The following is a 56,464-nucleotide window of genomic DNA, read 5'->3' on the forward strand; positions in this document are numbered from 1 at the left end:
GGTCAGCCCCATCCCGGTGGCAGCCGTGACGACTCGGCCCGCCTGCCGCTCGAGGTCCGCCTTCTGGTCAGCGCTCGAGACCCGGCAGTACGCGACCGTCCGGCCGTCCCGTTCGGACGGCTGCTCGAGCACCAGGTACCGGCCGGTCGCGGTCTTGGTGACCGGGACCGGCATTTTCCCGTCTCGCGCCCACTGCCAGGCGGTCTGGTAGTGCACGCCATTCCGCCGCGCCCACTCGGAAAGTTTCACAGACAAATGATGCAGACGGAGACTGAAGACGACTGATGATTCCGCTAGCAGCTAACAACCCCACCTACGCACCGACGCCCACCCAGCCACGACGTTCCACTCGGCCCACCAAGCCCCGGACCGCCACCCGTACAAGACATCGGCCTTCAGCCCAAGCCCCGAACACCCACATCGCCACGGCACAGCGCTCGGCCCACCAGGCTCCCGCGCGCGAGCGCGATGTTTCACTCGGCCACCGGGCCCTGCACGCTCACCCGGACACGATGTTGTGCTCGGCCCACCGGGAGATGTCGCGGCGTTCGAGCGCGGCGGCCATCAGATCGGGGAAGACGTCGGGCGTGCACGCGAACGCGGGCACCCCCATGGCGGCCAGCGCGGCGGCGTTCTCGTGGTCGTGGAACGGAGCCCCCTCGTCGGACAGCGCGAGCAGCACCACCACCTGCACCCCTGCCTGCGTCATCGCCGCCACGCGGCGCAGCATCTCCTGCCGGACGCCACCCTCGTACAGGTCGCTCACCAGGACGAAGACCGAATCGGCCGGCCTCGTGATCAGGCCCTGGCAGTACGCGACCGCCCGGTTGATGTCGGTGCCACCACCGAGCTGGGTGCCGAACAGCACCTCGACCGGATCGTGCAGCCGATCGGTCAGGTCGACCACCGCCGTGTCGAACACCACCATCGACGTCTTCAACGACCGCATCGACGCGAGCACCGCGCCGAACACTCCGGCGTACACCACCGAGGCCGCCATCGAGCCGCTCTGGTCGACGCACAGCACCACCTCGCGCCGTACCGCCCGTTGCCCGCGCGCGTAGCCGACCAGCCGCGACGGCACGACGGTGTTCCGTTCCGGCAGGTAGTTCCTCAGGTTGGCGCGGATCGTCCGGTTCCAGTCGATGTCGGACACCCGGCGCGGCCGGTGCGTCCTCGCCGCCCGGTCGAGCGCCCCCGTCACCGCCGCCCGCGTCTTCTGGGCGAGCCTGCGTTCGAGCTCCTCCACGACCTTGCGCACCAGCGCCCGCGCCGACTCGCGGGCCTGGTCAGGCATCACCTTGTTCAGAGCGAGCAGCGTGCCGACGAGATGGACATCGGGCTCGACGGCATCCAGCATCTCCGGCTCCAGGAGCAGGCGGGTGAGGTCGAGCCGCTCGATCGCGTCCTTCTGCATGACCTGGACCACCGTCGAAGGAAAGTACGTGCGAATGTCACCGAGCCACCGAGCCACCCGCGGCGCCGACGCCCCCAGCCCACCGGCCCGCCCCCCACTCTGCCGGCCACCGTCGCCACTGCGGCGCCCGGAACCGAAACGCCCCCCTTCCCCACCACCGTGCCCATCACCGTGACCACCACCGTGCCCATCGCCAGGCCCGTCACCGCCGCCGTACAGGGCGGCCAACGCCGCATCCATCCCCGCATCAGCACCACTCAGCCCGCAGCCGGTCCCGTCACCGGCACCCCCACCCAGCACCAGCCGCCACCGCCGCAGCCGCTCCTCCGCACCCGCCATCGCCCGCCCTCGCCTTCCCGCGACCCAACCCGGCCCTCAAGCAATTCCGTCGCCCCCGCGAATTCGCCCGTCACGCCCGCAGTTCCACGCGGCGCCCCCGTCTCTCCTGCACCCCGCCGCTTCTGACCGGCACCCCCGCGTTCGCAACCAGCACCCTGCGTCCCCTCCGAAACGCTCCCGCCTCCCGACCGGCACCCCCGTTCGCAACCAGCACCCTGCGTCCCCTCCGGAGCACTTCAGCCATCCCGACCGGCACGGCCGTGGTCCCCGCCCGGAAGCCATACCGGCGAACCCGCGACCGACCCGCCTGGTTGTCATGTCGTCCCCTTCCGGCCAGAGGCAGGGCCGAGGATGGACAGGACCGTGGCGACTGCCGCGGCGGCGCGGTGCTCGTCGAGGTCCGGCTCCGTCTCGCCGTCGCCTCTGTACGGTGCTCCCGGGTCTGTGGCGCGCAGACGCTCGCCGATGGCCCGGCGTTCCGGCGCGGCGAAGCCACCGAACGTACGGCGCAGCAGCGGCAGCACGTCGACGAACTGGTCACCGGACAACCCCGAGAGCCATGCGTCGATCAGCCCGAGCAGGCGCGGATCATGCACCAGCAGCAGCCCGCCGCCCGCCAGAAACCCCTCCACCCACGCCGCCGACCACCCCGGTGTCTGCCCCCTCGACATGGCCAGGGACATCCGGTCGCCCGCATCATCGATCTCCCCTGCGTCGAGCAGGATGCGAGTGAGACGCCCGTCGATGAGGCCGTGCAGGTCATACCGGTCACTGATGCTCCGCAACGTGCTCATCCACCGACCGCGCGGCGACCCACCGCCCCCGTCCCCGTGCCCTTGGACGGATCCCGCGCTGGAGGGCGCGGTACCACTGCCACCCCGTGCGCCGGAAACCCCTTCACCAACGCCCTCGGCTGCGGAGCCGTCATCCGGGAGAACGTCCTCAGAGTGTTGAGGCACCGAACCCTCATCAAGAAGGACGGCCACGGCATCGGGTCCGGGCGCAGCGCCAGGCGTGGAACCAGGCACGGAGTCAGGCGTTGAACCTGGTGCGGCAACAGGCGGGGAACTCGGCGCTTGGTTAGGCGCGTAGCCAGGCACGGCGCCGGGCGTGGAGCCAAGCACGGGGTCGGGCGTGGGGCCAGGCACGGGGTCGGGCGTGGGGCCAGGCACGTGGTCGGACAGGGCGTCAGGTGTGGAGGTCGGTGTGGGGGCGTCGTCGAGGAGGGCGACGGCGGAATGGACGGCGTCCACATGTTGGAGAAGGGCGGCGGCCGCGTCGTCGTCCAGCCCGGTCACCGCGACCGGCAGCCCCACGCAGATGCGCTCGAGCATCGACCGGACGATCGCCGCAAGCCCCTCCACCGAGGTACCGCGTACGTCGCCGTAGCGGTGGGCGCGCGCCATCGCCGGCAGCGCCGCCATGAGGTGGGTGACGTCGGTGTCGAGCGCCGCCTTGGCCGACAGCGCGGCGAGCACCTCGGGCAGGGCCTCCGGCAGGTCGGCCAGCAGGCACCGTTCGACCAGCGACGTCAGGTCGGCCAGCGTCGGCAACACAGCCCCGGAGCCGGATCCGGCTCCTATCCCATACCCACCTTCAGATCCAGCCCGAGAACCGGACCCGGCCTCAGAACCAGCCCCATTCCCGGAGCCGGCCCCGGCCCCAGAGCCCGCCCCGGTCCCGGAACCTGCCATGGCCTCAAGACCGGCCCCGGCCAGGTCGGCGGCCCGGCGTGCTGCCGCGGCGGACACGGTGGTGCCGAGCGCGGCGTGTTCGATGAGCGCGAGGTCGTGCTCGGGACGCCACTGCAGCAGCCACTTCTCGCGGAAGGTGCCCTTGCCGCGCGCAGGCCCGGGCGTGCCCCAGCCGATGTCGAGCAGCCGCAGCCGGTGCAGCAGGTGACTGCGGTCGAGGTCGAGGGGTTTGCGCAGATCGAGGTCGATCTCGCGGTCGAGCGCCTCGGGCTTGAGCTTCAGCCGCCGCTGCTGTTCGCGCAGGTCGCGTTGCAGCGGCACCATCGGGGTGCCGTCACTGACGTGGCCGATCCGGTCGCCGACGACCATACGCCGCTGGATGAGCTCCACAGCGAGGTCGTCGCCCTCGCACAGCACGGCGCGGGCCGCCTCGGTGACCTCGCCGAGACCGGCCAGCGGCCGACCGCGCAGGACCGCCAGGGCGCCGGCCAGGCGTACGGACTCGATGACGTGCGCCGACGACACGGCGAGCCCCTCGTCGCGCAGCACCGCGGCGGCCTCGGCCAGCCAGCGCTCGACCGGACGGTCAGGTGCGGTGAACAGGTGGTGATACCAGCCCGGCGACGTGATGCCCGCGCCGTAGCCGCTCCACGAGGCGAGCCGCCCGTACGTCCACGGCACCCACGTCAGCTCCGTCTTCACCTTGGGCAGGCCGCGCAGCACCGCGTTGTCAGCCGCGACGGACGGCTGCGGACCGGTCAGCGCGGGCACGTGCCAGGCCCCACAGATCACCGCGATCCGTGCGTAACCCTTCTTGCGTGCCGCACGAAGGGTCTTGCGCATGTACGCCTCACGAGCCGCCTCCCTCCCGACGGGCACGTAACCCTCGCGCACGGCGGCCATCGCCTCGGCGATCACCTCGAACGGCGTGTCACCACGGTGCTCGACGACGTCTTCCCACCAACGTTCCGGATCGTCGTACCCGGCCGCCGTGGCAAGAGCCGCAATGGGATCACCCAACACCCCACCCGAACCCCCGGACCACAATCCACCATCACGCCCACGGACACGATCCTCGTCACGACCCCTGCCACGGCCCCCCTCGCGGCTTCCACCAGAGTCGCCATCACGGTCGCCGCCACGGTCACCATCACGGCTGCCGTCAGAGTCGCCACCACGGCCGACATTGCTGCCGCAATCACGCGCACCCTCGCGGCTGACGTGAGTGCCACCGTCACGAGCAGCGTCACCGCCGACGTGACCCCCACTTTCGCGGTCACCGCCACGGCCGCTGCCACGGTCGGCGTCGCGGTCGGCGTCGCGGTCGGCGTCGCGGTCGGCGTCGCGGTCGGCGTCGCGGTCGGCGTCGTAGGCCAGTGAGTGGGCGGCGGGCAGGTCGAAGAAGCGGATGGGGACGCCGGCCGACGTCGCGTACCGGATGGCCTGCCACTCGGGCGAGAACTCGGCGAACGGCCAGAACGCCGCACGTGACGGGTCGCCCGGCACGTGGGCGAGCAGCGCGACCGGCGGCTCCAGGTCTGGGGCCAGCGCCAGCAGCCCGTCAGCCTCGGGCGGCCCCTCGACGAGGATCGCGTCAGGGCGCAGACGTTCAAGCTCACTCCGCACGGCCCGCGCCGAACCCGGACCATGGTGGCGCACCCCCAGAACCGACACACCACCCGAAACCAAAGCACGACCCGGAACCGGGAGGACACCCTGAACCGAGACACCGCTCGCAATCGACACATCGCCCTGAGCCGAGCCACCGCCCGGGACCGGGACGCCCTCCGGAACCGAAGTGCCGCCCGGAGTCGAGACATGGCCCGAAACCGAGGTACCGCCCGGAGTCGGGGCACCGCCCGAAACCGAGACACCGTGCGGCGGCACCGACACACCACCTTGATCCGAGACGCCGCCCGGAACCGAGACGCCCTCCGAAACCGAAGCGCCGCCCGGGACCGAGGTGCTCCTCGGGACCGAGGTGCTGCCCGGGACCGAGGTGTCGTCTGGAACCGACACACCGGTCTGAGCCGAGGCGCCGACCGGAATCGAGGCTCTGGAGTTGTTCATGACACCTCGCGGCATGCGCGGTAGAAGTCGCGCCAGTCGGAGCGTTCGCGGACGACGGTCTCGAGGTATTCGCGCCACACCAGACGATCGGACACAGGCTCCTGCACCACCGCGCCCACGATGCCCGCAGCCACGTCGGAGGATCGCAGCACCCCGTCGCCGAAGTGGGCGGCCAGCGCGATGCCGTTGGTCAGCACGGAGATGGCCTCGGCGCTCGACAGCGTGCCGCTCGGCGACTTGACCTTGGTACGGCCGTCCTCGGTGACACCGGCCCGCAGCTCACGGAAGACCGTCACCACGCGGCGGATCTCCTCGAGCCCGGTCGCCGTCTCCGGCAGCTGCAAGGACCGGCCGAGCTCGGCGACACGGCGCGAGACGATGTCGACCTCTTCCTCGGCAGTGGCCGGGACCGGCAGCACGACGGTGTTGAACCGGCGGCGCAGCGCGCTGGACAGCTCGTTGACGCCCCGGTCGCGATCGTTGGCCGTGGCGATCACGTTGAAGCCGCGTTCGGCCTGGACCTCGCGGTTGAGCTCGGGGATCGGCAGCGTCTTCTCCGACAGCACGGTGATCAGCGCGTCCTGCACGTCGGACGGCATGCGGGTGAGTTCCTCGACGCGGGCGACCCGTCCCTCGGCCATGGCACGCATCACCGGAGAGGGCGTCAGCGCCTCGAACGAGGGCCCCTCGGCCAGCAGCCGCGCGTAGTTCCAGCCGTAGCGGACCGCCTCTTCCGCAGTGCCGGCGGTGCCCTGCACGAGCAGCGTCGAGTCGCCGCTGACGGCCGCGGCCAGGTGTTCTGACAGCCACGTCTTCGCGGTGCCGGGCACGCCGAGCAGCAGCAGCGCGCGGTCGGTGGCGAGCGTGGCCACGGCCACCTCGACGATCCGCCGCGCGCCGACGTATTTGGGGGTGATGCGATCACCGTCGCCCATGATGTACGTGGTGACCGCCCACGGCGACAGCTTCCAGCCGGGCGGCCTCGGGCGGTCGTCGTCCTTGGCCAGCAGCGCCAGCTCCTCGGCGTACTGGTCTTCCGCGTGCGGGCGCAGAACGGTCATGCGGCGAGCTCCTTGTGCATGTCAGCGCGAAAACGCAGCAGGGCGGCGACCTGCTGGATGGGCTCCACGGGCGAGTAGCTCATCGCGAGCAGGCCCAGGGCCGGGTCGATGTGCTCGCCGGCCAGCCTGACGAGCTCGCCGAGGTTCCACGGCTGCGTGGCCGCCACCCGCACGATCTTGTGCAGGACGGCCGTGGCCAGCTCTTCACCCCAGGGGGACGACACCCCGCCGAGCACCATGATCAACTGGCTGTCGAGGTCACGGCCCTGGACGAACCGGGCGGCGAGCTCCTGCTGCTCGCCCGGCGGCAACGCCTGGAGCAGGTCGGAGATCGGGTCGAAGGCGAACATCGCGCGTGCCCACTCGGGGTCGCGCTGCAGGACCGCGCCGCGCACCCAGGCGGCACGTACGTCGACGTCCCAGTCGGGGATGCGCATGGTGAGCAGACGGTCGGGCGGCAGCTCCCACTCCGACATGGGCGCGCGGGCGATGACCTGCTGCAGCCACCAGGCGCGCTCGCCGGTGCCCCGGGGCGGCTTGGGACGGATGCCGTCGCGTTCCATCGCCCTGTCGCACGCCTCGGGCGCCTCGACGGCGATGACGTCGCCCGTGATCGTCACGCAGGCGGCGAGCCGCTCGGCCATGCGCCGCGCCAGGCGCGACCCGGGCAGCCGGGTCAGCAGGTTGGCCGCGGCCTGGCGCACCTCTCGGCGGCGGTCGTCGAGCGCCTGTTCCAGGAACGGTTCGTCGTCCGGGCTCAGCCCGTCGGCGAGCAGGGCGACGAACTCGGCGCGGTCGTCGGGGGTCTCGCGTTCCCACGTGCCCTCGAGCAGCCGCCTGGCCGCGCCGGGGTCGGCGGACCGCAGCGCGCGCAGGTGGGCCCGCCGGTCGGCGGCGCCGCCGAGCTCCCACGTCTCGCCTGTCGGCTCGTCGAGGAGGTAGCTCCAGGCAGGGTTGTACGCGGCCAGCCACCGCCCGCGTCGCCCGGCCAGCACGCCGAGGTGCTCGCGGATCGAACGGTCGCGCCGGCCGCGGTCGAGCAGGTCGGGAAGCGTGTACGGGGGCACGCGACGGCCGGTCGCGGCGGCCGCGGCGAGCCATTCGGGCAGGAGCCGGTCATGTTGGCCGCCGAGGATACGCATCAGTCGCTCCGCCGCCCGGCGCCCGACGGCCGGCCGGTCTTCCACGGGAGCGGGCGCGGGCGCGCCGCCCGGGGCCATGTCGGGACGCCGTCCCGCGCGCCGCCGCGCCACCTCCACGGCCGCGTCCTGAAGCAGATCACCACGGTAGGGACGGCGATCGGTGCCGACGAGCGCCGCCGACGTGAGGTCGTTCCAGGTCGTCACAGGATCACCGCCGACGTGAAGTCATGGCAGATCGTCACAGGACCACCGCCCAGGTGAGGCCGTTGCAAGTCGTCACAGGGCCACCGCCGGCAGAGGTCGTTGCAGATCGTCACAGGATCACCGCCGTGCCGTCGTCGTCCCACGTGGTCAGGGGCCGTAGGCCCTGGGGGGTCCATTCGGTGGCCACCGTGAGCGGGCGTCCGCCGGAGACGGCGATCAGCCGCCAGGGGTCGCGGGCGCGCGGATGCAGGGCCAGCCCGCCGAGCGAGTCGCGGCCGGGCACCGCCTCCGACAGGACCAGCGGCCACGACTCCGTCCAGGGGTCTTCGGCCAGCGCGCGGGCCACCTCGTCGAGTGCCCGCTCGGGCGCCAGGCCGGTCGGCGGCGTCGGGGTGTCGTGGCCGTGCTGGGCGGCGACCAGCGCGCGCAGCGGGGCGGCGCCCGGGTAGAAAGCGAGGTCGGCGTCGATGACCGTGCCGGTCACCAAGGACACGTCGAGCGCCTGCCCCTGCGGGGCGAACGACAGGACGAGCGCGCGCCTGCCGGTGTCGCGGCCGAGCAGCCAGACCCGCCGCGCGGTCAGGTGGTCCTGCTCCTCGTCACGGCGGCCGAGGACGTGCCACCGATCACGCACGGCCGGCCCGCCCAGGACCTCCTCCCGCGTCACGGGGAACCCGGCGCGGATGAGCACGCTGCGCGCCAGCGGGCCGGGCAGCTCGGCACGCCGCCGGTAGGCCACCGCGAGCAGGTTGAGCAGCGCGTACTCCTCCAGCAACCGGCCCGGCCAGTCGTCCTCCCGGCGGACCCTCGGCAGCCGGGACACGAGACCGGCGACGCCGGGCGCCTGCGCGTCGACGAGCCGCTTCGCCAGACCCTCCCAGTCGTGCTCGGCCGAGCCCGCAAGCCCCTGACGCACCTGATCAGCCAGCCACCGCTCCAACTCAGCCAACCCAGCGGCCACACGCCCGTGACGCACTGACCCGCCGCCGGAAGCAACACCTGCCTGCCGTACGGCCCCACCGCCGCCAGCAGCGACGCCTTCTTCACGTACGAGCCCACCGTCGGAAGCAGCTCCCCCCTCCCGTACGGTCTCACCGCCAGAAGCGACGCTCCCTTGACGTACGGGCTGGTCGACGGGGACGTCGGCCGGTCGAGCGGGGGGTTTGCGCGCCACGTCGGTGCTGGCGGCCCCGGCGCGGGCGGACTCGGCGGCCCGGGCAGCGCGGCCGTCGATCCACTCGCTCACCCACGGAGGCGGCGTCCCCACGGCGGGAACCCCGTCGGCGGACCACAGGAGCAGCAGGCCGAGCGCGTGCTTGCAGGGGAACTTCCGGCTGGGGCAGCTGCACAGGAAGGCGGGCCCGGTCAGGTCGACGCACGCCAGGTAGGGCTCGGCCCCGCTGCCCCGGCACTCGCCGTAGAGCACCGCACCCGTCGCCCCGCACGACGACCATTTCGCGGACGCCGCCACCCCGTCGGCCGCCTTGCGTGAGGAGGCATCAGAGGCGAGGGCGAGCACCTGGTCGCGGCTCCACCGTTCGTTCACCCGCCGCAGACTAGCCAGGCCCACCGACATTTCCCGGTCGGTCGGGCAGACCTTGGTCCACCGCCATGAACAGGCCGTCCACCGCCGACATCGATCACGGACATCCGCTGATCGAGGCCATGGATGACCGACCCCGTAGGGCTCGCCCAGGAACTGCCGGCACCGCTGGACGGCGAGCCGCGCGCCTGTCGGGGGACGGCCCTCGCATCACCGCTGTCGCGAGCACCGGCATCACCGGACGGCGCGGCCCAACCGCCCGTCGCTCCGCCGGACGCGGCCCAACCCGCCCGTCGCTCCGCCGGACGCGGCTAACCCGCCCGTCGCTCCGCCCGGCGCGGGTGTGCTGGGGCGCGCCTGGCGGGACCGGGGCGATCCCGCGCGTAGGCCCGGGCGATCTCGCGCGGAAACGTCCTCATAGGATCTCAGCGTGGAATTGCGGATTTATCCTGACGGGCCGTCGGTTGAGGTGGCCGATGAGGCGGCGGCGCTGGCCGGCGATCTCGAGGGCCAGCTGGTCCTCGACGGCACCAGGTTCCTGCGCAGGGACGTCACGGGAGCGCCGGTCGCGTTCGTCGAGCGTCCGCCGGTCGCCGAGGCCCTGGACCTCCTGCCCCATCCCGAGGGCGGCTGGTTCCGGGAGACCTGGCGGTCCCCGGTGACGTTCCAGCCGGACGGGTACCCCGGGCCGCGCGCCAGCGCGACCGCCATCTACTTCCTGCTGAACCCCGGCGAGGAGTCGGTGCCGCACGCGGTGCGTTCGGCGGAGCTGTGGCTGTGGCACCGCGGCGGCCCGCTCAGCCTGACCATCGGCGAGACCACCGTGACGCTCGGGCAGGACGTGGAGCACGGCGAGGTGCCGCAGGCGATCGTCCCTCCCGGCGTCTGGCAGTCGGCCCGTCCCGCGTCGGACGAGCCCGTCCTCGTCAGCTGCGTCGTCTCCCCCGGCTTCGACTTCGCCGACTTCACCGCCTGACGGCCCGCCGGGACGTTTAGCGTCCATCGCGGGGGCAGCGGGCTGGGAAGGAGGTGATGGACATGGAGGCCAAGGACTGGACCGTACGGATCCACCTCGACGAGGAGGGCGACAGCACCTCGGCGTGCGCGACGCTGGTCACCGACAAGGGCAGCGTGGAGGGCACCGGGTACGCGAGACGTAATCCGGCCGACCCGTCGGTGCCGGTGATCGGTGACGAGCTGGCCGCGTCACGTGCTCTGGCGGACCTGGCGGACAAGCTGACCGACATCACGCAACACGACATCGCCGAGTCCATGGCGGCCGGCGCCCGATAGACACTGATATTTCCGGCGAAATTCCGCATCGACCGACTAACAAGCGGAATTTCGCCTCTTTCATGCCCAAGTTCGCCGCCCAACCGGTTCACGCCGCTTCCAGACGGCTGCTGAGGATGCGGTGCGCGTGGACCCGGCTCGGGCACGGGCGGCGGGGAGGCGGCGCAAGCGCGACGCCACCCCAGGCGGAGTGCGGGGCGGGTCCGCCGCCGGCGCGCCGCCGACCCCGACCCTGGACCCGGGCGCGTGGGTGCGGCATGAACGCGACGCGACCCCCAAGCACGAGCGCGGATCGTCAGTACGGCGCGGGGACGGGCGTGGGTGCGGCGTTAGGGCGTCATGGGGGCGTGGGGTTCGTGGGGAGTGGTCGCGTGGGGCCTGACCGTGCGGGGAGGAGTGTCTTGGGTTTTTTCCGGCGGGATGATTGTGTGTCCGGAGGAACTATGAGGAGGACGCCGGTGACCCGTCAGATCGTTTCCATCGTGGGTGGCAAGGACGCGGAGGCCGCGGCCACGTACGATTCCGTCAACCCCGCCCGCACGGGCGAGGTGGTGGCGCGGGTCGGGCTGGCCGACGCGGAGACGTTCGCGGCCGCCTGCCGCGTCGCCAAAGAGGCCCAGCGCGAGTGGGCCAAGGTGCCCGCCCCGGTGCGCGGCCGGGTGATCGCCTCCATCGGGCGTCTGGTCGAGGCCAACGCCGAACGGCTGGCCCGGCTGGTCACCGAGGAGATCGGCAAGCCGTACGCCGAGGCGCTCGGCGAGGTCCGCGAGATCGTGGACACGTGCGACTTCTTCCTCGGCGAGGGCCGCCGCCTGTACGGGCAGACGGTGCCGTCCGAGATGCCCGACAAGAACCTGTTCACCTTCCGCGTCCCGGTGGGGGTCGCGGCGGTCGTCACGGCGGGCAACTTCCCGGTGGCCGTGCCGTCGTGGTACCTGGTCCCGGCCCTGTTGTGCGGCAACGCCGTCGTCTGGAAGCCCGCCGAGTACGCCGCCGCCTCCGCGCACGCGATGTTCCGGCTGTTCGCCGCGGCCGGGCTGCCCGACGGCGTGCTGAACATCGTCTTCGCCGACGGCGCCGAGACCTTCCGCGGCCTGGAGCTGGCGCTGGGCGAGGGCAGCGTGCAGAAGGTGGGCTTCACCGGTTCCAGCGAGGTCGGCCGGAAGATCGGCGAGCTGACCGGACGCCACCTGCAGTCGGCCTGCCTGGAGCTGGGCGGCAAGAACCCGATGGTGATCATGCCGGACGCCGATCTCGACCTGGCCGTCGAGGGCGCGCTGTTCTCCGGTTTCGGCACGGCGGGGCAGCGCTGCACGAGCCTCGGCACGGTCATCGTGCACGAGAGCGTCCACGACGCGTTCCTTGAGCGGTTCGTCCAGGCGGTGGGCGAGGCCCGCGTCGGCGACCCCGAGCAGGACGTCGTGGCCGGCCCGCTGCTCGACCGGAAGTTCGCCGACCGGTACGAGGAGTACCTGGCCTGGATCCAGCCGCACCACAAGGTCGTGTCCGGGAGCGTCGGCCGCATCACCGCCGACAACCCGCGCGGCGACTTCGACGGCGGCGAGGGCCTGTACTACCACCCGGTCGTCGTCGACGGCGTACGGCCCGGCGACCGGCTCTTCATGGAGGAGACGTTCGGCCCGATCGTCGGCGTGACGACGTTCCGTACCCTGGACGAGGCGATCGAGCTGGCCAACCTGCCCGGTTACGGCCTGTCGAGCTCGATCTACACGACCGAGGCGCGGAACGCGTTCCGGTTCCGCGAGGGCGTCTCGGCCGGCATGGTCAGCGTCAACAACTCGACGTCGGGCGCCGAGGCCCACCTCCCGTTCGGCGGCAACGGCAAGTCGGGCAACGGCAGCCGCCAGTCGGGCATGTGGGTGCTCGACCAGTTCACCCGCTGGCAGGCGATGAACTGGGACCACTCAGGACGCCTGCAGAAGGCCCAGATGGACGTCGCCGAGATCGTCCCCGACCTCGACTTCCGCCTGGCATGACGAAACGGGGGCCCCGACCGGGGCCCCCGTTCCTCAGCTGACCGGGATCAGACCTGGCCGGCCTTCTCCAGGGCCGCGCAGCAGGTGTTCACCAGCAGGCGGGTGACGACGTACGGGTCGACGTTGGCGTTGGGGCGACGGTCTTCGATGTAGCCCTTCTTGTCCACCTCGACCTGCCACGGGATGCGCACCGACGCGCCGCGGTGGGAGACGCCGTAGGAGTACTTGTTCCACGGGGCGGTCTCGTGGGCGCCGGTGAGGCGGGACTCGACGCCGACGCCGTACTGCGTGATGTGCTCCATGGGCTTGTCGCCCTCGCCGAGCGCCTCGCAGGCGGTGATGATCGCGTCGTAGCCCTCGCGCATGGCGCGGGTGGAGAAGTTGGTGTGCGCGCCGGCGCCGTTCCAGTCGCCGCGGGCGGGCTTGGGGTCGAGGGTGGCCTCGACGCCGAACTCCTCGGCCGTCCGGTAGAGCAGGTAGCGGGCGACCCACAGGTGGTCGGCGACCTCGAGCGGGCTCGCCGGGCCGACCTGGAACTCCCACTGGCCGGGCATGACCTCGGCGTTGATGCCGGACAGCTTCAGTCCGGCGGCGAGGCAGCGGTCGAGGTGGAGCTCGACGATGTCACGGCCGAAGATGGCGTCGGCGCCGACACCGCAGTAGTACGGGCCCTGCGGGGCGGGGAAGCCACCGTCGGGGAAGCCGAGCGGACGGCTGCCCTTGAAGAAGGTGTACTCCTGCTCGATGCCGAACCACGAGTCCTGGTCGGCGTACTGCTCGGCGATGGGGCGAAGCAGCGCACGGGTGTTGCTCGAGTGGGGGGCGCCGTCGATCTCCTCGACCTCACACAGGACGAGGACGCTGTCACCGCCGCGGATCGGGTCGGGACAGGTGAAGACGGGGCGGAGCACGCGGTCCGACGAGTGTCCCTCAGCCTGGTTGGTGCTGGAGCCGTCAAAACCCCAGACCGGCGGCTCGACTCCGTCGGCCAGGATCTTGGTCTTCGAGCGCAGCAGAGCCGTGGGCTCGGTGCCGTCGATCCAGATGTACTCAGCCTTGTACACGGCGCGGGTCCTTTCAGCGTCTTTCGCAGCCACACCGAGTATTGCGGTCGGCCATTTCCCGCTTTTTGCCCACATGTGAACGCCGTGTTAACCCAGCTCGGGATGACAGAACGTCAGGTGGCAGGCACCTTACCGGGGCGCGAAGGCGGAAAGCTCGGGTGCGGCCCGCCCGTCGAGGATCGCGCGTGCCAGGGCGTCACCTACGTACGGCGCCATGGTGAGGCCCGCCGCGCCGAACCCGGCGACGACGTGCACACCCGGGCGGTCGGGCAGCGCGCCGACGATCGGCAGCCCGCCGGACGGCAGCGGCCGCAGCCCGATGCGGGTCTCGATGAGCGTCGCGTCCGCCAGGCCTGGCGCGATGCGGAGCGCGTCCGCGAGCACCTGCCACTGGCCGCGGGCGGTGACCCGGACGTCGAACCCGCTACCCGTCTCCCGCGTCGCGCCGACCGCGACCCGGGAGTCGTCGAAGGCCACCAGGTAGTGGTGGGACAGCGGGTGGACAGACGGCCATCCGCTCGTGTCGTGACCTTCCACCCGAAGGTGGCTGATCTGGCCGCGCTGCGGCTCGACACCCGGCCGGACGCCGAGCGGTTCCAGCAGGTCGGCCGCCCAGGCGCCGACGGCCACCACCACGTCGTCGGCCTCGATCTCGTCGGTGCCGACCACGACGCGGGGCATGCCGCCGCCGCCGGGGAGCAGCCGGGCGGCTCCGGTCAGCCGCCGCGCGCCATGGCGGGCGGCGCCCTCCAGCAGCGCCTCGCACATCGTCCGTCCGTCGACCCGGGCGCCGCCCGAGATGAACACGCCCTCCAGGTCGGGCGCCAGCACCGGCACGAGGGCGCGCACGTCGTCGCCGCCGAGGCGGCTCACCTCGCCCGCGACCCCGCCGGACGCGCGGGCGCGGGTCTCGGCGCGGGCCTGTGCCTCGTCGAGGACGGCGGGGTCCTCGTGGACGACGAGGGCGCCCGTGCGCCGGTAGTCGGTACGCAGCACCCCCGCCTCGGCGAGCAGCCCGACGACCTGCGGGTAGTAGGCGGCGCCTGCCGCGTACAGGTCGTAGAGGGGGCCCTCGACGGTGGAGGCCCACGGCGCGATGATGCCCGCGCTCGCCTGCGTGGCCTGTCCTGGCAGACCGGGGTCGGCGACGGTGACGTCCGCCCCGCGGCGGGCCAGCGCGAACGCGACCCCGGCGCCGGCGATCCCGGCGCCGACGACGATGACCCGGCGACCTTCCATGATCGCCAAGTCTAGCGACGGACCGGAGGGAACCCGCTTGCGGCCCCCTGGACCGGGTAGCACCTGGCACGACAACCGTCAGCAAACGAGTGAGCGTCGCCGGCCCCCACGACGGCTCGTACGCGTGGAGCCTGGAGTGGAGTGGAGTGGACCCGTCCGCCGCGGTGTGGTGGCTGACGATCCTCGGCATCGTCGGCCTGCTGCTGTTCGACTACGTCTTCCACGTACGCCGGGCGCACGTGCCCAGCCTGCGCGAGGCGTCGGTCTGGTCGGCGCTCTACGTGGGCGTCGCCCTGCTGTTCGGGGTGGGCGTCTGGTGGTTCGGCGGCTCGGGCCCTGGCGCGGAGTACTTCGCGGGGTACGTGACGGAGAAGGCGCTGTCGGTGGACAACCTGTTCGTCTTCCTCGTCATCATGTCGAGCTTCAAGGTGCCGCGCGCCGAGCAGCAGAAGGTGCTGCTGATCGGCATCACGCTCTCCCTGGTGGCGCGGACGGCGTTCATCCTGGTCGGGGCCGCGCTGATCAACCTGTTCGCGTGGGTCTTCTACCTCTTCGGCCTCATCCTGCTGGTCACCGCCGGCAACCTGCTCAAGCCGGAGAGCGAGGAGAGCCACGCCCCCGACAACGTCCTGATCCGCTTCGCCCGCAGACACCTGCGTACGACGGACGTCTACAACGGCGACCGGATGTCCACCGTCGTGCACGGCAGACGGGTGCTGACGCCGATGCCGCTCGTGATGATCGCCATCGGCGGCACCGACATCATGTTCGCGCTCGACTCGATCCCGGCCATCTTCGGCCTGACACAGAACGTCTACCTGGTCTTCACGGCCACCGCGTTCTCCCTGCTGGGCCTGCGCCAGCTCTACTTCCTCATCGACGGGCTGCTGGACCGGCTCATCTACCTCGCGTTCGGGCTCGCCTTCATCCTGGGCTTCATCGGGGTCAAGCTGATCCTGCACGCGCTGCACGAGAACAACGTCCCGTTCATCAACAACGGCCGGCCGGTGCCGGTCATCGAGATCAGCACCGGGCTCTCCCTGGTGGTGATCATCGTGGTGCTGCTGGTCACCGTGCTGGCCTCGTTGTTCAGCCCGAAGGGCGTGGCGCAGAACGCGATCTCGGCGGCGCGCCGGCACGCGCTGGAGTACCTGGTCGTCGAGCGCGACCCGCACGTCAGGGAGGAGATCTTCCAGCGGCTGCTCGCCGAGGAGGCGCAGCTGCGCAAGCTGCCGGAGAAGTACGTGCGGCGCATCAGCGACGACGAGCAGCTCGTGGCGTTGCTGCGTCGCGCCCACGACGAGCACGACCGCACGCGCGAAGCCTGAGCCCGCACACGTCGGGAAACCTCACCACGCGCGGCCTGTCTGCGCTGCGACGCCCGCTGTATCGTGGTGAATCTTGCCCTTTTCTCCGGCCCCGCATCCTTGGTCTCGCTGCCGCCTCCACCGTGCCGCGACAACGTTCATGCAACCTCCATGCGTTCAACTCAGGAAGTGGCGAAAGACATGAGGATCCTTTCCGATACCCGGAGCGCACAATGACAGAACCCGCCATGGAGACCGTCGACTCCTTCGGCATCACGGCCGAGCGTCTTTTCGCGGACCTGTGGGCGCGCAAGGTGTTGACGGTCAGGGAGCGCCGGCTGCTGCTGCTCGGGCTGCTCGTCGGACAAGGACTGCACGACCAGACGACTGTTCAGCTCGACGTCGCCCTGCGCGCCGGGGAGCTGACCGAGACGGAGCTGCGCGAGGTGGTGGTGTTCCTGTGCCACTACGCGGGCTGGGCCCGGGGCTCCCAGCTCAACGAGCAGGTCGAGACGTTGATCGACAACGTCAGGCGGGCTCGATCCGGTACAGCGGACCCTGCAGGCTGAGCGCGTAGAGCTCGCCGTCGGGGCCTTCACCGAACGACGAAAGCTGCTCGACCTGTCCGACCACGGCCGCCGCCTTGAGGTCGTCGACGGGGGCGGCCCTGACCCACCCGGCGCAGAAGTCGCCGTACAGGAAGTGCCCGCGCAGCCACGGGATCTGCCGGCCGCGGTAGACGTGGCCGGCGATCACCGAGCAGTTGCCGCCCTCGCCGAGCGGGTAGACGATCACCGGCTCGGCGAGGTCGCGCCCCTCGCCGTCGCGGTAGGCCTGGTCGCCCTCGCGCAGGTTCCAGCCGTAGTTCTCGCCGCCGCCTGAGCCGGTGGGCTGGCGGTTGACCTCTTCGCGTTCGTTCTGCCCGACGTCGCCGATCCACAGGTCGCCGCTCTCGCGGTCGAAGGTGAAGCGCCAGGGATTGCGCAGTCCGTACGCCCAGATCTCCGGCCGCGCTCCCTCCCGTCCGGCGAACGGGTTGTCGTCGGGGATCTTGTACGGCCTGCCGCGCGGGTCGATCCGCAGGATCTTGCCGAGGAGCGTGCCGAGGTTCTGCCCGTTGCCGCGCGGGTCGCCCGCGCTGCCGCCGTCGCCGAGGGCGACGTAGAGGTGCCCGTCGGGGCCGAAGGCGAGCTGACCGCCGTTGTGGTTGGCGTACGGCTGCTCCTGGGTGAGCACGTCGCGCCGGGCGGTGGCGCGGGCGCCGTCGTAGGCCCACTCGGTGACGTGGGTGCGGCCCTGCGCGTCGGTCCAGTCGAGATAGAGCCAGCGGCCGGTGGGGTGAAAGGCCACGCCGAGCAGCCCCTGCTCGTTGCCGGTGCTCACCTCGCCGGACAGGTCGATCACGGTGGCGCCGTCGGAGGTGCGCAGCTTCCCGCCCTGCTCGGCGACGTAGAGGCGGTCGTCGCCCTCGCGTACGGCAAGGGCCACGGGCTGCTCCAGCCGGGCGACCTCGCGGAACCGCAGCTCGCCGGAGCTCGCGGAAGACGAGCCGGTGGGCGCGGCGGTGCTCGGCGCGGGCGCGGCGGTGCTGGGCGCGGGCGCGGCGGACGGCCCGGCCGGTGAACACGCGGTGAGGGCCACAAGAGCGATGAGGGCCACGACGGGGCGCACATCGTCATCCTGCCATGAACGTTAAGGTTCAGACATGCCTACCGCACTGATCACCGGCGCGACCGCCGGCCTCGGCGCCGCCTTCGCGCGGCGCCTGGCCGCCGACGCGTTCTCGCTCGTCCTCGTGGCGCGCGACGAGTCCCGTTTGGCCCGGTTCGCCGACCAGCTCAAGCTCAGGTACGGCGTCGGCGTCGAGGTGCTGCCCGCCGACCTGGCCACCGAGGACGGCCTGGCCGCGGTCGAGGCGAGGCTCGGCGACGGCGTCGACCTGCTGGTGAACAACGCGGGGTTCGGCCACCCCGGCCGCTTCCCCGAGGTTCCCATGGCCGACGAGGTGCGCATGCTGAAGCTCCACTGCGAGGCGGTGCTGCGGCTGACGCTCGCGGCGCTGCCCTCCATGCGGCGGCGCGGCCGGGGCGCGATCGTCAACGTGGCGTCGGTGGCGGCGTTCTTCCCGCGCGGCACCTACAGCGCGTCGAAGGCGTGGGTGGTCAACTTCAGCGAGTCTGCCAACGCCGATCTGGGCAACCCCCGCATCCGCATCATGGCGTTGTGCCCCGGTTTCGTACGCACCGAGTTCCACCAGCGGGCCGCGATGGACACCTCGGGCATCCCGGGGTTCCTCTGGCTCAAGGCCGACGACGTGGTGCGCGCCGCGATGCGCGACCTCGCGCTCGGCAAGAGCGTGTCGGTGCCCGACCCCCGCTACAAGGCGATCGTCGCCGTCGGCCGGTACGTGCCGCGCGGCGTGCAGGCGATGGTGTCGGCGCGCATCGGCCGCTGAGGCGTACAGGTAAGGGGCCGTTCGCACACGAAACGGGCCCCCGCCGCGGGAGGGGGTCGCGGTGGGGGCCCGGGCGGCCGTGAGCTGGGCTCACGGCCGGGAATCTCAGGTCAGCGGTTGGCCTCGTGGCCGATGGCCAGGCCGCTGGCCGAGTCGAAGAAGTGCAGGTTGTGCGTGTCGAGGACCAGGTCGATGGTCTGGCCGGGGCGCACGTGGCTGCGGGCGTTGACGCGGGCCGTCCACAGCGACTTGTCGCCGGTCAGCGGCAGCGCCGCCTCTTCGTCGTCGCCGGTGTCGGCGGCGGCGACGGTGTCCTTGTGCTCGACCGGCGGGGCGTCGATGAGGAACAGCACGTTGATCTCGGAGCCCAGCTCCTCGGTGACCTCCGCCTTGACCGGCAGGGTGGCCCAGCCGTTGGCGTGGTTGCCGGCCGAGTTGGCGTCCTCGAAGTCCGACGGGCGGATGCCGAGGATGATCTTCTTGCCGATGTAGTCGTCGAGGCCCGGCTTGTCGGTGAAGGTCGCCTCGGGGATCGGCAGCCTGATGTCGGCGAAGGTGACGGCGGCGCCGTCGTCGTCGCGGACCAGCTCGGCGGTCACGAAGTTCATCGCGGGCGAGCCCATGAAGCCGGCGACGAACAGGTTGACCGGCTTGTCGAACAGGTTCTGCGGGGTGTCGACCTGCTGCAGGATGCCGTCGCGCAGCACGCAGACCCGGTCGCCGAGGGTCATGGCCTCGACCTGGTCGTGGGTGACGTACACGGTGGTGACGCCGAGGCGCTCGTGCATCTGGTTGAGCGAGGCGCGCATCGAGACACGGAGCTTGGCGTCCAGGTTGGACAGCGGCTCGTCCATGAGGAAGGCCTGCGGCTCACGGACGATGGCGCGGCCCATGGCGACACGCTGGCGCTGACCACCGGACAGAGCGGCAGGCTTGCGCTTGAGGTAGGCCTCGAGGCCGAGCATCTTGGCGGCCTCGTTGACCCGCTTCTGGATCTCGGGCTTCGGCATCTTGCGGAGCTTGAGGCCGAAGGCGAGGTTCTCCTCCACCGTCATGTGGGGGTAGAGCGCGTAGTTCTGGAAGACCATCGCGATGTCGCGGTCCTTCGGCGGCAGGTGGTTGACCACCTTCTCGCCGATGGCGATCTCGCCACCGCTGATGTCCTCCAGACCGGCGATCATCCGGAGCGCGGTCGACTTACCGCATCCGGACGGACCGACCAGCACCATGAACTCGCCGTCCTTGATCTCAAGGTTGAGTCCGTTCACGGCCTTCACGCCACCGGCGTAGATCTTGTCGACGTTCGTCAGAACGATGGATGCCATGACATTCCTTCGCGCTCCAGGGCAGCCGGCCGACATCGGCCGACATTGCTTACGCGCCCCACTCAGGTGGATACGTTTTCAAGCATCTCACCCGAAACGGACATGGGTGTCAAGGGTTCTCGCGTGACCAGGCGTTGTGGAGCGGTTTGCTGTCCGTTTCCGTGAAACCATGATGGAATCGTTTCCATGAATCGGCGAGTGACGATCAAGGATGTGGCCGAGGCGGCCGGTGTGGGCGTCGCGACCGTCTCCCGTGTGCTGTCGGGCGGCTCGGCCAGCCCGCAGACGCGCGAGCGGGTCCTGGCCGTCGCCGCGCAGCTCGACTACCGGCCGAGCGCCCTCGGCCGCAACCTGCGCCAGCGCCGTACGGGCGGCATGGGCCTGCTCGTCCCCGACCTGACCGACACCTTCTACGGACAGCTGTCCGAGGGCGTGCTCGCCTGCGCCCGATCGGCCGGCGAACCGGTCGTGATCGGCTCCACCGGCGGCGACCCCGAGCAGGAGGCCGACCTCATCGGCATGCTGCTGGAGCAGAGCGTCGACCGGCTGATCGCCGTGCCGTCCGGCGACGCCGAGACGTGGGCCCCGGCGCTGCGCGCCGGTATGACGGTGGTCTTCGCCGACCGCCTGCCCAGCGAGGGGACGCACGAGGACGACGACACCGCGGCGCTCGCCGTGCACGACCTCATGCTGCTCGACGGCCTGCCGCCGGCGCCGCGCGGGCGGCCGCTCGACGTGCCGTCGGTGGTGGCCGACGACCGGGCCGGCATCCGTACGGCCGTCCGCTACCTGCGCGGGCTCGGCCATCGGCGCATCGCGTTCCTCGGCGGGCCGGGGCACGACCGGCGGGCGGCCGCGTTCCGTGAGGCGGTGGGCACGCCGGTGGACGACGACCTCGTCGTGTTCGCCACCGGCTCCCGCGACTCGGCCTACGCCGCCGCCTCCAGCCTCTTCCTGAGCCGTCCTGATCTGACGGCCGTGGTGGCGGGCGGCAACGTGCTCGGCGAGGCCGCGGTGCTCGCGGCCCGCGAGCTCGACCTGCGGGTGCCTCGGGACGTGTCGCTGGTCATGTACGACGACGTGCCGTGGGCCGAGTTGTGCTCACCGCCGCTGACGGTGGTCGCGCAGCCGGGGCGCGACATGGGCTACCGGGCGGCCGAGCTGGTGATGCGCTCGGGCGGGCGGCGTCCGCGCGACGTCGTCCTGCCCACCGAGCTGATCGTCCGCGGCAGCTGCGGGCCTCGCCGTCCCTGAATCTGATATCGGGACGAGATCTCCGCCTGCGATGATCACGCGGCCCGGCCGCGTTCCGTCCCGAGGAGATGCCCCATGAGGCTCTGGGTGCTCGCCCTGACGATCACGTGCGTGGCCGCGGTCGTCCCGCCGTCGGCCCCGGCCGAGACCCGCCTCGACCCCGTCGCCGCGCTACGCGTCCAGCTGGCGAGCGGCACCGGCGTGACGGCCACGCAGGTCACCACCTTCACCGAGCCCGGCGAGAAGCCGAACACCTACCGGGATTCGGGGGTGCACCGACTGGCGAACGGTGAGGTCGTCGCGAGCGAGACCCTCAACCGCACCGACGGCACCTACTGGATACGCAGGATCGACTTCAAGGACCGGTACTACGAGCAGCACCGTGACCAGCATCGGTACCTGCCTGCGGGGAAGAGCTGGTCGATCATCGAGGTGAAGCAGTCCCTCGCCCTGACCTGTGGCCATCTGCGGCTGAGCCACCCCGCGACGCTCAAGGCCCTGCTCTCCGGTGCCACGGGCAAGCGCCCGGCCGGCGTGCACGACGGCACCCGCACCACCCTGTACGAGGGAGTCATCACCTTGGGTGAGCTCACCGAGGTGGACCCAGACGTCCGTATCGGCCGCAACAGGCCCACAGGCGCTTACCTGCAGGTCCGCATCAACTGGCAGCTCTGGACAGGGCAGGACCAGCTCATCCGCCGATGCCACAGTTCCTCCTGGCAGCCCGGCTTGCTGGGAGAGGGAGAGGACACCTTCGACCCCGTCCAGGAGGTCGTCGACGTCCGCCTGTCGCGGTGGGGGCACGCTGCCGACATCCGGCCTCCCGCGGCCGATCAGGTGGCGACGCTCGACGAGCTCACGTTCCCCGACAAAGACCCTGCCGACTCCCCCTGAGTCAGGCGGGGGCTCCGGTGTAGCGGCGGGGCAGGACCATCATCGGGTTGTCGTCGAGGATCACGTCGGGCGGGCCGAAGCGGGCCGCGACGTCCCTGATGTGTGGCTCGTCCAGGATGAGCAGGCGGCCGTGCTCGATGAACACCTCACCGTCGACGATCACGGTGGGCCGGTCCACCTGGCAGTCGCAGTGCGCGAAGCCGGGCCCCGTGGTGACCGGCTCACCGTCGGTCAGGCCGTCGAGGCCGCAGTAGAAGGCGCCGGCGTGCTTCTCGCGTTCGAACTGCGAGCCGCCGGCGATCCGCACCTTCGGGTTCAGCCCGATCAGGCCGTGGCGCATGTAGAAGCCCCCGGGGGCGTACCGGCGCAGCTGCGCGGCCGCCGTCCCGCCCTCGATCTTGCGGACCAGGTTGCCCTCGAGCGTGATGCGCAGCGGCTCCTCCGGCACGCCGGTCGCGGTCGACTCCTCGACCACGAGCACGCCCTCGGTGTCGGTCGGCCAGAAGTTCGCGCCACCGTACGGGAACGGCCGCCAGTCGCCGGGCCGCATGGCGCCGGGGTCGGGGTCGAACGCGAACCCCGAGAACGTCAGGTCGGTCCCCTTCGCGGACGTCACCCGGATCTCGCGCGCGGCCGACAGCTGCCGCAGCGTCCGCTCCAGCAGCGCGTAGAAGACCTCGGCGGGCAGCCGTCCGCCGGTGAGCAGCGCCCCCGCCGTGGCGGTCATGTGCAGGGACAGGAAGCGCGAGGAGCGCGACTTGATCTGGTCGAAGAACAGCGGCGCCGTGTGCACCTCGCCCCACCAGGTGCCGCTGATCACGACGTCGGCCTCGTGGAAGGCCGCGGTCTCGATCGCGTACGACGCCTGCCGGTCCCATCCGCCGGGGCTGAACGGGGGCACCGACAGGATGCGCACGTCGGTGTCCCGCAGCGCCGCCGCCGCGGCGATGGCCTGCACGACGACCGGGTCGACGGTGTGCTCCATCATCAGCAGCACGCGTTCACCGGACGACAGCCGTACGTACTCGCAGAGGTTGCGCACTCCGGGCATCAGCTCCACGATCGAGTACGGTCCCACGGCCGGCTCGGCGGCGTAGCCGACGGGCGATCCTGCGTACGGGTTGGTCGTCATCACACTCTCCTCGGCGGGCGTCCGAGTGACCGATACCCCCGCTTCGCGCGCCCTGCGCGCGAGCGGGACGACCTTTGACCGGTCGGCCCTCCGCCAGACGAGTCGTTTACCACGACATTCCCCCATAAGGTCTCTTGCTGTGCTGCACGGCAGACAGGCGGAGATCGCCGCCATCGACGAGCTGATCGCCCGAGCCCACGGAGGCGAGGGCGGCGCGCTGGTGCTGCGCGGCGAGGCGGGTGCGGGCAAGACGGCGCTGCTCGACCGGGCGGCCTCCGGGGCCGGGGCCATGCGGGTGCTCGAGGCCGTCGGCGTGGAGGCCGAATCCGACCTGGCGTTCGCCGCCCTGCACCAGTTGCTGCGCCCGGTCACCGGGCTGCTGGACGCGCTGCCAGGTCCGCAGCGGGCGGCGGTGCGCGGGGCGCTCGGCCTCGCGGCCTCTGGCGATCGGTTCCTGCTCGGGGCGGGGGTGCTGTCGCTGCTGGCCGAGGCCGCCGCGCCCGACGGGCTGGTCTGCGTGGTGGACGACTTCCAGTGGGTGGACCGCGCCTCGGCCGACGCGCTGCTGTTCGCGGCCCGGCGCCTCGGCACCGAGCGGGTCGCGCTGCTGCTGACCGTGCGCGGGGACGCTCCGGTCAAGGGCGTGCCGTCGCTGGACGTCGGCGGGCTGCCCGAGGAGGCGGCGGCCGGGCTGCTCGACGCCCTGGCGGGCGGGACGATCGCCGCCGGGGTGCGGCAGCGCCTCGTGACGCTCACCGCGGGCAACCCGCTCGCGCTGCGCGAGACCGTACGGCGGCTGAGCCCCGACCAGCTCGGCGGGCGCGAACCGCTGCCCGACCCGCTGCCCGGAGGCAGCCGGCTGTTCGGCGAGCGGGTTGCGGCGCTGCCCGCGCCGGTCCGGCGGCTGGCGCTGCTCGCGGCGCTGGAGGGCGACCTCGGCACGGTGCTGCGCGCGTCGGGGAGCGCGGGACGGCCGGCGCTGGACGAACTGGAAGCAGCCGGGCTCGCCCACGTCACGGGCACGTCCGTACGCTTCCACCACCCGCTCGTCCGATCTGCGGTCCACGAATCCGCCACCCCCGCCGCCCGCCGCACCGCCCACGCGGAACTCGCGGCGGCCACCGAACCACAAGCCCATGACACGGGGGCCGCGGACACAGCGGCCACCGACCGGGAGGCTCCGGACACGGGGGCTTTCGCGGATCGGCGGGCCTGGCATCTGGCGGGGGCCGCGCTCGGTCCGGACGAGTTCGTCGCGGCCGAGCTCGCGCGGGCGGCGGCCCGTGCTCGGGACCGGGGCGGCTACGGCGCCGCCGCCGTCGGGCTGGCCAGGGCCGCCGACCTCACCCCTGCCCCGCTCACGCGCGCCGGGCGGCTCAAGGACGCCGCCGTCTCCGCCTGGCTCGGCGGCCTCCCTGGACGGGCGCAGTCGCTGCTCGCCGAGGCCCGCCGGCACGCGGGCGGCGACGCGGCGCTCGAGTCGCAGATCGCCCAGCTCCGTGGACGTTTCGAGCTGAACTCAGGCGACGCCTCCGAGGCCGTCCGAATCCTGTCCGCGGGCAGCGGCGCCGCCGCGAGGTCGGCGGATGGGCTCGCGCTGTTGGCCGACGCCTCGGAGGCGGCGGCGTACGTGGGTGACACGGCGGCTCTGATCGAGATCGGGCGGCGGGCGGAGGCTTACCCCGAGGGTTTCCTGCGGGACGCGGTCGCCGGGGTCGGCGCGGTGCCGGCCGGCCGCGAGGACGGGCCCGGCCTGCTGCGGCGGGCGCTCGCCCGTACCGGGGAGCTGCGGGACGCGGCGGAGTTCCTGTGGGCGTCGGCGGCGGCCAGTCAGCTGGGCGAGGCCGACCTGTCGGCCGAGCTGATCGGCCGGGCCGGACGGGTGGCCCGGGTGTCGGGCATGACCGGGCAGCTCCCGGTGGTGCTCGAGTACGTCGCCACGGCCGAGCGCATCGCCGGGCGGCTGGCGGAGAGCCAGGCCGTCTCCGAGGAGGGGCTGGAGCTGGCCCGCGAGGCCGGATACGTCAACACCGTGGCCGCCCACCAGGCCAACCTGGCGGCGGTCGCGGCGCTGCGCGGGCAGGAGGAGATTTGCCGAAGGCACGCCCACGAGGCGCTGGCCATCGCCCTCCCCCACCGGGTGGGGCTGCGCGCGGGCACGGCGGCGTACGCGCTCGGCATGCTCGACCTCGGGCTGGGCCGGTTCGACGCGGCGCACGACCGGTTCTGCGCGCTCGTGAACGCGGGTCCCGGAGCGGGACATCCCTCGGTGGTGTGGCGTTCGACCCCCGACCGGATCGAGGCGGCCGTCGGCGCGGGCGACCTGAACGGCGCGCGGACGGCGCTGGAGGCGTACGAGCGGTGGTCGGCGCACGCGGCGACGGCGGAGTCGCGCGCGCTGCTCGCCCGCTGCCGCGCCCTCGTCGCCCCGCCGGACGGCGAGGAGGCGATCGAGGGGTTCGCCGAGGCGCTGCGCTCGCACACCAACCCGTACGAGGCGGCGCGGACCGCGCTGCTGCTGGGCGAGCGGCTGCGCCGGGCGCACCGGCCCGGCGAGGCGCGGGCGCGACTGCGGACGGCGCTGGAGACGTTCCGGCAGGCCGGGGCCGAGCCGTGGGCGCGGCGCGCGCACGCCGAGCTGCGGGCGGCGGGCGAGAGCGCCGAGGCCCCCGCGGGATCGGTCCTCGACCTGCTGACGCCGCAGGAGCTGCGCATCGCCGGGCTGGTCGCCGACGGCCTGTCCAGCAAGGAGATCGCCGCGCGGCTCTTCCTCAGCCCGCGTACGGTCGAGTACCACCTGTACAAGATCTATCCGAAGCTCGGCATCGGTACCCGTACGGAACTGGCGAGGCTGGTAGTTCTACGGAAGGCGCCGTAGGGCGGCCGGCGGCATGCTGGGCGACATGCAGATCACCTTGTGGAGCGAAGAGTTCGGCGCCGCCACGGACGCGCCGATCCTGCTGGTCATGGGTTCGATGTCGCAGGGCGTCCTGTGGCCGGACGCGTTCGTGGGCAGGCTCGCGGCGGGCGGCCGGCGCGTGATCCGGTACGACCACCGCGACACCGGCCGGTCCGACACCGTCGACTTCGACCGCGACCCGTACACGTGGGAGGACATCAAGGACGACGTGCTGCGGGTGATGGACGCGCACGGGCTGGACAGCGCGCACCTGGTGTGCCATTCGGCGGGCGGGCTGCTCGGGCAGCTGCTCGCCGTGGAGCACCCGGAACGGGTGCGCACGCTGACCGTCATCGGTTCCTCGCCGCTCGGCGAGGGCGAGGGCACGGTGCTCGTGCGGGCGCTGATGGGCGAGCCGCAGCCGGCGGGCAGCCTGCCGGAGCCGGCCCCCGAGTTCGTGGCCTTCTACCGGCAGCTCATGGCCGCCCCGCCGCCCGCCGACCGGCGCGAGCGCGTGGAGTCGATGATCGCCGAGCAGCGCGTGCTGCACGGCACGGGGCTGCCCTTCGACGAGGACGACGCCCGCCGCCTGCAGGAACGCGTCCACGACCGGGCCCGCGACCTCGCCGCGGCGGCCAACCACCGGCGGGCCGCCATGGCCAGGCCGGACTTCGAGCCGGTGGGCCGGCTGCCCGAGATCACGGCACCGACCCTGGTCGTCGAGGGCACTCACGAGCCGGTCAAGCCGGGCCACGGCGCGCTCGTCGCCGAGCGGATTCCTGGGGCGCGGCTGCTGACGATCAAGGGCCTGGGGCACACGCTGCCCGCCGAGGTGCACGAGGAACTCGCCGCGGCCGTCCTCGCGCACACGGCGGAGTGACGGTCAGAGGAGCTTCTCGATCGCCGAGGTGACGGCCGGGTCGTCCGGGGTGGTACGGGGGCGGAAGCGGGCCACGACCCGTCCGTCGCCGTCCACCAGGAACTTCTCGAAGTTCCACTGCACGTCCCCGGTCTCGCCGGCCTCGTCCTGGGCCTGGGTGAGCTGCTCGTACAGGGGGTGACGGTCGGGGCCGTTGACGTCGGCCTTCGCGAGCAGCGGGAAGTCGACCCCGTACGTGGCGCTGCAGAACTGCTGGATCTCCTCCGCGCTGCCGGGCTCCTGGCCGGCGAACTGGTTGCACGGCATACCGATCACCGTGAAGCCGCGGGGGCCGTACGCGCGCTGGAGTTCGACGAGGGCCGCATACTGCGGGGTCAGGCCGCAGCGGGAGGCCACGTTGACGACGAGCGCCGCCTTGCCGGGCGCGAGCTCGCCGAGGGTGGTGGGTGCGTCGGCGAGGGTGCGCAGCGGGATGTCCTTGAGGCTCATGCTCTGAGACTACAGAACCGGTAAACCACCGTTTACCGCCCCAACCGAATGCCACTAAATCGGGATATGAAGCCATTGGTGGACCGGCCACGCCGGACCTCGTGTCGCGCCCCGAGCCGCTTCCCTCCCACCGAACGCGGCAGACCAAACCCCACGCTTGCGCGCTTGTCGCGTCAAGCCTCTCCCTGCCGGGCGACGGGACGGGCAAACCCGTCCCAGTGGGACGACCTTTCACCCGCAACGATCACACAAACGTCTGTCCTTCGCGTGTCACTCTGTGTGACCAGTGGTTACTAACCGTATTAGGAATCGTGCTAGAGGACACGTCGTGGTGCCCTCCGGGCCGCCCAGCACGAACGGGTGGAAAAGGTCCCGGATGGCCGCGCGGACCCTCCGCGTCCGAGCCACGGACGCGGGCCGGCAGCAGGCGCCGCTTGACAGCGCGCCCGTCCGCACACGACCTGACAGCAAGGAACGTCTTGGACAGCAAACGTGTGCTGAGCAGCACTCTCATCTCCGTAACCGCAATCACGGCGCTGGGCACCCCGGCACTGGCCGAGACCGAGGCCCGCCCGCCGATCCAGGTCCGCACCTGGCTCACGCCGGCCGTTCCGCAGACACCGTCGCGGCTCCCGGTGAAGACCCGGACCTGGACCACGTCCGCGCAACCGAAGCTGGCCTCGATCTCGCCGGCCAACAGGAACAAGAAGATCGCCCTCGGCCATGTCGTCCGCCGCTCGTGGAACTACCGCGAGTTCCGCTGCCTGGACAACCTGTGGACCCGCGAGAGCGGGTGGAACCACCGGGCGCACAACCGTTCGTCGGGAGCGTACGGGATCCCGCAGGCACTGCCCGCCGGGAAAATGAGCGTTTCCGGCCGCGACTGGCGGTCGAATCCCGAGACGCAGATCCGGTGGGGTCTCGCCTACATCAAGGGGAGGTACGGCAGGCCGTGCGGCGCCTGGGGTCACTTCAGATCACACAACTGGTACTAGAGCGGCTCCGGAGGGCATCCGGCCCCGAGTCACCGGATGCCCTCCCGACGTCCCGCGTGCGTCCCGCGTTCGTCTCCGTCGCTCGTGGTCGCACACGGACAGCAGCCCCGACACAGCAGTGACCTCGGCGAACCCCCTCGACGGCTGAGCGAGCGCGGTCGATCCGGTGCGTCTCCGGGTGGCCGGCGAACTCGATCTGGTCGAGCCGCGTGTCGGCGACCGCACCGAGCAGGTGTCCTGCCGAAACCCCCCACCTTCACCCCTCCCCGGCGGAATCCGCCTCCTGAAGGCCGATCCCGCCCGAGCGGGCCTCACCCAGCCCCCGGCCCATGACGGGCGAAGGCTGGGAACCCGTTGCTCCGGGTACCGCTACCTCTCCGACGGCGGGGACGTGGCGGGTGCGCCGGGAAGCGCCGTGGGGGGCACCGTGATGGAGATCGTCGGCGTGGGTGTCGCGCCCTCCTGCGGCTTCTCCTCGGGCGGCTCCACCGGCTCAGGACGGCAGTCCAGCCGGCAGCCCGCGAACCTGGACGCGTCGATCGGCGTGAACTCCGAGGGCCGCACGCCCCTCAGCGCCGCGGCCATCGTGTCCCGCCAGATGGGCCCCGGGATGGTGGCGCCCTGGACGGAGCTGTAGTACCGGCCCCCGATGATCACCCCGGTCAGCTTGTGCCGCTGCGACCCCCTCGGGTCGCCCAGGCTGACGGCGCCCGCGAGGTCAGGGGTGAACCCGGCGAACCAGGCCGCCGCGTAGTCGTCGGTCGTGCCGGTCTTCCCTGCCGCGTCGCGGCCGATCCCGCCGTACGCGCGCATCGTCCCTTGCGTGAACACCCCGGACAGCACATTGGCGGCGGCGTCCGCGATGGCCGGCTCCAGGGCCTCTCTGCACCTCGGGCTGTAGCGGGTCGTCCGGCCGTCCCGGTCGGTGATCTCGGTGATGGCCATGGGAGCGCAGTACGTCCCGCGCGCCGCGACGGCCGCGTACGCCGTGGCGAGCGTCACCGGGTCGACCTCGTTGACGCCGAGGGTGAACGTCTCGAACTGGCGCAGCTTCTCGCCGTCCGCGCGGCGCACGCCCAGCGACCGGGCGGTCCTGACGGTGTCGCACAGCCCGACGCGCTCCTCCAGCCTCATGAAGAACGTGTTCACCGACCCCCAGGTGCCGGTCCGCAATGACTTCCAGCCGGCGGAGCCCTCGGCGTTGGTGACGGTGTGCGCCGGGTCGCCGACGTTCTTGCCGCCGCAGGTGCGGAACGTCGAGTACGCGGGCGCCCGGTACCCGTACGGCGCACTGAGGCCGTCGTCCAGCCGCATGCCCTCTTTCAACGCCGTGAGCAGGGTGAAGGTCTTGAAGGTGGACCCGGCCTGGAACCCGTCGCCGCCGCCGTGGGCCGCGTTCGCGACCACGTTGTAGGAGATCTCGTTCTTGACGGCGTCCGACCCGAAGCGGCGGCTCGCGGCCATCGCCCTGATCGCCCCGGTGCCCGGCTCGACCAGCGCCTCGGAGGCGACCGGCAGGTCGGAGGTGTGGACGTACCGCTTGATAGCGCGGTTGGCGGCGGCCTGCATGCGGGGGTCGAGCGTGGTGGTGATCGTCAGGCCGCCCCGGTTGAGCATGGCGAGCCGGGCCTCGGCCGTGGGGCCGAAGGCGCGGTTCCTGAGGATCTCGTGGCGGACATACAAGCAGAAGTACGGATTTTTGCTGGCTTCGCAGCCTCCGGGGAGCTTCGTGCCTTTGTAGCCGAGCTTCTCGGCCTTCGCCTCCTCGGCCTGCTCCTCCGTGATGGTGCCGAGCTGCGCCATCCGGTCGAGGACGACGTTGCGCCGCTTGCGCAGCCGCTCCTGCTGGGCCTCCCCGAGGTTGGGGTCGGTGGCGTTCGGATCCTGTACGGCGCCGGCCAGCGTGGCCGCCTGCGCCAGGGTCAGCTCGGCCGCCGACACCCCGAAGAACCGGCGGGCGGCGGCCTCGACGCCGTACGCGCTGGCGCCGAAGTACGCGATGTTCAGATATTTCGCGAGAATCTGGTCCTTGGTGTACTTCTTCTCGATCCCCATGGCGTACCGCAGCTCGTTGAGCTTGCGCGCGTACGTGGGGGCCGCGGCCGCGGCCCGCTCCTCCGGCGTGTCCGCCGAGTTGACCAGCACCTGCTTCACGTACTGCTGCGTGATGCTGGACCCGCCCTGGCTGACCCGGCCCGTCTGCAGGTTGGTGAGGAGCGCACGCAGCGTCCCCTCGATGTCGATGGCGCCGTGCTCGTAGAACCGGAAGTCCTCGATGGCCACGATCGCGGTGCGCATGATCGGGGCGATCTCGTCCAGGTCGACGATCTCGCGGTACTCCTCGTAGAAGCGGGCGATCTCGCCACCGGTCACGTCCCGCACGATCGTGACCTCCGCCGGCGGCGGCTCGGTCAGGTCGGCCGGCTTGAGGTTCATGTCGTACGCGGCGGCGAGGAACCCGATCCCGGCACCGCCCACGGCGGGGAACGCGAGGGCCGCGAGCAGGAGGCCCGCCGCCGTCCCGGTGGCGGCGAGCCGTCCGACGTACCCGCCCTGCTCCGACGCCAGCGCCTCCCTGGCGGCCCGCACCGCCCGCTCGGCCACCGGCCCGCCGTGCTCCAGCGCCACCCGCCGCATGCCGTGCGCCCCCTGCGCCCCCTGCGTCAGGCACCATCGAGCGGCGCGCCACCCCGACGCCAGGTCACGGCTGTCCAGCGGCAGACCCCGCCTGCCGAGGTGCTTCTCGGCAGGCGGGTTCTTCGCGGACCTGTGGTTCCCCCGTCCCGGCGCCGCTGCCCGCCGGGTGTCGCGTCTCCCCCGTCCCGGCATCAGAGCCTGCCGAGCCCGCGGGCGAGGATTCTGGCGGCGTCGGCCACCGCCTTGTCCTGGGTGGCGGCGTCGGCCGTGCGGCCGTTGGTGTAGATGGCCATGATCACGGGAGCCGCGCCCTTGCGCGGCCAGGCGACCGCGATGTCGTTGGCGGTCCCGTACGTGCCGCCCGTGCCGGTCTTGTCGCCGACCGTCCACGAGGCGGGCAGCCCGGCGCGGATCCGGGCCCCGCCGGTGGTGTTGGCCTTCAGCCAGCCGTTGAGCCGCTCGCGGTCCTTGGCGGACAGCGCGTCACCTGCGGTGAGCTGCCGCAGGTCGCGGGCGATGGCGGCGGGTGTGGTGGTGTCGCGCCGTTCCTTGGGGCTCCAGCTGTTGAGGTCGGTCTCCCAGCGGTCGAGGCGGGAGACCGGGTCCTTCAGCGTGCGGAAGTACCGGGTCAGACCGGCGGGTCCGCCGATCTGCTTGAGCAGCATGTTCCCCGCCGTGTTGTCGCTGCGGGTGATCGCCGCGTGGCACAGCTGCGCGATCGTCATGCCGTCCTTGACGTGCTGCTCGGTGATCGGCGAGTTCGGCTTGACCTCGGCCGCGCTCCACTTGACCACCCGGTCCATGAGGCCGGGGTCGCTGGTACGGGCCTTGTGCAGCACGGCCGCGGCGGCCACCGCCTTGAACGTGGACGTCAGCGGGAACCGCTCCCCCGACCGGTAGGCGAGCGCCTGCCCGGTGCCGCCGTCGATCACGTACGCCCCGATGCGGACCCCGAGCTGGCGCTCCAGGTCGCGCAGTTCCTTCTTGACCCGCTCCGCCGCGGTCGGCGCGGCGAGCGCGACCGCGTGGGCCGCGGGTGCCGAGGAGGCCGCGGCGGCCGGGCCCACGACCAGGGTGCCGCCCGTGAGAAGGGCGATCATCAGAGCGGCGGCTTCCAGCGCGGCCGAGCCACGGCGGGCGCGGAGGTGTCGCATGTCATGTCCTCACTGTCGTCTGCTGGCTGTCCTTCAGAGGTGAGGAGCAAAGCAGACGCGATCATCCGATGTCTAATAGCGATATCACAAACAAACTCATATCCGTTTGCGCATGACACGAGGTCAGAGGCGGTCTTTGCGAATCACCAACAAGCTCATCAGACCCGCGAACATCAGCCCTCCGGCGTGCACGCACAGCGTCGCGACGACGCCGATCCGATCGCCGAGCACGCCCGCCAGCGCCAGCCCGAGCAGCGAGGTGGCGGCCTGGGCGCTGACGAGCAGCCCGAAGAGCGCGCCGCGCCGGTGTTCCTGGGCGGCCCGCTGCGCGAGCGTGGTCAGGCCCGCCATCGCCGCCGCAGCCGGCACCCCGGCCACGGCGATCAGCACGAGGGCGGGCCACAGCGCGGGCCACGCGAGGGGATAGGTGAACAGCGCCAGGTCGGCCAGCCCGAACACGACGGTCCCCCACCCGAGCAGCGACCTCGGGGACGCACCTCCCGGCCAGGCGGCGACCGCGAGTCCGCCGGCGATGCCGCCGACCGCCTGCACCGACAGGAACAGCCCGTACGCGTCGCCGTCCCCGCCCAGCACGTCGGCCACGAACGGCGCGGCGAGCGTCGCGAAGATCCCCTCCCCCGTCCCGGTGATCACCATGTACGCCACCAGCGGCCGCACGCCCATGTTGCGCAGCAGGCCCCGCCACGACCCGCGTGCGTCCGCCGTCGCGGCCCGCGCCCGCTCGGTGGGGCGCAGGCGCGCCAGCAGCAGCGCCGAGAGCAGGAAGCTGGTCACGTCGATCCAGACGACGGCCCCGAGCCCGCCCGCCTCGACCGCCACGCCGCCGACCACCGCGCCCAGCAACCGGGCCGCCTGGCCGCTCTGTCCGTGCAGGGCGTTGGCCCTGACGAGCTGCGCATCGGGCACGAGCTGCGGCAGCAGCGCCCTCTGCGCGGGGAAGAGGACGGTGCTGATCACGCCCGTCCACAGCGCGACGGCATAGACGATCCAGAGGTGGGCCGGCTCGCGTACCGCCAGCAGGGGCAGCAGGCCGACGGCGAGCAGCAGGTCCGCGACGACGAGCAGGCGGCGGCGGTCGACGCGGTCGGCCAGCGTTCCGGCGAAGGGCGAGAGCAGGACGTCCGGTAATCGCGAGATCAGCAGCATGGTCGCGGTGGACAGCGTCGAGCCGGTGAGCTGGTAGACGTGAAAGGCCAGGCCCGTGCTGATCGCCCAGTCACCGGTCTGCGACACCAGCCCGGCCACCACCAGCCGCCGATAGTCGCGGTTGCCGAGGAGCGAACCCCGGATCCCACCCGCTCTCCGCACGCCGCTGTCCGCGTCGGTTGTGTGGGGGGCGGGCGTGTGGGGGGCAGGCGTGTGGGGGGCGGACGCCGCTGCGGCGGGCGTCTTCCGGTCGGGAGCGTCCGCGCCAGGTGTCTCTGCGGCGGGCGGCTCGGGGTCAGTCATCGGAGCCGGCCGGTGGGAGGGGCAGGAGCATCTGGGCCAGCAGCACGGGCCTTGCGCCCTCCGGGCGGGACGAAGGGTCGAGTGCCCGCGCCATCAGCGGTTCCAGCAGGCCCATGAGGGTCTCACCCACGTCCGTGAGCTCCTCGACCGTGGCGTAGAGGTACGTGTTGCCGACGTGGCCGGCCTCCCGCCACTCGTCGGGCTCGTCCTGGCGACGGCGCTGCCATTCGGCCAGCCAGGTCAACGCCCGCTCGGCGATGACCTGCTCCAGCAGGCCCCGCGCCGCACTGGCCTCGGCGCTCCAGGCGTCGGACGACCACTGCTGGACGTGCGTGGTGACCTTCCACGGCCGTTCGCGCTCGTCGCGGGCCTCGGCCTGCTCGACGAAGCCGTACCTGGCCAGTTGCCGCAGATGGTACGAGGCCAGCGCCTGACTGACGCCGACCTCGCGGGCCGCGTCCGCGGCGGTCGCCGGACCCGCGCGCATCAGCAGCTCGTGCAGCGCCAGCCGGACGGGATGGGCGAAGGCCCGCATGGCGGCCGGATCGTCCAGGACCCGACGCGGCCCCATGGATTCCAAAGACATGTTTGGAATCGTGGGCGCACAGCGGAGTACATGTCAAGGAATTCTTTGGGAAACGATGCACCTTTGATCACCGAGTGCTACGATCGGCCCATGACTGCCGGGTCGGCCATGGGCCGTACACAGAACGGGCGCCCGGCCGCTGCTTGATCACCGCGCGGGCGAGAGGCCCGCCCTCGTTGCGAGAAGTGCTGAGGAAGCCACTCGCAGCGGAAGGAGGTGACATGCATGAGCTGGCAGAACTTCATCGCCCGCCACCAGGTCGGTGACGTCGTCGACGGCGTGGTGACCGCGCGGATGCCGTTCGGTTCGTTCGTCGAGTACGACGGCGTCACGGGTCTCGCGCATCAGCAGTCGTGGCCCGTCGGCGCCCGCGTATCGGTCAAGATCCTCGCGATCGACCCCGAGAACCAGCGGTTCAGTCTGGCCGCCGCCTGACGTAGGCGCTGATCAGGGGGAAACGGACTCCCCCGGATCAGCGCTCCCCGAGCGCCCGCGGCGCCCGGCCGCACCATCGTACAAACGGGTGCCGTCCGGAACTCTGCGGTCACGTCACGTGTCCGAGTCGTTGGGTAGGGTCGAGTCATGCGTCCCCTCAAGAGCCGGTTCCTACCCCTGGCCCTGTTCGCCGCCGGTGTGTTCGCCGCCGGTTGCAGCGACGTCAACAACACCATCGACCAGGCGCAGGCCTGCCTGGAGGCCCCGAAGATCGTCGCCGACCTCGGCACCCAGCTGACCCAACTCGCCAACGACCCCCAGGGCATGGACAAGGCCCTCGACGAGGCCGCCACCAAGCTCAACGAGGTGGCCGACACCGCCGCCAACACCACGCTCAAGGAGGCATCCGACAGCCTGGCCGCCACGCTGACCGGCATCACCGTGACCGACGTCAACGGCGCCGTCGACGCGGCCCAAAAGGTCGCCGGTGAGAGCGCCGCGTACGTCGAGAAGGTCGCGCAGGCCTGCGGCGTCAGCTGAGCAATCCCAACATCTCTAGGGGAAATGGGGACGAAATAGCGTTCTACCCATGGAACCCGACCCGCGTTTTACCTTGGCCAACGAACGCACCTTCCTCACCTGGCTGAGCACGGCGCTGGCGCTCAGCGCGGGTGGGGTCGCCATGGCGGCGGTGCCGCCCGACGTGTTCGTCCCCTGGATCCGCACGACGCTCGCCGTGGTGCTCGTGACCCTGTCGGCGCTGGCGGCGGGCATGGCCTACCCCCGCTGGCGCAACATCCAGCGCGCCCTGCGCAACCAGGCGCCCCTGCCTCCCCCGGCGCTCGCCGCCGTCTTCGGGTACGGCATCGCGGGCGTGGCCGCGGCGGCCCTCGTCCTCATCGTCGTCTCCGGCCGAGCATGACGGCCGAGGAAGAGATCTGGGACGAGGGGCTGCAGAGCGAGCGCACCCGCCTGGCCTGGGTGCGCACCGCCGTCGCCCTCTCCACCGGCGGGATCGGCGCGGCAGGGCTGTCCTTCAGGCACGGCCTCCCGGCCGTCGCCGGCGCCGCTTTCGCACTGGCGGCCCTCTGCGGCGCCGTGCTGCTGATCAGGACGAGGCTGCGCTTCCGACGCGTGCAGCAGGCCCTGCACGCGGGACGATCACCCGACAACAACCTCGATGCACTATTCGCCTGGTTTGGCACGTTATGTGTAGTTGTGGGCGCTATCACCTTTGTTCTGAGTAATGACTGAGTGTGCCGACGGGAACGAAACAAGGAGGCGGAGATTCGAATCGGGGGGTGAACTCATTGGAAGAGTTCCACAGGACGGTGCCTTTCGGCTGCCGGCGCTGCTGGCACGTATGGGAAGAGCACTACATCGTGAGGCGTCTCGACGATCAGCACGGCAACGCGGGGGAGGTCTGGCTGAAGGGCGAGGTGTGCGTGCCGCCGCCGTTGGCCGGCGCCATCTGTCCCCGGTGCGGCAGCCCGCAGGCCGCCACGTTCCCTGAGGGCTATCTGGCCCACCATCCGGAGGCGATCCCGCCGGCCGAGCCGGCCACCCCTGACCCGACGCCGCTCATCAGCCCGGTGCCACGCAGGCCCGCATACTGACACAGATGGTGAGCATTTCCTAACTCAGGGTGTCGGAATCCCGTCTTGAACGGCGTACGAGCCCAGACGGACACTCAGGGCGCAGACGGCGGATCCTAGCCTCGGGGGTGGTCCCCAATGCCGGACGAGTTCGTGACCCATGAGATGTGGCCGTTCGAATGCCTGCGCTGCTTACACGTGTGGGAGGTGCGCTACGTCGTCAAGCACCTGTCCGACGCGTACGGCAACGAGGCGGACATCTGGCTCAGCGGTGGTGTACCCGCGCCGCCGCCGTGGGCGGGCACCTCCTGCCCCGGCTGCGGCGCGTACCACGTCACCTGGTTCCCCAACGGGTATCTGGCGCGTCATCCGGAGCTCGTGTCCGGCCCGGAGCCGGAGCCGGAGCCGGTTCGCGTACCGGCCGTGACGCGGGTGCCGGCCCGAGCGCCCGCCGCCCGGCGGAGCGCACGGCCCGGCAGGCTGGCGGTCGCACTCGGCGTCCCGCTCGCCCTCTTCGTCGGCTACGAGGTGTACATCAACCTCGGAGCGGTCCACATGGGCCACTGAACGCTCACGCGGGCACCACGGCCACCGCCTCGACCTCCACCAGGATCTCGGGCGACGCGAGCGCGCTCACCACGATCAGCGAGTGCGCCGGCCAGTCGCCCTCGGGGAACCAGCGTTCGAACGCCTCGACGCGTCCTGCCCGGCAGCCGGCGAGGTGCTCCTGGCCCGCGACCATGGTGAAGAGCTTGAGCAGGTGCCGCGGGCTGGTTCCGGCCGACTCGAGCAGCGCGCCGATGTTCTCGTAGATCTGGTGGGTCTGCGTCTCGGCGTCCGTACCGGCGAAAGCGCCGTCGGGCAGGGTGCCGACCTGGCCGGAGACGTAGAGCAGTCGCGCGCCGGCCGGGGCGGCGGCCAGGTGGCTGTACTGGCCCACCGGTGCGCCGACCTCCGCAGGGCTCCAGCGCTGGATCATCAAGGCTCCTCTCCACGCCACGTACTGGCGCGCGTGACAGGCCAGGGGCGGGATCGCCCCTGGCCTCGAACGCTGAACTCTAGCTCTGGCTGAGGCTGTCCAGCCACGCCTGGTGCAGGCCGGCGAACCTGCCGGACGCCGCGATGAGCTGGGCGGGCGGCCCGTCCTCGACGATGCGTCCGCGATCCATCACCAGCACCCGGTCGGCGATCTCGACGGTCGACAGCCGGTGCGCGATGATCAGCGCGGTGCGGTCGGCGAGGATCGTGCGCAGCGCGCGCTGCACGAGCCGCTCGCTCGGCACGTCGAGGCTGGAGGTGGCCTCGTCGAGGATCAGCACCGCCGGGTCGGCGAGGAACGCCCGCGCGAACGCGACGAGCTGCCGCTGCCCCGCCGACATGCGCCCGCCGCGCTTGCCGACCTCGGTGTCGTAGCCGTCGGGCAGCGCGGAGATGAACTCGTGCGCGCCGATGGCCTTGGCGGCCTCGCGCACCTGGTGGTCGGTGGCGTCGGGGCGGCCGAACCGGATGTTGTCGGCGACCGTACCGCTGAACAGGAAGTTCTCCTGGGTCACCATGACCACGGCCTGGCGCAGGGTCTGCTCGTCGAGCCCGCGCAGGTCGACGCCGTCGAGCAGTACCCGCCCGTCGGTCGGGTCGTAGAAGCGGGAGATCAGCTTGGCCAGCGTCGTCTTGCCCGCGCCCGTCGCGCCGACCAGGGCCACGCTCTGCCCGGCAGGGATGGTCAGGTCGAGCCGCGGCAGGATCGGCATCTCCGCCACGTACGCGAACGTGACGCCGTCGAAGCGCACCTTTCCGCGCGCCCTGCCGCCGGGCAGGGCCTCGGGCTCGCGCGGCTCGGGCACCCCGGGCTGCTCCTCCAGCACGCCCGACAGCTTCTCCAGCGCCGCACCCGCCGACTGCAGCGTGTTGTAGAACTGGCTGACCTCCTGCATCGGCTCGTAGAACTGCCGCAGGTAGAGCAGGAACGCGGTGAGCACGCCGATCAGCACCTCACCGTGGATCGCCAGATAGCCGCCGTAGAGCAGCACGCCGCCGATCGTCAGGTTGCCGATCAGCTTGACGCCGGTCATGAACGTCGCGCCGATCTGCATGCTGCGCGCGTTGGCGCCCCGGTAGTCGTCGTTGAGCTGCTCGAAGATCTCCTGGTTGCGCCGCTCGCGGCGGAACGCCTGCACGGCGCGGATGCCGGTCATCGACTCGACGAAGTGCACGATGACCAGCGCCACCGTCTCGCGCGTACGCCGGTAGACGAGCGTGGACTGCCGCCGGAACCAGCGGGTGAACAGCAGCAGCAGCGGGATCGGCACGAGCGCGACCAGACCGAGGTGCAGGTCCATGGCCAGCAGCAGCACGGCGGTGCCGAGCATGGTGAGCAGCGCCTTGACCAGGGCGTCGAAGCCCGACTGCACGAGCTCGGCGATGGACTCGACGTCGGAGGTGAGCCGCGAGATGACACGACCGGAGGTGTACTTCTCGTGGAAGCTCAGCGACAGCCGCTGGAAGTGGTCGAACACCCGGCGGCGCAGCTCGAGCAGGATGCTCTGGCCGATGGTGCCCGCCAGGCGCAGGAATGCCTGCCGGGTGAGCGCCTGGGTGACGGCCGCCGCGAGGATCACGCCGACCACGGTCAGCAGGACGGTCGGGTCGCCGCCCTTCCTGATGGGCGGGATGCCCTCGTCGATGCCGATCGCGACCAGCAGCGGGATCGACAGGGCGGCCGCGTTGGAGATCACGATGATCGTGACGAGCAGCGCGATCTTCTTCCGGTACGGCCTGAGCAGGTCGCCGAGCAGCCGCCGCGAGCGTGCCCGCAGCAGGACGGAGACCTTCTCCGACAGCTCGTCCTGGTCCTCGGACGCGACGCCGCGCCAGGACGACGCGGACGGCTTGGCCTCCTGGGTCGTGGTGGTCATCGCAAGGCCCCTTCCGCCGCGTCGTCGAGGTCGGCGTCCTGGGCCAGCAGCTCGCGGTACTCGGGCACCTTCGCCAGCAGCTCGTCGTGCCGGCCGACGTGGGTGATGGTGCCGCCGCGCAGCAGCGCGACCTTGTCGGCGAGCAGCACGGTGGAGGCGCGGTGGGCGACGACGATGCCGGTCGCGTCGCGCAGCACGTGCCGCAGCGCCTCCTCCACGAGGGCCTCGGTCTCGACGTCGAGCGCCGACAGGGTGTCGTCGAGCACCAGGATGCGGGGCTTGCTGAGCACGGCCCTGGCCAGGGCGAGCCGCTGGCGCTGCCCGCCGGACAGCGACAGGCCCTGCTCGCCGATGCGGGTGTCGAGCCCCCACGGCAGGTCGTACACGAACTGCGCCTGGGCGGTCTCGACCGCGGCTGCCAGCTCTTCCTCGGTGGCGTCGGCCCGGCCGAGCATGAGGTTCTCGCGCACGCTCATGGAGAACAGCGTCGGCTCCTCGAACGCGGTCGCCACGATCGACCGTAACGTGGCCAGGTCGAGGTCGCGGATGTCGTGCCCGTCGATGGTGACCCGGCCGGAGGTGGGGTCGATCAGGCGCGGGACGAGCGCCGTCAACGTGGTCTTGCCCGCGCCGGTGGCTCCCACGACGGCGACCGTCTCGCCCGGCCGCACGTCGAGCCAGACGTCGTGCAGCACCGGCTCGTCGGAGTCGGCGAAGCGGAAGCCGACGCCTTCGAGGCGCAGGTGACCGCGCGGCTCGTCGATCGTGTCGGTGGCGCCGTCCTTGATCGCGGGGACGGTGTCGAGGACCTCCATGACGCGGTCGGCGGAGGTCATCGCCTCCTGTGCCATGGCGAGGATGTAACCGAGGCTCGCGATGGGCCAGACGAGCTGCAGCATGAGCGTGGTGAAGGCCACCAGCGCGCCCAGGGTCAGCGCGCCCGTGCCGACGGCCAGCGCGCCCAGCAGCAGCACCAGGGCCAGCGTGATGTTGGGGATGATCTCCAGGAAGGAGAAGAAGCGCGCCGACAGCCGCACCTTGTCCATCGAGGTGCCGTACACCTTGAGCGCGGCGTCGTCGTAGCGGTCGTAGACGTGGTGGCGGCGGCCGAACGCCTTGATCGTACGGATGCCGATCGCCGACTCCTCGACGAGCGTGGCGAGGTCGCCCTGCTCGTCCTGGACCTGGCGGGAGACCTTGATGTAGCGCTTCTCGAAGCGCAGCGAGGTCCAGATGATCGGCACGGCGGAGGCCAGCACCAGCAGCCCGAGCGGCCAGTACTTGTTGAGCAGCAGCACGGTGACCGTGATGAGCTGCAGGATGTTCATGACCAGGAAGAGCATGCCGAAGCCGAGGAAGCGACGGATGGTCGACAGGTCGGTGGTGGCGCGTGACAGCAACTGGCCCGACTGCCAGTCGCCGTGGAAGCCCATGGGCAGGCGCTGCAGGTGGGCGTAGAGGTCGTTGCGGATGGCCGTCTCGAGGCCGAGGACCGGCTTGACCTGGGCCCAGCGCCTCAGGAAGATCAGCAGCGCTTCGAGCGCGCCGACGCCGGCCGCGAGGAGCCCGAGAGGCAGCAGCGCGCCGGTGTCGCCGTGGGCGACGGGGCCGTCGATGACCCGTTCGATGACGAGCGGGAGCGAGATGGCGGCGCCGATGCCGACGATCGCCATCAGCCAGATGAGGCTCAACCGGAGGACGTACGGGCGGAGGTACGACTTCATCCGCCACAGGGAGTTGGAGGACAGCAGGGGACGGCGAGGTATGTGCGTATCGGGAGGCATCCCCACCAGATTAGTACGGCGAAGCAACCGTTTTTCAGTGGCCTGATGGTGGGTTTCCCGTAGATGACGTGGGGAAATGCGGGATTTGGCCCACTTTCGACAGGCCGTTACCGTCGATGTGATCCACACGACCACAGAGGGCATGACCGACTCCCGACCTGAGGGGACACATGATCGACTCTTTCGAGCTGCCGTATCTGCGCCGCTGCGTCGAGCTGGCCGCGCGGGCGCTCGATCTGGGCGACGAGCCGTTCGGCTCGGTGCTGGTCGCGGGCGACGGCACCGAGCTCGCCGAGGACCACAACAGGGTGGCCTCCGGCGACCGCACGCGGCACCCGGAGTTCGCGCTCGCCCGCTGGGCGGCCGGGCACCTGTCGCCCGAGGAACGGGCCGCGGCCACCGTCTACACCTCAGGCGAGCACTGCCCGATGTGCGCCGCCGCGCATGCCTGGGTGGGGCTGGGCCGGATCGTGTACGCCGCCTCCTCCGCCCAGCTGAGCGGGTGGCTGGCCGAGTTCGGCGTGCCCGCGCCGCCCGTACGGCCGCTGCCCGTGCACGAGGTGGCGCCGGGGGTGATCGTGGAGGGGCCGGCGCCGGAACTCACCGCGGAGATCCGCGAACTGCACCGCCGGCACCACCGAGCCGCCTGAGCGCCGCCTCGTGCACCGCCTGGGCGCCGCCTGAGCACGGCAAGGCCCCGCCCGGACGCTCGTCCCGGCGGGGCCGGCCTTACCACTTCAGCGCACGTTCTGCGACGTCAGGTACGACTGCCACCACGGCGGCTTGGCGGTGGAAAGGGGATCTGAGCAGTTACACGAGCCACACCCCGCGAACATGGGTCCTCCTCGACTGGGGACGGGTCGAACCCGTCGCTACCTGCCACTCAGTCTGACCGCCAGGGCGTGGCCCGGATAGCCGCCTCAGATCTACAGCACCGTGGCGAAACCGCAACGTGGTCACCGGACGGCCGAACTCACGCTGAGGCTAAAGGACCGTCATCTTCGCGGAGAGCTTTGACCGGCCGTACGCCCGGAGCCCTGGCGGAGGGGATGACCTCGCAGGACGCGTCCTAAGCTGTGATTCATGGCTACATGTGAGCATCTTTCCCGACCCGGCGACGTCGACGCGCTGACGCCGGACGGCTGCGAGGAGTGCCTGGCCTCCGGCGGCCGGTGGGTGCACCTGCGGCGCTGCCTCGAATGCGGGCACGTCGGGTGCTGCGACTCCTCGCCCGGCAAGCACGCCACCCAGCACTTCCACTCCAGCGGCCACCCGGTGATCCAGTCGTACGAACCCGGCGAGGAATGGCGCTGGTGCTTCGTGGACAACCAGATGGCCTGACGCGCCGCCGTCAGTCGCGGTTGAGCAGCGCCTCCTCGAAGTCGAGCTCCGCCATCACGGTGCGGAGCACCTCGTCGTCGAGGCGGCGCTCGTCGCGCAACCGGACGAACACCCGGCGTTCGGCGTGCAGCATCTCGCGGCGCAGCCGCCGGTAGAGCGCGCTCGGGGTCTCGGCGCCGTCCTGCCCGGTGCCGCCCCCCAGCCGCTCCCACGCGCTCAGCGAACGCCGCCACGACTTCTCCCGCAGGTTGCTGATCACCTCGGCCCGGATCTCGTCGGGCTCCCCGTCCTTCTCGATCAGTCGTTCGAGCTCGGCCACGCCGGCGTCGAGCGCCGCCTGCTGCGCCGCCGCCTCGGCCAGGCGGTCCTCGTACTGCTGCTGCCGCCCTGACACGCCGAGCCGCTTGATCAGCGTCGGGAACGTGGTGCCCTGGATGAGCAGGGTGCCGATCACGGTGGTGAACGTCAGGAACAGCAGCAGCGCCCGGTCGCGCGCGGGCACCTCGGGCGGGATGGCGAACGCCGCCGCCAGCGACACCACGCCGCGCATGCCGGCCCACGAGAGGATCAGCCGCTGCGCCACCGTCGGCCTGGCCGTGGCCTGGCCGAGCAACTTGATGGGGTACGTCAGCACGAACACCCACACGAACCTGCTGAGGATGACCACGCCCAGCACCGCGGCGGCGTAGCCCGCGACCTCCCAGACGCCGTAGCTGCCCATGATGCCCTCGGTCACGGTGACGACCTGCAGCCCGATCAGCGCGAAGACGACCGCCTCGAGGAGGAACGCGGTGACCCTCCACACCGCGGCGGACTGCAGGCGGGTGCCGAACCCCTGCAGGTGCATGCGGTTGCCCAGATGGAGACCGATGATCACGACCGCGATGACGCCCGAGGCGTGCACCGACTCGGCGGCGAGGTAGGCGGCGAACGGGATCAGCAGCATCAGCGTGTTCTCGACCAGCGAGTCGCGCGTGTACCGGAACAGCCACGCGGACGCCAGGGCCAGCGCCACCCCGATCGCCACGCCGCCCACCGCGGCGAGCAGGAACTCCCCCAGCCCCTGCCACATGCTGACGGCTCCGCCCAGGGCCGCCCCGATCGCCACCCGGTAGAGCGTCAGCGCGGTGGCGTCGTTGAACAGGCTCTCACCGATGAGGACGGTCAGCGCCTTGCGCGGCAGCCCCAGCCGGCGACCGACCGCGACGGCCGCCACCGCGTCGGGCGGCGCGACGATGGCGCCCAGGGCGAACGCCAGCGCGAGCGGCAGGTCGGGCAGCATCAGGTGGACGACCATGCCGACGGCGGCCGCGGTGAACAGCACCAGCCCGACCGACAGCAGGCCGATGGTGCGTTGCGCGTCGCGCAGGCGCAGGTAGGAGCTGTCGAGCGCGGCGGAGTAGAGCAGCGGCGGCAGGAACACGTACAGCACGAGCTCCGGCTCCAGCGGCACGGCCGGCACGAACGGCGAGACCAGCAGGCCGACGGCCACCAGCACCAGCGGCACCGGCCAGCCCCTGCGCCGCGCCACGGCGGCGACGCCGATCGCCCCCGCGGCCACCACCAGCAACTGCAGGCCCATGACGGACTCCACCCGGCTGCCCCCTCCCCCACGATCGTCAGGTCGATCGCGTGGCGCGCCCGGCGTCGGCGTCACCCTCGATCGTCCCGCCCGCGAGAGTACCTGCCACGCCGGAGGGCGCGGTAAAGCGGCGGCCCCGGGAGCGCGTCAGCGGCGTCCCGTCACCACTCCCTGCGGTCGCCGCGCTCCTGGTGGTCGGACTGTTCGGGACGCAGGCGCTCGCCCGTGGAGAACATGGGGTCCCCGACGTAGGGGCGGGACATGTTGGGGTCGCCCTGCTGCGGGTACTGCTCCTGCCGGCCGAGGGCGAGCAGCGGGTCGACCGGGTTCGGCTGCCCCGCCTGGGGATTGCTCTGGCCCTGGTAGGACGCGTACTCGTCGTGGGCCGGCTGCTGCCGCCGCTGCGGCATCGGACGCGGGCGGCCCGCCCCCGGGATGCCGTGCATGGGCGTGCCGAGACCCGCCGCGCCGGCCTGCTCCTGCTGGTACGACTCCGACGGCCGCCCCCCGTAGGGGTCGGACGGGTACGGGTCGGACGGGTAGGTCTCGGGACGTGCCCGGGTCGGCTGGTAGGAGTCGGCCTGCGAGGGGAAGCCGCGCGGGTCGGTGCTCAGCGGCGAGGAACGGCGTTGCTCGCCGGGCAGTTGGTAGACGGGTTCGTTCTCGACGTACTGCGGGCCGGTGAACGGCTCGGGCTGGCTCTGCTGGGTGTACTGGGGGCCGCTGAGCGGATCGGCGGTGTACTGCGGACCGCCGAGCGGGTCGGCCGTGTACTGCTGCGGGCCGCTGAGCGGGTCGGCGGTGTACTGCGGTCCGCTGAAGGGGTCGCCGGTGTAGGCCGGCTGCGGGCCGGTCTGCTCGACGTACCGCGGCTGTGCCGGGGGTTGTGCCGGTTCGGCGTACTGTGCGGCGGGCTGCTCACCGTACTGCTGGCCGCCGTACTGCTGCTGCTCGCCGTACTGCTGCTGCTCGCCGTACTGCTGCTGCTCGCCGTACTGCTGCTGCTCGCTGTACTGCTGCTGTTGCTCGACGTACTGGGGGCCGGTGAAGGGGCGCTGGTCGCCGTACGCGGGGGTGGTGTCCCGCGGCGCGGCCGGCTCGCTGTAGGAGGCGACGAGCTTGTCCTGCGGCGGGTTGCCCCTGGCGACGAGCACGTCGCTCGGCGCCAGGGAGGGCACGGGCCGCTCCTCCTGCGGGGGCTGCTGCTGCATCAGCTGCTGGACGTGCTCGGGCGGCCGGTGGTAGGTGCCCGTGCCGGGGATGGCCTCGGTGACCGGGTCGTGGGCCGGCACGGCGGGCTGTTCGCCCGTGGCCTCGGCGTAGCCGTCGTCAAGGGTGTCGAGCAGCCGGCCGACGTCCTCCATCGGCATGCGGAAGCTCGCTGTGCACATCTCTCCGCGCCACAGACTGAGGACCAGAGTCCCCTCGTGCCAGGTGACCCGGAGACACCGCTCCTGACCTCGGGCATCGAAGAAGACTTCGCCGAACGACGGCAACGGGACAACTTCCGACATGGCAGACATACTGCTTTAACCAGCCTTTATTCGTCCACTCAACCTCTGAAAACCCTACTGAACCGGCCCACCCCATCTACGCCGAGAGCCTCCCTCGTCACACGCCGTGAGATTCGCCCGGACAGCTGGAGTCCTGATCGCCCAGTGTGCCACGCCGCCCGGCGGCACAGTTCGCGAACGCCGGGATGCGTCCGGCCGATCACACCCTGTTCGGCGCGGCGGCCCCGGAATGCGGGTAGCGTTTACTGCCGTGCCCGACTCCCATCTCCCGCCAGTCGACGAACTGCTCAGCATCGCGGTCACCGCTCTCGGAGGGAGCGAACGCCAGGGTCAGGTGACCATGGTCAAGGCCGTGCAGACGGCCATCGACAGCGGCGAGCATCTGGCCGTCCAGGCCGGCACGGGCACCGGCAAGTCACTGGCCTACCTGGTGCCGGCGGTCCGGCACGCCATCGACGACGACAGCCCCGTCGTGATCTCGACGGCGACCATCGCGCTGCAGCGCCAACTCGTCGACCGCGACCTGCCCCGCCTCGCCGAGGCGCTGGGCGACAAGCTGCCGCACCCCCCGACGTACGCGATCCTCAAGGGCCGCCGCAACTACCTGTGCCGCTACAAGGCGACGGCCGGCTGGCCCGAGGACGACGAGCAGGACCAGCTGTTCGACCCGCGCGAGGTGAGCGCGACCGGCCGCATGGTGCAGCGCATCCAGGAGTGGGCCGACGAGACCGAGACCGGCGACCGCGACGAGCTGGTACCGGGCGTGAGCGAGCAGGCCTGGCGGCAGTTCTCGGTGAGCGCCCAGGAGTGCCTCGGGGCCTCGCGCTGCCCGAGCGGCGCCGAGTGCTTCGCCGAGCTGGCCAGGGCGCGGGCCGGCGAGTCCGACGTGGTGGTCACCAACCACGCGCTGCTGGCCATCGACGCCATGGGCGACATGCCCGTACTGCCGGAGCACGACGTCGTCGTGGTCGACGAGGCGCACGAGCTGGTCGACCGGGTGACGTCCGTGGTGACCTCCGAGCTGTCGGAGGCGTCGGTGACGCTGGCCGTCCGCCGCGTCGGCCGGCTGATCGACCAGCCCATCGCCGACCAGCTGCTCGAGGCCGGCGAAGACCTCAAGGCGCTCCTCGCGGCGGCGCCGCCCGGCCGCATCGACGAGCTGCCGCAGGTGCTCGGGCTGACCCTCCAGCTCGTCCGCGACACGGCCTGGCGCTGCATCACCGCCCTGGGCCCGCGCAACGCCGACAAGGACGACCCCGACAAGGCCGGGCAGCGCAAGGCCGCGTTCACGGCGCTCGACGACGTGCACGACACCGCGGTGCGCATGCTCGAGGCGTACGGGCACGCCACCGAGGCCGACCGCGCCGAGGTGGTCTGGCTCGACGGCGGCACCGACCGGCGCCCGCCCGCGCTGCGGGTGGCGCCGCTCAGCGTGAGCGGCATGCTGCGCGACAAGCTGTTCGGCGAGCGCACGGTGGTCCTCACCTCGGCCACGCTGGCGCTCGGGGGCACGTTCGACGCGCTCGCGGCGCAGTGGGGGCTCGGCGACGGCAAGGGCTGGCAGGGCATCGACGTCGGCTCGCCGTTCGACCACCCCCGCTCCGGCATCCTGTACGTCGCCAAGCACCTCCCCCAGCCGGGCCGCGACGGGCTGCCCGAGCAGTACCTCGACGAGATCGCCGAGCTGATCGAGGCCGCCGGCGGGCGCACGCTCGGGCTGTTCTCCTCCATGCGCGCGGCCAAGGCGGCCACCGAGGCGCTGCGCGACCGGCTCGACGTGCCGCTGCTGTGCCAGGGCGACGACTCCACCATGCTGCTGGTCAAGCAGTTCGCTGAAGACGAGCCGACGTGCCTGTTCGGGACGCTGTCGCTGTGGCAGGGCGTCGACGTGCCGGGGCCGTCGCTGCGCCTGGTGATCATCGACCGGGTGCCGTTCCCCCGGCCCGACGACCCGCTCACCTCGGCCCGCCAGCGGCATGTCGCGGCGCGGGGCGGCAACGGGTTCATGGCGGTGGCGGCCAACCACGCCGCGCTGCTGCTCGCCCAGGGCGTCGGCCGGCTGCTGCGGGCCCAGGACGACAAGGGCGTGATCGCCGTCCTCGATCCGCGGCTCGTCACGGCCCGCTACAGCGGGTTCCTGATGGGCTCGCTGCCGCCGTTCTGGCGCACCACCGACCCGGCGGTGCCGAGGGCGGCGCTGCAGCGCCTGACGGCCGAGACCGGCTGAGCGCGCCCGGAGCGGCCGGTCAGGCCCAGGGCGCGAGGTCGGGACGCTTGGGGGTGCGGCCGTCACCGGAGGAGACTCCGCGCAGGCGGCGCGAGACCCAGGGCACGAGGTATTCGCGGATCCACTGGGCGTCCTCGCGGCGGCGGGCCCGCGGGTCGACCACCCGGTCGGGCCAGTCCTTGCGCCACTCCTCGAACGGCACGCCCAGCACGTCGAGCACCCGGGCGGCCACGAGCCGGTGACCGTCCTCGTTCATGTGCAGCCGGTCGGGGCTCCAGGCCCGCCAGTCGCGCAGGCCCTGCATCGACCACTGGTCGACGATGCGGCAGCCGTACAGGTCGGCGATGGACCGCACGTGCAGGTAGTAGACGGCGAACCGGCCGCGCAGCCGCCGCATGAGCGGCGTGTCGCGCGGGTCGACCCCCGTGAACAGCAGCACGTCGGCGCCCGCGGACCGCAGGTCGCGGACGGCGCTCGCGAGCTTCTTGGCCATCACGTCGGGATCGCTGCCGGGCCGGAGCAGGTCGTTGCCCCCCGCGCACAGGCTGACGAGGTCGGGGGCCATCTCGACGGCCACCGGCACCTGCTCGGCCACGATCTGGTCGAGCAGCTTGCCGCGCACGGCGAGGTTGGCGTAACGGAGAGCGGGCTCGTCGAGGGAGAGCCGTTCGGCCACCCGGTCGGCCCAGCCACGGTAGTGGCCGCCCTGACCGGGATCGTTCAGCCCTTCTGTGAAACTGTCACCGAGGGCGACGAAGGACTTGTAGTGCCTCATGGGGTGGTGTTCATCTCCGGGATAGGGGGCGGCGCAGGGACGTACGACTGTAGTGCCAAGCCCGCGCGAACGCCTGCCGCCACCCCGGCCGGGACGCAGGATTTTCCCCCGCCACGGCCGGGACGGTCACGCCGAGATCTCCTTGTACGCCGCCTCCAGCAGCTCTTCCGCGGGCCCTTCGAGACGGCCAGGACGGGCGAGGCCGTCGAGGACCACGAACCGCTGCTTGGCGCCGCGGTTCTTCTTGTCGAGACGCATGTGCTCGCGCAGCCGCGGCCAGGCGTCGGCGCGGTAGGAGACGGGCAGGCCCACGGCGGTGAGGATCGCACGCGTGCGCTCGACCAGGTCGGCGCGGCCGGACAGCCGCGACAGCTCGGCGGCGTAGACCATGCCGATGGCCACGGCCTCACCGTGCCGGATGCCGTAGTGCTCCTCGCGTTCGATCGCGTGGGCGAGCGTGTGGCCGTAGTTGAGGATCTCGCGCAGGCCCGCCTCGCGCAGGTCGGCGCCCACGACGTCGGCCTTGACGCGGACCTTGCGTTCGATCAGCTCGCGCGTGTGGGGGCCGTCGGGACGGGTGGCGGCCTCGGGGTCGGCCTCGACGAGCGCGAGGATCTCTGGGTCGGCGATGAAGCCACCCTTGATGATCTCGGCGAGCCCGGCGACGTAGTCGGCCTTCGGCAGGCCGGCGAGCGTGGACAGCTCGCACAGCACCCCCGCGGGCGGCAGGAACGTGCCCACGAGGTTCTTGCCCTCGGGGGTGTCGATGCCGTTCTTGCCGCCGACCGCCGCGTCGACCATGGCCAGCAGCGTCGTGGGCACGAGCACGACCTGCACGCCGCGCAGCCACGTGGCGGCCACGAACCCCGCGAGGTCGGTGGTCGCGCCGCCGCCCACGCCGACCACCGCGTCGGAGCGGGTGACGCCGTGGCGGCCGAGCGCCGACCACAGCTCGGCCGCGACCTCGACGGTCTTGGCCTGCTCGCCGTCGGGCACCGGCAGCTCGGCCACCTGGTAGCCGGCCGCCGACAGCGCCGCGCACACCGGCTCGGAGACCTGCGGCAGCGTCCGCGGGCAGATGACCGCGACCGTGCGCACGCCGGGCCTCAGCAGCGTGGGCAGCTCTCCGAGCACGCCGCCGCCGACCACGACGTCGTACGGGCTGTCGCCGCCCACGGTGATGCGGGTCGCGGTCATGCGGGCAGCCCCTTCACGATCTCGTCGGCGAGCTCGTCGGGGGTGCGCTTGTCGGTCACGACCGTCTGGGACGCGAGCCGCTCGTAGACCGGGCGGCGCTCCTCCATGAGCTTCTTCAGCTGGCTGCGCGGGTTGAGCACGAGCAGCGGCCGCGCCGCGGCCAGGCCGACCCGCTGCACGGCGTCGGACAGGCCCACCGACAGATAGACGACGTGGTGGCCGGCGAGCAGCTGCTGCGTGCGCTCGTCGAGCACCGCGCCGCCGCCCAGCGACAGGACGCCGTCGTGCTCGGCGAGCGCGCGGCGTACGGCCTCGTGCTCGAGCTCGCGGAAGCGGGCCTCGCCGTCCTCGACGAAGATGTCGGAGACGGGCTTGCCGGCCACGGTCTCCACGTCGGCGTCGGTGTCGCGGAACACCACGCCGAGCCGCTCGGCGAGCATCCGCCCGAGCGTGGTCTTGCCCGAGCCGGGAGGACCGATCAGGACGGCCTTGGTCATGGGTGGCTCACCGCTCCTCTTTACTTGATCACCATGGACGAGAGGTAGCCGGCCAGGTTGCGGGCGACCTCCTCGACGGAGTCGCCGCCGAACTTCTCGAGCGCCGCGTCGGCCAGCACGAGCGCGACCATCGCCTCGGCCACGATGCCCGCCGCGGGGACGGCGCACACGTCGGAGCGCTCGTGGTGGGCCTTGGCGGCCTCGCCGGTCTTCACGTCGATCGTGGCCAGCGCCCTCGGCACCGTCGAGATCGGCTTCATCGCGGCGCTGACCCGCAGGATCTCGCCGTTGGTCATGCCGCCCTCGACACCGCCCGCGCGGTTGGTGACGCGGCGCACGCCGTCCTCGGTCGTGTACTCGATCTCGTCGTGGGCGCGCGATCCTGGCCGCCGCGCGGTCTCGAAGCCGTCGCCGACCGCGACGCCCTTGATGGCCTGGATGCCCATGAGGGCCGCGGCGAGCCGGGAGTCGAGCCTGCGGTCCCAGTGGGTGTAGCTGCCGAGGCCGGGCGGCAGGCCGTAGGCGAGCACCTCGACGACGCCGCCGAGCGTGTCGCCGTCCTTGTGGGCCTTGTCGATCACCTCGACCATGGCGGCGCTGCCCTCCTGGTCGGCGCAGCGGACCGGGTCGGCGTCGACGCGGGCCAGGTCGCCCGGGCCGGGCAGCGCCTCGGACGGGGTGCGGGCGCCGCCGATCTCGGTGACGTGGCTGACGATGTCGACGCCGAGCGCCTGCTTGAGGAAGCGCCGCGCGACCTCGCCGAGCGCGACCCTGGCGGCCGTCTCGCGGGCGCTGGCCCGGTCGAGGACGTTGCGGGCGTCGTCGAGGCCGTACTTCTGCATGCCCGCCAGGTCGGCGTGGCCGGGGCGGGGACGGGACCTCGGCGCGTTGCGGGCCAGGCCCTCGAGCTCGGCCGGGTCGACCGGGTCGGCCGCCATGACCTTCTCCCACTTCGGCCACTCGGTGTTGCCGACGCGGACGGCCACCGGGCTGCCCATCGTGCGGCCGTGGCGGACGCCGCCCACGATCGTGACCTCGTCCTGCTCGAACTTCATCCGCGCGCCGCGGCCGTAGCCGAGCCTGCGGCGGCGCAGGGCCTCGTCGATGGCGGCCGTGGTCACCTCGACCCCGGCCGGCAGGCCCTCCAGGATGGCGACGAGTTCGGGCCCGTGGGACTCTCCGGCGGTCAACCAGCGCAACATGCGTACAAGTCTTCCACGTGCCACCGAGTGAGCCGTCCCAGGTCACCAGACGAGACACAGTGTCGCGAACGCGCCCAGCAGCATGAAGGGGCCGAACGGGAACTGCGTGTGCCTGCCGCCGCGGCCGGTCAGCAGCAGCGACAGGCCGTAGAGCGCGCCGGACAGCTGCCCGAGGAAGGCCGCCAGCACCAGGGCCTGCCAGCCGAGCGCGCCCGTGGCCAGCCCTATGAGACCGGCCAGCTTGACGTCGCCGAGGCCCAGCGCGTGGGGGCGGGCGAGCCACAGCAGTCCGTACGCGGCGGCGAGTGCCGCGCCGCCCGCCAGCGCGCGCGGCAGCTCCCCCGTGGGCGCGAGCGCGAGCCCCACGACAGGATAGGCGGGCAGCGTGATCGCGTCCGGCAGCGTGTACGTGCGCGAGTCGACGACCGCGAGGGCCACGCCGATCACGGCGAAGGGCACGTACGGGGGCCCGGCCCGCCAGGCGACCAGCGCGGTCACGGCGACGGTCGCGAGTTCCGGCGACCATGCGGGCGGCGAGCCCGCGACGTCGTCGTAGGAGGCGGCGAGCGCCCTGATCCGGTCACCGCAGACGAGGCCGAGCAGCGCCATGAGTCCGACCACGCCCAGACCCTAGACCGGGACGGCACTCCCGTACCCGAGAAATGCGGTTTCGCTGTGGTCAGCGCGCGACGGACAGGGCCAGGGGGACGGGGCCGAGCGCCCGGATCAGCGGGCGCACCAGCAGGACGAACGCCTCAGGCACCCGGGCCGACGCGATCCCGCCCAGGTCGATCACCTGGTGCGACGGCCACCCGAGATCGCCGAGCAGGCCCGCCACCGTCCGCTTGGCGGCGGGATCGTCGCCGGACAGGAACGCGACCGGGGGCACGGACAGGCTCTGCGGCGCGGCCATCAGCGAGGCGGGACCCATGGTGTTCAACGTCTTGACCACCCGGGTGCGCGGCATGGCCCTTTGGATCTCCTCGGCGAGGCTGGTGTCCGGGTGGAGCAGCCTCGCGGCCAGGCCGTCCGGGCCCTGCTCGACCGCGTTGGCGGTGTCGATCAGGACCTTCCCCTCGAGTTCGCGGCGCAGCGAGGTGAGCAGGGCGAGCGAGTGCTCACCCGGAGTGGCGTTCACCACGACGTCCGCCGATCGGGCCGCGTCGGCGGTGTCCGTCAGGCGGGCCCCCGCGTCCGCGATCCAGCGCAGGGACGTACGGGCCTGGGCGTGGCGCGAACCGATGATGAGGGTGTGTCCGGCCTTGCGGAGCCCACCGGTGAGGGCCCGGGCCACGTTGCCGGTCCCGAGGATGCCTATGGTCGTCATGCTGACTGCGTCTCCTGGTCGAAGGTTCGCCTCCGACGCTAGGGACCGTTCGGCCGGCCAGGAAGTACGCACGTGCAGGTGCCTTAGGTACGCGGAGGAACGTCATGCCGACCCGGACCAGCGCGCAGCGGCGGGAGACCGCCCGCGACGCCCACAGGGCCGCCGTCTCCCTCTGTCCCACGAACCGGGTCCTGGACCGGCTGGGCGAGAGATGGGTGGGCCTCGTACTCAAGGAGCTCGAAGCGGGTCCCCTGCGGCACAGCGACCTCGCGCGGGCGCTGGCGGGGGCGAGCCAGAAGATGCTCACCCACACGCTGCGCGAACTGGAGCGGGACGGTTTGGTGCGCAGGACGGTGACGGCGTCGGTGCCCGTGCGCGTCGACTACGCCCTCACCCCGCTCGGGGAGAGCCTGCTGCCGGTCGTGCACGCGGTGACGCGCTGGGCCCAGGAGCACGTCCAGGAGATCGACGCGGCTCGGCAGGCGTACGACGCGGAGAACTGACCGCGGGGTCTAGCGGCGGCCGAACCAGCGGCGGCGGCGGGGGGCGGGTTCGACCCTCGCGACGGTGACGCCGCCGAGCTCGGTGACGGTGCCGGACTCGACGGCGGCGAGCGCCTCCAGGACGGCGCCCTCGATCACGAACTGCACCGGGCCCGCCACGTCGACCACGACCGCGGCGGCCCCCTCATGGACGGCGGCCTGGCAGACCTGCAGCGTGGTGGCCTGGATCGGGCGGGCGTCGGGACGCCAGGCGGACAGCGACCCGGTGCCGGTGAACGCGAGCACCGCCTGCCTGCCGTCCTGGCCGACGAGCTTGGGCAGCGCCATCTCGCTCTCCTTCTCCTGCCGCAGCCCGTGGGCGCCGACCTCGGACTCGGTCAGCAGGGCGACGACGGGGACGAGCAGGCGGGCGCCGCTCAGGGCGTTGAGTACCTCGGCGGCGTCGCCCGCACCGGAGTGGTAGGCGGCCAGCGCGGCGGCCACCGCCGGCGCGGCGGAGCCGTCGTCGTCGGGGTCGAGAGGTTGCGGGATGCTCGGCACAACCCCGCAGACTACCCGCGCCCGCCGCCGCCACGGAAAAGACGCCACGGGCCGCGACCGCCCTGCTGGAGGCTCTCAGCTCAGGTCGGAGATGGCGGCCACGGGGCCGCCGCCCGACGGGCCCTGGTGGACGGCGGCGACCGAGACGAAGACCGCCGGGTCGCCCGTGACGGACGCCGCCACGCCGCCCACCGCGGCCTTGATCTGCCGGTGCCAGTGCACGTCGGAGTCGTCCAGCATGATGTTGCGCCGTCCGCGTACCCGCCCCGACGGGTCGGCCTCGCACTTCATGAAGACGTTCACCAGCCGCCCGCCGAGGTCAGACGGGTGGGGCCGATCGGGCAGCGGCATGCCGGAGTCGCGGATGGCCTCCCAGATGCCGTCGGCGTCGAGGGCGTCCTTCATGACGCTGTGGCCGATGCGGTAGCGGCCGCCGATGCCGCGTACGTTGCCCACCAGCACGATCTGCGCCCGGTCGAGCTCCACCCCCGACGAGCAGGAGGCGACGGACGAGTACAGCGACAGGTCCTTGTGGATCTGGTCCTCGCGGGGCATCTCGATCTCGCCGAGCGCCACGGCGATGCCGAGGGCGGTGGTGGAGTTGGACAGGTCCATCGAGGGCCCGGTCTCCTCGATGGCGGTGTCGCGGCCGCGGCTCCTCGCGTCGGTGATGGTGGCCAGGGTGAGCAGCGGCGTCTTGGTCTGGACGTAGTGCACGTCGCGCGGGTCGTCGATGCCGGCGACCTTCATGGCCTCGCGCACCCCGGCGGCGACCTTCTCCACCATGGCGGGCCTGCCGATGTCCTCGGGCAGGATGATCTCGCTCATGGCGACGCCGACCGACAGGCGCGGCTCGTCGGTGACGGGGGCGTCGGCGGTGGTGGCGAAGACGGTGGCGTGCGGGCTGAGGATGCCGTCGGTGCCGCCCGACCACACCAGCGGCACGCTCTCGGGGGCCGGGTGCCCGTGCGCGGAGAGCACCTCGCGGAAGGCCCGGTCGGCGAGGATGCGCGTGTAGTCGTTCACGCCGCCGTTGCCCTCGGTCTTGCCGATGACGGCCAGCACCCGTTCGGCTTCGATCACGCCGTCGGCGATGAGCCGCGACAGGCCGGAGGCGTCGGTGACGCTCTCGATGGGCACCTTGCGCACTTCGATCGGGTCCGGCATGCCACGCCCCTTCGGTTCTCATCGGTCGCCCGCCTCGGCCGGCCGGGTCGCTGGCGACGCTAACCCAGCGGGCGGGCGGTGTTCATGGTCAATGTGTGCCCATGAAGAGCGCCGATGATGTCAACCCGAGCCGAGCGCGGGCGGCGTAGAGTCACCGTTGTGATCAGGAAAGCGCACGTCAACGGCGTCACGCTCGTCTACCGCGAGGAGGGCGACCCCTCCGCTCCCCCGCTTCTCCTCGTCCACGGGCGCACCGCCGACCACAACGACTGGAACGGCATCACCCAGCACTTCGCGCGGCGGCATCACGTGATCGTTCCCGACCTGCGCGGGCACGGCGGCAGCGACCACCCGGGGACGTACGCGCTGCCGGACATGGCCGCCGACCTCGTCGCGCTGCTCGACCACGTGGGCGCGGCGCGGGCCACGGTCATCGGGCACTCGCTGGGCGGGGTGGTGTCCTGCCTGCTGGCGAGCGGCAGTCCCGGCCGGGTGGATCGGCTCGTGCTGGAGGACGTGCCGACGCTGCCGCTGCGCGACCGCGACCCCATCGTGGAGGACGGCTCCACGGGGTTCGACTGGCGGATGATGCACGAGACCGAGCGGCAGTTCCTCGACCCCGACCCCCGGTGGCGGCAGGCGCTCACGGCGATCACGGCTCCCACGCTGGTGCTGTCGGGCGGGGCGGCGAGCCCGTTCCACGCCGACGAGACGGCCGCGCTGATCCCGGGGGCGAAGCTGGTCACCATCGAGGCGGGGCACCTGATCCACGTCGGGGCGCGGGCCGGGTTCCTGCGGGCGGTGGACTCCTTCCTCGCAGGCTGAGGCCCTGTGTCGGCCCTGTGTCGGCCCTGTGTCGGCTCTGCAGGCGGGGGTAGGCCAGGTGTCATGCACGGTCACCAGCGGCTGAACAGGCTGCGGATGATGGCGCCCTCCATCTTCCAGTGCGCTGTCGGGGCCGGTCTCGCCTGGCTGGTGGCCAAGGACGTGATCGGGCATCCGAGGCCGTTCTTCGCGCCCGTCGCGGTGGTGGTCGCCGTCGGCGTGGGTTTCGGGCAGCGGCTGCGGCGGGTGGCGGAGATGGTCGTCGGCGTCAGCCTCGGCGTGGGCGTGGGCGACCTGCTCGTGGCCTGGATCGGCACCGGTTCCTGGCAGATCACGCTGGTGGTCGCGCTGGCCATGGCGGTGGCGGTGTTCCTGGACCGTGGCTCGGTGATCGCGCTGCAGGCGGCGTCCTCGGCGGTGCTGGTCGCCACCCTGCTGCCGCCGAGCGGCCTCGGCGGCCTCGACCGGATGGTGGACGCCCTGGTCGGCGGTCTGCTC

At 72.0% G+C, this 56,464-nt stretch carries 51 protein-coding genes and 1 pseudogene (1 of these 52 cut by a window edge); 23 read left to right on the forward strand and 29 right to left on the reverse strand.

Going from position 1 to position 56,464, the window contains the following annotated elements; translation table 11 throughout:
• From BLR04_RS20900 to BLR04_RS20935, 6 genes and pseudogenes are all read right to left on the reverse strand, one after another.
• Positions 1 to 249: pseudogene (locus BLR04_RS20900) on the reverse strand (recombinase family protein); the annotation flags it as partial.
• 250 nt (positions 250 to 499) lie between these two features.
• Positions 500 to 1,756: a VWA domain-containing protein gene (locus tag BLR04_RS20905; protein WP_090767827.1), complete on the reverse strand. Its 1,257-nt coding sequence runs from the start codon at positions 1,754 to 1,756 to the stop codon at positions 500 to 502.
• A gap of 314 nt (positions 1,757 to 2,070) precedes the next feature.
• Complete coding sequence (locus BLR04_RS41875) at positions 2,071 to 5,124, reverse strand: DUF5682 family protein (RefSeq protein ID WP_245740388.1); 3,054 nt, start codon at positions 5,122 to 5,124, stop codon at positions 2,071 to 2,073.
• Between the two features lie 392 nt (positions 5,125 to 5,516).
• Complete coding sequence (locus BLR04_RS20925; RefSeq protein ID WP_090767833.1) at positions 5,517 to 6,581, reverse strand: ATP-binding protein; 1,065 nt, start codon at positions 6,579 to 6,581, stop codon at positions 5,517 to 5,519.
• On the reverse strand, positions 6,578 to 7,927 hold the full coding sequence (locus BLR04_RS20930) for a DUF5691 domain-containing protein (RefSeq protein ID WP_090767838.1): 1,350 nt from the start codon (positions 7,925 to 7,927) through the stop codon (positions 6,578 to 6,580). The genes BLR04_RS20925 and BLR04_RS20930 overlap by 4 nt, the downstream gene beginning before the upstream one ends.
• Positions 7,928 to 8,036: 109 nt before the next feature.
• A complete protein-coding gene (locus tag BLR04_RS20935) occupies positions 8,037 to 9,473 on the reverse strand; it encodes an SWIM zinc finger family protein (protein ID WP_090767841.1) in 1,437 nt (478 codons plus the stop codon).
• A 427-nt stretch (positions 9,474 to 9,900) separates the two neighbouring features.
• Between BLR04_RS20935 and BLR04_RS20940 the strand changes: the two genes are divergently transcribed.
• The 3 genes from BLR04_RS20940 (at position 9,901) to BLR04_RS20950 (ending at position 12,760) form a co-directional block, all read left to right on the forward strand.
• The gene (locus BLR04_RS20940) at positions 9,901 to 10,446 is read left to right on the forward strand and encodes a cupin domain-containing protein (RefSeq protein ID WP_218129096.1); all 546 of its coding nucleotides are present in this window, start codon (positions 9,901 to 9,903) and stop codon (positions 10,444 to 10,446) included.
• 62 nt (positions 10,447 to 10,508) lie between these two features.
• Positions 10,509 to 10,763, forward strand: a complete 255-nt coding sequence (locus tag BLR04_RS20945) for a DUF1876 domain-containing protein (protein ID WP_090768313.1) — start codon at positions 10,509 to 10,511, stop codon at positions 10,761 to 10,763.
• Between the two features lie 458 nt (positions 10,764 to 11,221).
• On the forward strand, positions 11,222 to 12,760 hold the full coding sequence (locus BLR04_RS20950; RefSeq protein WP_090767844.1) for an aldehyde dehydrogenase family protein: 1,539 nt from the start codon (positions 11,222 to 11,224) through the stop codon (positions 12,758 to 12,760).
• Positions 12,761 to 12,807: 47 nt separating this feature from the next.
• On the opposite strand, the gene glnII is transcribed toward BLR04_RS20950, so the two are convergent.
• The gene (gene glnII / locus BLR04_RS20955) at positions 12,808 to 13,824 is read right to left on the reverse strand and encodes a glutamine synthetase (protein WP_090767847.1); all 1,017 of its coding nucleotides are present in this window, start codon (positions 13,822 to 13,824) and stop codon (positions 12,808 to 12,810) included.
• 129 nt (positions 13,825 to 13,953) lie between these two features.
• A complete protein-coding gene (locus BLR04_RS20960; protein WP_090767850.1) occupies positions 13,954 to 15,063 on the reverse strand; it encodes an NAD(P)/FAD-dependent oxidoreductase in 1,110 nt (369 codons plus the stop codon).
• An 89-nt stretch (positions 15,064 to 15,152) separates the two neighbouring features.
• Between BLR04_RS20960 and BLR04_RS20965 the strand changes: the two genes are divergently transcribed.
• Both BLR04_RS20965 and BLR04_RS20970 read left to right on the forward strand, forming a co-directional pair.
• Positions 15,153 to 16,391, forward strand: a complete 1,239-nt coding sequence (locus tag BLR04_RS20965) for a TerC/Alx family metal homeostasis membrane protein (RefSeq protein WP_245740389.1) — start codon at positions 15,153 to 15,155, stop codon at positions 16,389 to 16,391.
• Between the two features lie 212 nt (positions 16,392 to 16,603).
• Positions 16,604 to 16,939 (forward strand): carboxymuconolactone decarboxylase family protein, encoded by a 336-nt coding sequence (locus BLR04_RS20970; RefSeq protein ID WP_143022123.1) that lies wholly within the window; start codon positions 16,604 to 16,606, stop codon positions 16,937 to 16,939.
• Here the strand turns inward: BLR04_RS20970 and BLR04_RS20975 are convergent.
• The gene (locus BLR04_RS20975; RefSeq protein ID WP_218129097.1) at positions 16,899 to 18,041 is read right to left on the reverse strand and encodes a PQQ-dependent sugar dehydrogenase; all 1,143 of its coding nucleotides are present in this window, start codon (positions 18,039 to 18,041) and stop codon (positions 16,899 to 16,901) included. The genes BLR04_RS20970 and BLR04_RS20975 overlap by 41 nt on opposite strands.
• Positions 18,042 to 18,075: 34 nt before the next feature.
• Between BLR04_RS20975 and BLR04_RS20980 the strand changes: the two genes are divergently transcribed.
• Positions 18,076 to 18,825, forward strand: coding sequence for an SDR family NAD(P)-dependent oxidoreductase (locus BLR04_RS20980; protein WP_090767859.1), 750 nt, complete (start codon positions 18,076 to 18,078; stop codon positions 18,823 to 18,825).
• Between the two features lie 110 nt (positions 18,826 to 18,935).
• Here BLR04_RS20980 and BLR04_RS20985 read toward each other — a convergent pair whose 3' ends face one another.
• A complete protein-coding gene (locus tag BLR04_RS20985) occupies positions 18,936 to 20,150 on the reverse strand; it encodes an ABC transporter ATP-binding protein (protein ID WP_090767862.1) in 1,215 nt (404 codons plus the stop codon).
• Positions 20,151 to 20,336: 186 nt separating this feature from the next.
• On the opposite strand from BLR04_RS20985, the gene BLR04_RS20990 reads away from it, so the two are divergent.
• Both BLR04_RS20990 and BLR04_RS20995 read left to right on the forward strand, forming a co-directional pair.
• Positions 20,337 to 21,404 carry a LacI family DNA-binding transcriptional regulator gene (locus BLR04_RS20990; protein ID WP_090767863.1) on the forward strand — a complete coding sequence of 356 codons (1,068 nt, stop codon included), beginning with the start codon at positions 20,337 to 20,339 and terminating at the stop codon, positions 21,402 to 21,404.
• A gap of 75 nt (positions 21,405 to 21,479) precedes the next feature.
• Complete coding sequence (locus BLR04_RS20995; protein ID WP_090767865.1) at positions 21,480 to 22,298, forward strand: hypothetical protein; 819 nt, start codon at positions 21,480 to 21,482, stop codon at positions 22,296 to 22,298.
• Position 22,299: 1 nt separating this feature from the next.
• On the opposite strand, the gene BLR04_RS21000 is transcribed toward BLR04_RS20995, so the two are convergent.
• On the reverse strand, positions 22,300 to 23,430 hold the full coding sequence (locus BLR04_RS21000; RefSeq protein ID WP_090767868.1) for a 2,5-dihydroxypyridine 5,6-dioxygenase NicX family protein: 1,131 nt from the start codon (positions 23,428 to 23,430) through the stop codon (positions 22,300 to 22,302).
• Between the two features lie 139 nt (positions 23,431 to 23,569).
• Here BLR04_RS21000 and BLR04_RS21005 point away from each other — a divergent pair, with 139 nt between their 5' ends.
• Positions 23,570 to 26,308 carry a helix-turn-helix transcriptional regulator gene (locus BLR04_RS21005; RefSeq protein WP_090767871.1) on the forward strand — a complete coding sequence of 913 codons (2,739 nt, stop codon included), beginning with the start codon at positions 23,570 to 23,572 and terminating at the stop codon, positions 26,306 to 26,308.
• Between the two features lie 25 nt (positions 26,309 to 26,333).
• Entirely contained in the window at positions 26,334 to 27,209 is an 876-nt protein-coding gene (locus tag BLR04_RS21010) for an alpha/beta fold hydrolase (protein ID WP_090768318.1), read from the forward strand.
• 3 nt (positions 27,210 to 27,212) lie between these two features.
• On the opposite strand, the gene BLR04_RS21015 is transcribed toward BLR04_RS21010, so the two are convergent.
• Positions 27,213 to 27,698 (reverse strand): glutathione peroxidase, encoded by a 486-nt coding sequence (locus BLR04_RS21015; RefSeq protein ID WP_090767874.1) that lies wholly within the window; start codon positions 27,696 to 27,698, stop codon positions 27,213 to 27,215.
• 479 nt (positions 27,699 to 28,177) lie between these two features.
• Here BLR04_RS21015 and BLR04_RS21020 point away from each other — a divergent pair, with 479 nt between their 5' ends.
• Complete coding sequence (locus BLR04_RS21020; protein WP_245740391.1) at positions 28,178 to 28,693, forward strand: aggregation-promoting factor C-terminal-like domain-containing protein; 516 nt, start codon at positions 28,178 to 28,180, stop codon at positions 28,691 to 28,693.
• Between the two features lie 369 nt (positions 28,694 to 29,062).
• Here the strand turns inward: BLR04_RS21020 and BLR04_RS21025 are convergent, their stop codons facing one another.
• The 4 genes from BLR04_RS21025 to BLR04_RS21040 form a co-directional block, all read right to left on the reverse strand.
• Positions 29,063 to 31,330 (reverse strand): transglycosylase domain-containing protein, encoded by a 2,268-nt coding sequence (locus BLR04_RS21025; protein WP_090767877.1) that lies wholly within the window; start codon positions 31,328 to 31,330, stop codon positions 29,063 to 29,065.
• 191 nt (positions 31,331 to 31,521) lie between these two features.
• A complete protein-coding gene (bla, locus tag BLR04_RS21030; protein ID WP_090767880.1) occupies positions 31,522 to 32,484 on the reverse strand; it encodes a class A beta-lactamase in 963 nt (320 codons plus the stop codon).
• A gap of 123 nt (positions 32,485 to 32,607) precedes the next feature.
• A complete protein-coding gene (locus BLR04_RS21035; RefSeq protein ID WP_176903206.1) occupies positions 32,608 to 33,813 on the reverse strand; it encodes an MFS transporter in 1,206 nt (401 codons plus the stop codon).
• A gap of 133 nt (positions 33,814 to 33,946) precedes the next feature.
• A complete protein-coding gene (locus BLR04_RS21040) occupies positions 33,947 to 34,540 on the reverse strand; it encodes a winged helix-turn-helix domain-containing protein (protein ID WP_090767886.1) in 594 nt (197 codons plus the stop codon).
• A gap of 225 nt (positions 34,541 to 34,765) precedes the next feature.
• On the opposite strand from BLR04_RS21040, the gene BLR04_RS21045 reads away from it, so the two are divergent.
• The 6 genes from BLR04_RS21045 (at position 34,766) to BLR04_RS21070 (ending at position 37,137) form a co-directional block, all read left to right on the forward strand.
• On the forward strand, positions 34,766 to 34,975 hold the full coding sequence (locus BLR04_RS21045; protein ID WP_090767889.1) for a S1 RNA-binding domain-containing protein: 210 nt from the start codon (positions 34,766 to 34,768) through the stop codon (positions 34,973 to 34,975).
• A 147-nt stretch (positions 34,976 to 35,122) separates the two neighbouring features.
• Positions 35,123 to 35,515, forward strand: coding sequence for a hypothetical protein (locus BLR04_RS21050; protein WP_090767893.1), 393 nt, complete (start codon positions 35,123 to 35,125; stop codon positions 35,513 to 35,515).
• A gap of 49 nt (positions 35,516 to 35,564) precedes the next feature.
• Positions 35,565 to 35,897 (forward strand): YidH family protein, encoded by a 333-nt coding sequence (locus tag BLR04_RS21055; RefSeq protein WP_090767895.1) that lies wholly within the window; start codon positions 35,565 to 35,567, stop codon positions 35,895 to 35,897.
• The gene (locus tag BLR04_RS21060; protein WP_090767898.1) at positions 35,894 to 36,229 is read left to right on the forward strand and encodes a DUF202 domain-containing protein; all 336 of its coding nucleotides are present in this window, start codon (positions 35,894 to 35,896) and stop codon (positions 36,227 to 36,229) included. The genes BLR04_RS21055 and BLR04_RS21060 overlap by 4 nt, the downstream gene beginning before the upstream one ends.
• A gap of 128 nt (positions 36,230 to 36,357) precedes the next feature.
• Entirely contained in the window at positions 36,358 to 36,591 is a 234-nt protein-coding gene (locus tag BLR04_RS21065; RefSeq protein ID WP_143022126.1) for a hypothetical protein, read from the forward strand.
• A 117-nt stretch (positions 36,592 to 36,708) separates the two neighbouring features.
• Positions 36,709 to 37,137, forward strand: a complete 429-nt coding sequence (locus BLR04_RS21070; protein WP_090767904.1) for a hypothetical protein — start codon at positions 36,709 to 36,711, stop codon at positions 37,135 to 37,137.
• 4 nt (positions 37,138 to 37,141) lie between these two features.
• Here the strand turns inward: BLR04_RS21070 and BLR04_RS21075 are convergent, their stop codons facing one another.
• From BLR04_RS21075 to BLR04_RS21085, 3 genes are all read right to left on the reverse strand, one after another.
• On the reverse strand, positions 37,142 to 37,549 hold the full coding sequence (locus BLR04_RS21075) for a RidA family protein (protein ID WP_090767907.1): 408 nt from the start codon (positions 37,547 to 37,549) through the stop codon (positions 37,142 to 37,144).
• 79 nt (positions 37,550 to 37,628) lie between these two features.
• Positions 37,629 to 39,485: an ABC transporter ATP-binding protein gene (locus BLR04_RS21080; protein ID WP_090767910.1), complete on the reverse strand. Its 1,857-nt coding sequence runs from the start codon at positions 39,483 to 39,485 to the stop codon at positions 37,629 to 37,631.
• On the reverse strand, positions 39,482 to 41,269 hold the full coding sequence (locus tag BLR04_RS21085) for an ABC transporter ATP-binding protein (protein ID WP_245740392.1): 1,788 nt from the start codon (positions 41,267 to 41,269) through the stop codon (positions 39,482 to 39,484). Before BLR04_RS21085 ends, BLR04_RS21080 begins: the two co-directional genes overlap by 4 nt.
• 170 nt (positions 41,270 to 41,439) lie before the next feature.
• Here BLR04_RS21085 and BLR04_RS21090 point away from each other — a divergent pair, with 170 nt between their 5' ends.
• Positions 41,440 to 41,919, forward strand: coding sequence for a nucleoside deaminase (locus BLR04_RS21090; protein ID WP_090767916.1), 480 nt, complete (start codon positions 41,440 to 41,442; stop codon positions 41,917 to 41,919).
• 433 nt (positions 41,920 to 42,352) lie between these two features.
• Positions 42,353 to 42,610, forward strand: coding sequence for a UBP-type zinc finger domain-containing protein (locus BLR04_RS21095; RefSeq protein WP_090767920.1), 258 nt, complete (start codon positions 42,353 to 42,355; stop codon positions 42,608 to 42,610).
• 10 nt (positions 42,611 to 42,620) lie between these two features.
• Here BLR04_RS21095 and BLR04_RS21100 read toward each other — a convergent pair whose 3' ends face one another.
• Together BLR04_RS21100 and BLR04_RS21105 are read right to left on the reverse strand one after the other, a co-directional pair.
• The gene (locus BLR04_RS21100) at positions 42,621 to 44,192 is read right to left on the reverse strand and encodes a Na+/H+ antiporter (RefSeq protein ID WP_176903207.1); all 1,572 of its coding nucleotides are present in this window, start codon (positions 44,190 to 44,192) and stop codon (positions 42,621 to 42,623) included.
• 161 nt (positions 44,193 to 44,353) lie between these two features.
• Positions 44,354 to 45,562 carry a hypothetical protein gene (locus tag BLR04_RS21105; protein ID WP_143022127.1) on the reverse strand — a complete coding sequence of 403 codons (1,209 nt, stop codon included), beginning with the start codon at positions 45,560 to 45,562 and terminating at the stop codon, positions 44,354 to 44,356.
• 373 nt (positions 45,563 to 45,935) lie between these two features.
• Between BLR04_RS21105 and BLR04_RS21110 the strand changes: the two genes are divergently transcribed.
• Entirely contained in the window at positions 45,936 to 47,933 is a 1,998-nt protein-coding gene (locus BLR04_RS21110) for an ATP-dependent DNA helicase (RefSeq protein WP_090767927.1), read from the forward strand.
• A gap of 19 nt (positions 47,934 to 47,952) precedes the next feature.
• Here BLR04_RS21110 and BLR04_RS21115 read toward each other — a convergent pair whose 3' ends face one another.
• The 6 genes from BLR04_RS21115 to BLR04_RS21140 all read right to left on the reverse strand — a co-directional run bounded on the left by BLR04_RS21115 (position 47,953) and on the right by BLR04_RS21140 (position 53,003).
• Positions 47,953 to 48,708 (reverse strand): SGNH/GDSL hydrolase family protein, encoded by a 756-nt coding sequence (locus BLR04_RS21115; RefSeq protein ID WP_090767930.1) that lies wholly within the window; start codon positions 48,706 to 48,708, stop codon positions 47,953 to 47,955.
• A gap of 126 nt (positions 48,709 to 48,834) precedes the next feature.
• A complete protein-coding gene (aroB, locus tag BLR04_RS21120; RefSeq protein WP_090767933.1) occupies positions 48,835 to 49,905 on the reverse strand; it encodes a 3-dehydroquinate synthase in 1,071 nt (356 codons plus the stop codon).
• Positions 49,902 to 50,402 (reverse strand): shikimate kinase, encoded by a 501-nt coding sequence (locus BLR04_RS21125; protein ID WP_090767936.1) that lies wholly within the window; start codon positions 50,400 to 50,402, stop codon positions 49,902 to 49,904. The genes aroB and BLR04_RS21125 overlap by 4 nt, the downstream gene beginning before the upstream one ends.
• Before the next feature lie 20 nt (positions 50,403 to 50,422).
• A complete protein-coding gene (aroC, locus tag BLR04_RS21130) occupies positions 50,423 to 51,604 on the reverse strand; it encodes a chorismate synthase (RefSeq protein WP_090767939.1) in 1,182 nt (393 codons plus the stop codon).
• 42 nt (positions 51,605 to 51,646) lie between these two features.
• Positions 51,647 to 52,225 carry a prepilin peptidase gene (locus BLR04_RS21135; RefSeq protein ID WP_090767941.1) on the reverse strand — a complete coding sequence of 193 codons (579 nt, stop codon included), beginning with the start codon at positions 52,223 to 52,225 and terminating at the stop codon, positions 51,647 to 51,649.
• Between the two features lie 58 nt (positions 52,226 to 52,283).
• A complete protein-coding gene (locus BLR04_RS21140; protein WP_143022128.1) occupies positions 52,284 to 53,003 on the reverse strand; it encodes an NADPH-dependent F420 reductase in 720 nt (239 codons plus the stop codon).
• A 32-nt stretch (positions 53,004 to 53,035) separates the two neighbouring features.
• Here BLR04_RS21140 and BLR04_RS21145 point away from each other — a divergent pair, with 32 nt between their 5' ends.
• Positions 53,036 to 53,434 carry a winged helix-turn-helix transcriptional regulator gene (locus BLR04_RS21145; protein WP_090767947.1) on the forward strand — a complete coding sequence of 133 codons (399 nt, stop codon included), beginning with the start codon at positions 53,036 to 53,038 and terminating at the stop codon, positions 53,432 to 53,434.
• 9 nt (positions 53,435 to 53,443) lie between these two features.
• Here BLR04_RS21145 and BLR04_RS21150 read toward each other — a convergent pair whose 3' ends face one another.
• On the reverse strand, positions 53,444 to 53,974 hold the full coding sequence (locus BLR04_RS21150; protein ID WP_090767950.1) for an SseB family protein: 531 nt from the start codon (positions 53,972 to 53,974) through the stop codon (positions 53,444 to 53,446).
• A 75-nt stretch (positions 53,975 to 54,049) separates the two neighbouring features.
• On the reverse strand, positions 54,050 to 55,141 hold the full coding sequence (gene bar / locus BLR04_RS21155) for a barbiturase (RefSeq protein WP_090767953.1): 1,092 nt from the start codon (positions 55,139 to 55,141) through the stop codon (positions 54,050 to 54,052).
• Positions 55,142 to 55,300: 159 nt separating this feature from the next.
• On the opposite strand from bar, the gene BLR04_RS21160 reads away from it, so the two are divergent.
• Both BLR04_RS21160 and BLR04_RS21165 read left to right on the forward strand, forming a co-directional pair.
• On the forward strand, positions 55,301 to 55,966 hold the full coding sequence (locus BLR04_RS21160; RefSeq protein ID WP_176903208.1) for an alpha/beta fold hydrolase: 666 nt from the start codon (positions 55,301 to 55,303) through the stop codon (positions 55,964 to 55,966).
• A gap of 63 nt (positions 55,967 to 56,029) precedes the next feature.
• A protein-coding gene (locus BLR04_RS21165) for an FUSC family protein (RefSeq protein WP_176903209.1) crosses the window boundary here: on the forward strand, positions 56,030 to 56,464 show its start. 642 nt of this gene lie beyond the right edge of the window; the window shows 435 of its 1,077 coding nt (coding positions 1-435); the start codon lies at positions 56,030 to 56,032; the stop codon falls past the right edge of the window.

Source organism: Nonomuraea maritima (assembly GCF_900100395.1).
GTDB classification, from domain to species: Bacteria; Actinomycetota; Actinomycetes; order Streptosporangiales; family Streptosporangiaceae; genus Nonomuraea; species Nonomuraea maritima.

Bases quoted from the DNA above. Each gene is read 5' to 3' on its own strand.
- BLR04_RS20905 (WP_090767827.1), bottom strand. From the start codon at position 1,756: ATGGCGGGTGCGGAGGAGCGGCTGCGGCGGTGGCGGCTGGTGCTGGGT.
- BLR04_RS20925 (WP_090767833.1), bottom strand. From the start codon at position 6,581: ATGACCGTTCTGCGCCCGCACGCGGAAGACCAGTACGCCGAGGAGCTG.
- BLR04_RS20945 (WP_090768313.1), top strand. From the start codon at position 10,509: ATGGAGGCCAAGGACTGGACCGTACGGATCCACCTCGACGAGGAGGGC.
- BLR04_RS20960 (WP_090767850.1), bottom strand. From the start codon at position 15,063: ATGGAAGGTCGCCGGGTCATCGTCGTCGGCGCCGGGATCGCCGGCGCC.
- BLR04_RS20970 (WP_143022123.1), top strand. From the start codon at position 16,604: ATGACAGAACCCGCCATGGAGACCGTCGACTCCTTCGGCATCACGGCC.
- BLR04_RS20980 (WP_090767859.1), top strand. From the start codon at position 18,076: ATGCCTACCGCACTGATCACCGGCGCGACCGCCGGCCTCGGCGCCGCC.
- BLR04_RS20985 (WP_090767862.1), bottom strand. From the start codon at position 20,150: ATGGCATCCATCGTTCTGACGAACGTCGACAAGATCTACGCCGGTGGC.
- BLR04_RS20990 (WP_090767863.1), top strand. From the start codon at position 20,337: ATGAATCGGCGAGTGACGATCAAGGATGTGGCCGAGGCGGCCGGTGTG.
- BLR04_RS20995 (WP_090767865.1), top strand. From the start codon at position 21,480: ATGAGGCTCTGGGTGCTCGCCCTGACGATCACGTGCGTGGCCGCGGTC.
- BLR04_RS21000 (WP_090767868.1), bottom strand. From the start codon at position 23,430: ATGACGACCAACCCGTACGCAGGATCGCCCGTCGGCTACGCCGCCGAG.
- BLR04_RS21010 (WP_090768318.1), top strand. From the start codon at position 26,334: ATGCAGATCACCTTGTGGAGCGAAGAGTTCGGCGCCGCCACGGACGCG.
- BLR04_RS21015 (WP_090767874.1), bottom strand. From the start codon at position 27,698: ATGAGCCTCAAGGACATCCCGCTGCGCACCCTCGCCGACGCACCCACC.
- BLR04_RS21025 (WP_090767877.1), bottom strand. From the start codon at position 31,330: ATGCGGCGGGTGGCGCTGGAGCACGGCGGGCCGGTGGCCGAGCGGGCG.
- bla (WP_090767880.1), bottom strand. From the start codon at position 32,484: ATGCGACACCTCCGCGCCCGCCGTGGCTCGGCCGCGCTGGAAGCCGCC.
- BLR04_RS21040 (WP_090767886.1), bottom strand. From the start codon at position 34,540: ATGTCTTTGGAATCCATGGGGCCGCGTCGGGTCCTGGACGATCCGGCC.
- BLR04_RS21045 (WP_090767889.1), top strand. From the start codon at position 34,766: ATGAGCTGGCAGAACTTCATCGCCCGCCACCAGGTCGGTGACGTCGTC.
- BLR04_RS21050 (WP_090767893.1), top strand. From the start codon at position 35,123: ATGCGTCCCCTCAAGAGCCGGTTCCTACCCCTGGCCCTGTTCGCCGCC.
- BLR04_RS21055 (WP_090767895.1), top strand. From the start codon at position 35,565: ATGGAACCCGACCCGCGTTTTACCTTGGCCAACGAACGCACCTTCCTC.
- BLR04_RS21060 (WP_090767898.1), top strand. From the start codon at position 35,894: ATGACGGCCGAGGAAGAGATCTGGGACGAGGGGCTGCAGAGCGAGCGC.
- BLR04_RS21070 (WP_090767904.1), top strand. From the start codon at position 36,709: ATGCCGGACGAGTTCGTGACCCATGAGATGTGGCCGTTCGAATGCCTG.
- BLR04_RS21075 (WP_090767907.1), bottom strand. From the start codon at position 37,549: ATGATCCAGCGCTGGAGCCCTGCGGAGGTCGGCGCACCGGTGGGCCAG.
- BLR04_RS21080 (WP_090767910.1), bottom strand. From the start codon at position 39,485: ATGACCACCACGACCCAGGAGGCCAAGCCGTCCGCGTCGTCCTGGCGC.
- BLR04_RS21085 (WP_245740392.1), bottom strand. From the start codon at position 41,269: ATGCCTCCCGATACGCACATACCTCGCCGTCCCCTGCTGTCCTCCAAC.
- BLR04_RS21090 (WP_090767916.1), top strand. From the start codon at position 41,440: ATGATCGACTCTTTCGAGCTGCCGTATCTGCGCCGCTGCGTCGAGCTG.
- BLR04_RS21095 (WP_090767920.1), top strand. From the start codon at position 42,353: ATGGCTACATGTGAGCATCTTTCCCGACCCGGCGACGTCGACGCGCTG.
- BLR04_RS21100 (WP_176903207.1), bottom strand. From the start codon at position 44,192: ATGGGCCTGCAGTTGCTGGTGGTGGCCGCGGGGGCGATCGGCGTCGCC.
- BLR04_RS21105 (WP_143022127.1), bottom strand. From the start codon at position 45,562: ATGCCGATGGAGGACGTCGGCCGGCTGCTCGACACCCTTGACGACGGC.
- BLR04_RS21110 (WP_090767927.1), top strand. From the start codon at position 45,936: ATGCGGGTAGCGTTTACTGCCGTGCCCGACTCCCATCTCCCGCCAGTC.
- BLR04_RS21115 (WP_090767930.1), bottom strand. From the start codon at position 48,708: ATGAGGCACTACAAGTCCTTCGTCGCCCTCGGTGACAGTTTCACAGAA.
- aroB (WP_090767933.1), bottom strand. From the start codon at position 49,905: ATGACCGCGACCCGCATCACCGTGGGCGGCGACAGCCCGTACGACGTC.
- BLR04_RS21125 (WP_090767936.1), bottom strand. From the start codon at position 50,402: ATGACCAAGGCCGTCCTGATCGGTCCTCCCGGCTCGGGCAAGACCACG.
- aroC (WP_090767939.1), bottom strand. From the start codon at position 51,604: ATGTTGCGCTGGTTGACCGCCGGAGAGTCCCACGGGCCCGAACTCGTC.
- BLR04_RS21145 (WP_090767947.1), top strand. From the start codon at position 53,036: ATGCCGACCCGGACCAGCGCGCAGCGGCGGGAGACCGCCCGCGACGCC.
- bar (WP_090767953.1), bottom strand. From the start codon at position 55,141: ATGCCGGACCCGATCGAAGTGCGCAAGGTGCCCATCGAGAGCGTCACC.